The organism is Marinilactibacillus sp. XAAS-LB27 (assembly GCF_036039175.1).
GTDB lineage: Bacteria > Bacillota > Bacilli > Lactobacillales > Carnobacteriaceae_A > Marinilactibacillus.
This window is the reverse complement of the sequence record NZ_JAYXKP010000008.1, coordinates 57,672-115,342: the sequence shown is the minus strand read 5'-3', so window position 1 is coordinate 115,342 and position 57,671 is coordinate 57,672. Positions and strand designations below refer to the sequence as shown.

Genomic DNA, 57,671 nt, shown 5'->3' with positions numbered 1-57,671 from the left:
CGGCAGTTCTCAACGAGATCGTTCATTCTATTCAGTGTTTTAATGAACGTTGATTTTCCACATCCAGAAGGTCCAATAAATGCTGTAATCTTTTTCTCAGGAACCTCAAGATCCAGTCCATGTAATGCCTGGAAATCTCCGTACCATAATTTAAGATCTTGAACTTTAATTTTTGAAGTTTTTGTAGCCATTTATTTTCCTCCTTTAGATAATCGAGAACTGACAAGAGTTGAAAGACCGTTTAGTATCAGTACAAATAGTAGTAAGACAACCGCAGTTGCATAAGCTTCATTAACGTGGAAGCCTTCACTCGATAAAACATACATGTGTAGCGCTAGTGTTCTACCTGAACTGAATACTGAACTGGGAAGGTTTGTTGATGAACCCAAAGTATACAGTAAGGCGGCTGTTTCTCCAATGACACGTCCACTCGCTAAAATAACTCCAGAAAGAATTCCGGGCATCGCAACTGGGAGAACGACCGTAAAAATTGTTCTTAGTTTACCAGCGCCTAAAGCATAACTGGCTTCACGAATTGGGCGTCCAGTAGAGATCAAAGCCTCTTCCGTTGCACGAATGATTAATGGTAACGCCATGATTACTGATGTTAAAATCCCCGCTAAAAGGGAAAATTGAAAGCCTAGAAATGTTACGAAGAATAAGAAACCGAATAAACCATAAACAATTGATGGTACAGCCGCTAATGTATCTGTAGCCATACTAATCGCCTTAACGATTGGATTTTTTCGATTTGCATAATCTACAAGATAAAATCCAGTAAAAACGCCAATTGGTGTAGCAATCAATAGGGTCCCGCCTACTAAATAAAGAGTTGTAATGATAGCTGGCATCATTGAGACATTAGACGAATTGTATTTCCAAGCGAATAAGTCTGGTGTCAAATAGCGTACACCATTGATTAGAATAAAGAAGATAACGTAACCGAGCATACCGAAAGTGATCGCAGAGGCTAAATAGACTAAGCCACGTAAAAATTTTGAACCCATGATTATTTAGCCTCCTTGTTTTTAAAGTAAAGAAAGACCGAGTTAATGATCAAGATAAAAGCAAACAAAACAACTGAAGTCGCAATCAATGCATCACGATGTGGCCCACTTGCATAACCCATTTCAAGAACAATATTAGTCGTCAGTGTACGGACACCTGACAGTAAATTGTTCGGAATGATTGGCTGGTTTCCAGCAATCAATACAACTGCCATCGTTTCGCCGATTGCACGCCCAATTCCTAAGATAATACTGGATACGATACCCGACTTAGCAGCTGGAATAAGCACAGCGAATACACTTCGTTCTTTTGTCGCGCCCATTGCGATACTACCTGTGTAATAAGAACGCGGTATTGCTCTTAAAGCCGCTTCAGACAAACTAATGACAGTTGGCAGAATCATAATGCCCAACAAGATTTGAGCTGTCAAGACACTGAACCCTGTTCCACCAAGCCACGGATGTGTTCTTACGAACGGTACAAAAACCCGTAGTGCGAAGAATCCATAAACGATAGAGGGAATGGCAGCCATTAAATTTACTGCTGGTTTCAGTATTTTGTATAAAATCGGTGGACAAAATTCTGCCATGAACACAGCTGTCAAAATTCCAACTGGTACGCCCAAAACAACCGCACCTAAAGTCACATAGATAGATCCTACAATCATCGGGAAAATGCCAAATAATGCTGGATTATTAGACGGTGTCCATTTCTGACCAAACAAGAAGTCGCCAATACCATATTCTGCAATAAATGGTGCGCCATTTGCGAATATAAATACGATGATCAGTAGGAGTGCGATGATTGAAAAACTCGCTGATAGGAAAAAGATTCCCTTCATAGCTGTTTCTTTGCTATTCTTCAAAATTAACATCCTTTCTTCGATAGAGATAACCAAATTTTAATGAGTAGATAATAATAGATAAAAACAAATACAAATTTGTTGATCTCTATCCAAACAGTCGACAAAACTTTAAAAACGCATAAAAAGGGTTAAGAGCCGAATTTTTTAAAATTCGGCTCCACCCCTTCAAAGCTAGACTTAAGATTATTTAATTGTACTATTTTAAGCGAACAGAATCTGTTATAAGGGGAGACTTATGTTGAATAGATCTGCTTAAATATTCGAATCGTTAAAATAGACGATTAGTTCGATACGTCTTCCCAAGTAGTTACTTCACCAGTAAAGATTTGTTGAACTTGATCTAAAGTTAAATCTTCAAGTGGATTTTCATTGTTTACAATTACAGCAATACCATCTAAAGCAATTGCTTCATGTGAGATTGTAGCGCCTTCTTCTTCAGTAATTTCACGAGAAGCCATACCGATATCAGCTGTTCCATCTTGAGCTGCAGTTACACCAGCACTTGAACCTGTAGCTGAAATATCAAATGACACATCTGGATACATTTCCATAAATGCTTCAGATAACGCTTCTGCTACTGGCGATACTGAAGTTGAACCTGCCAAGCTGATTGTTCCTTCAATACCTTCAGCTTCTTCGTAAGCTGCTGCTTCTGCATCGATTTTGATGTATCCTTCGCCTTCAACAACATCTTGTCCTTCAGCTGAAAAGATGAAATCCCAGAACTCTTGAGCAACTGGAGAAAGATCTTCACCATAAGCCATGTTGAATGGACGAGAAATTGCATAATTTCCATCAACGATTTCTTCATCAGTCGGAGCAGCTCCATCGACGTTTACACCTTTGACTTGGTCATCCATTGAACCAATTGAGATGTAACCAATACCATTAGGATCGCCTGCAACTGTTGTAATGACTCCGTTCGTACCGTTTTGGATTGTTGCTTGCTGATACGTATTGTCAGTGTCGCCGTCTTCAGATAACACGCCTGTGATTTCGTTGAAAGCATCACGTGTACCAGAACCGTCTTCACGAACAACAACATTCATCGTTGATGAAGTATCAAAGTCACTTGTTGCTGCGCCTTCATCAGTCGTGCCTGTGCCAGCTTCTGTTTCGTCTGTACCTGTATCCGCTGCGTTATCACATGCTGCTAATAATGCTGTTGCGCTAAGTGCCATAATCCATTTCGATGCGTACTTAAGTTTCATTTTAAATCTCCTTCTGATTAAGTTATGTGATGGACAGTTTATCTTGCCCTCGGTTCTTATACTACAACCCGATTGTTGATTCATTGCTGAGATTATGTGTAGTTCATGTAAATGAATGTAAATTTAATGTAAATACAGAAGAAATCCCAAGAAGATATTCCTTTTAAACCTTTTCCCTAAAGCATTTCTGAATGTAAATGTTCTACAATTTGTGGATTTAATAAAAAAAATTCTTATCTTAAATGATTCAATTTACATTGAACAAGTTAAGATAAGAATCAAAGTTTTTAGAAATTCAATAATATTGGTTGTAGGAAATAGACTGCCATTACAATGACGACGATACTGACGATGTTCATCCAGAATCCTGCTTTCACCATATCTTCTATTTTCAGTTCATTTGTACTAAATACAGCTGCGTTGGGCGGTGTAGAGATAGGCAACATAAATGCACAAGAAGACGCTAAAGCAACAACGGCCATAATGCCGTATGGTGAAACCCCAATCCCCGCTGCAAGTCCGACACTGATTGGCATCAGCATATTGGATACAGCAGTGTTAGACATGATCTCCGTCATAAACAATACAGTGGTGGTCAAGATAATCAGAATCACAAAGTAATTGAATTGATCCAAATTGGATAGGATCTCTCCAAACCATAAAGTCAGTCCAGAAGATTCAAAAGCCGCTGCCAGAGATAACCCTCCTCCGAAAAGCAATAGTAATCCCCAGGATAAGTGTTTCATATCGATCCAGTCCAGTAACCTGCCACCTTTTGAACTTGGAATCAAAAAGAGCAAGGTTGCTCCAAAGATTGAAATCGTCGTATCCGAAAGTTCAAATGGAAGGAACCCACCAAAAATCCAAAGCATTCCAATCAATGTAAAGACAATTAACACGAGCTTTTCTTCTATAGACATTGGCCCTAGATCAGCTAACTGCTGCTTTGCAAAATCAGAAGAAATTTCTCCCACCTGTTTCACTTTGAATTTGATTTTTGTAATGTAAAAGTATAAAACAACCATCAAAACAATGGTGATCACAATTCCGAATAAAAACCAGTCCGAAAATGTCACTTCCTGATCTAACATGGTCGAAGCAATGGCTACGAATGCTGCATTAGGAACTGAGCCAACGATTGTTGCCAGTCCGCCTATTGAAGCGGAATAAGCGACCATTAAGAGTAAACCTTTTGAGAAATTTTCCATAGATTCTGTATCAAAAAACTTTTTCTCTCTTATTTCTGAGATCAAGGCAACCGCTATAGGTAACATCATTAGAGCTGTTGCAGCATTCGAGATCCACATCGATAAGAAAGCCGTTGCCAGTCCGACGCCTAAAATGATTCGATTACTACTTGTACCTAGAATCGAAATAATCGTCATCGCAATTCTTTTATGTAAATTCCACTTCTCTATGGCAATCGCTATGGTGAACCCTCCCATATACATAAAGACGATTGGGTTTCCGTAAGCTGCCGCGGCAGTCGCTTGATCTGCTCCACCCGTTAAGGGCAATAGGAAAATCGGTAATAAGGAGGTTGCCGGTATTGGCAAAGCTTCTGTGATCCACCAAATCGCTACCCAAGCTGTTACACCTAACACTGCCCTAGGTGAATTTTCTAACCCTGTAAGATTGGGTAAAAAATATAATACTGAAAATACCAGTGGACCAAATATCAGTCCTACTTTTTTTGAATCGATCATTTTTCTTTCTCCCCATTTCTTGAATCTATTGTAATAAAACCTTCTCAAACAGCGAAATAGTGCCCACCCAGTCGTCAATTGCTACCGGGCAGCACTATTTTTGTTGTGGACTTATTCAATTTAATATTCTAATTAACCTTGATACTGTCCTTTAGTAGCGATATTGGTTTTCTTGATATCGTCAATAATAACCGTGATAGCTTCTTTTTGAGCACCCGTGTGTGTTTCTACTGCTTTAACGATATCTTCTACCAAATGCTTTTTCTGCTCGTCAGAACGTCCCTCAATCATCTCTACATGTACAATCGGCATGTGTATTCACTCCCTTTATTCGTAATCTTTATCATAGCATATTTATACTCGAAAAAAGTCTGCCACTTCAGAATGTTAAGCAAAAAGGCTTACCACCTTTTAAAAAGTGATAAACCTTTGAAATAGCTTAATAAAATTTTGTTTGACTTATTTTATTCAGAAACGGGTACGACTGATCCGCCCCATGTTTCTAAGATATAGTCTTGTGTTTCTTCGCTGTGCAATTCGTCAACTAATTTAAGAATCGCTTCGTTTTCCGCATCTTCTGAGTTAACAGCAATGATATTTGCATATGGAGAATTTTCCAATACTTGGATTGCGATTGAATCTTCAATTGGATTCAGATCATTATCTACTGCAAAGTTTGAGTTGATGAAGACAACATCACCCTCATCGTTATCATAAAGCTGAACCATTAACGCTGGGTCATAGCTTGTTTCAAACTGAAGATTACGTTCGTTTTCTACAATGTCATCAAAAGTCGCTTTTGTAATATCGATGCCTTCTTCTAATTCAATCAAACCTTCATTTTGAAAAATTTCAAGAATACGTCCATAATCTGGTGCATTTGAACTAACGAGGATTTCTGCGCCATCTTCAAGGTCTGCTAAGCTGTCCACACGCTGTGAATAAGCTGCGATTGGTTCGATATGGATTCCACCAACGTTTACGAAGTCGTAGCCGTTTTGTTCAATTTCTGCGTCAAAATAAGGTACAGTCTGGAAATAGTTTGCATCCAAGTCTCCACTATCTAGCGCTGAGTTGATCAATGGATAATCTGTGTAAGAAACGATATCTAGTGTAATGCCTTCTTCTTCTAATTTCGGTGCTACGAACTCTAAAATTTCTGCGTGTGGTGTATTTGATGCACCAATACGAATCGTTGTTTCTTCTTCTGTTGAGTCTGCTGTATCCCCAGAATTTTCATTAGCGGCCTCATCTGATCCGTTTCCACAAGCACTTAGTAATGCAACAGTTCCTGCTGATAGCAATAGTTTTTTCAATAATGATTTTGACATTGTCTTTTCCCCCAAATAAATTGTTTTTTTAAAGTTTGTACACATTTGAATGGTCTTACCTTTTATCGATTCTCTTCACTACAATGTCGCCGATTGCCTGAATGATGAATACAATCAGTACGATCACAATCGTTGCAACGAGAACCACCGTGTTTCGACCTCTCTGGAAACCTTCCAAGTATGCCATATTACCTAATCCACCTGCACCAATGATACCGGCAATGGCTGAGTAACCCACCAATGAAATGGCAGTAACGGTAATACCTGAAACAAGTGAGGGCAAACTTTCTGAAATCAATACTTTGCCGATAATTTCTAATTTACTGGCACCCATTGCTTCGGCTGCTTCCACAACACCCTTGTCAACATCTCTGAATCCAGATTCAACCAGTCTCGCATAAAAAGGAGCGGCGGATAAAATCAATGCTGGAAGTCCAGCACTTGGTCCCGTCATCGTTCCCAACAAAGTTCGAGTAAATGGAATCAGTAAAACAATCAGGATAATAAAAGGTATCGAGCGGAAAACGTTAACGAGTAGCGTTGTAAAGTAGTAAATGGCTTTTGCGAACGCGCCATCTCTTCTACTTGTCTCATATAAGAGCAATCCAAGCACCAAACCGATAATAAAGACGGCAATCAAGGAAGCGAACGTCATATAAAGTGTAGCTTGTGTGTTTGACCATAAACTCTCTAAGTCTACTTCTTCCCAGTTTGTATAAGACTGAAATACTTCTAGCAGGCTTTGTTGTCTACGCATAGTCGATCACCTCAATTTCAATATGATGTTCTTCAATTTGTTTTAATCCTGCTTCAACGTCTTCCGGTCGACCTGTCACTTGTACATAAAGCGAACCGACTGTATCTTCCTGTGACTCCTGGATATTTCCTTGGATGATGTTGATATCTACATTGCATGAGCGAGAAATTTTTGAGATAAACGGACTTCTTACTTCTTCACCTGCGAAAACCAGTCTAGCAATTTTGCCTTCTGGATATTTTCTAGCTAATTCATGAAGAATTGTAATCACATCTTCTGAATCAGCTGTTGTGTCTTGGCGAATAAATTGTTTCGTGATTTCTTGTTCTGGATTTCTGAATACGTTAGAGACTTTTCCTTCTTCAACGACTTCACCTTTACTCATGACGGCTACACGATCACAGATTCTTCTGATCACTTGCATCTCATGTGTGATCAATACGATAGTCAGATTCAACTTACGATTGATGTCTAATAATAGCTCAAGAACATCTTCTGTTGTCTTAGGATCTAAGGCACTGGTTGCTTCGTCACATAAGAGGACCGTTGGATCATTAGCAAGTGCTCTGGCAATTCCGACCCGCTGTTTTTGTCCACCTGACAATTGTGATGGATACGCTTCTTCTCTGCCTTCTAGTCCAACTAAACGAATCAGCTCTTTCGCTCTAGCAACGCGCTTCGCTTTAGGCGCTTTTGCGATTTCCAGCGGGAACATAATGTTTTCTAATACGGTTCTACTCCAAAGTAGGTTGAAGTGCTGGAAAATCATCCCAATTTTCTGTCTTTCTTTTCTCAGTGTGGCGTTTTTCAAAGTATTCAATGCTTTTCCAGCAAGGGATACTTCACCCGATGTCGGTTTCTCTAGGCCATTCAGTAATCGTAGCAAGGTACTTTTCCCTGCACCAGAGTAGCCTACGATACCGTAGATTTCTCCGTCTTCAATCGCAATATTGACGTTGTCTAGAGCAACCACGTCATCTTGTTTTGTTTTGTATACTTTATTGATCTGCTTTAATTCGATCACGGTGTTTCCTCCTTAGGAAAGTGGTTCTGATCTCCCAATTTTCGGGATGTGTTTTTCATGTCTTAGTGATTTTAACAATAAAAAAAGCTTTTGTCCTATAGAATCCATTCGTAGATTCCAAAGGACAAAAGCTTTAGCTTTCGTGTTACCACCTTTATTCGTCTGGTACTCACGTATCAGACCTCAACCAGTACTTGGAAAATTTTCCGTATACTGTGGCACGCTATCGGGTGCAACCGGATCAGGCTTATGACGACTCATTCACCTTACCTGCTCAAAGCTCATTTTCCATCCCGTGCGCATTGCTGCTTTTCACCAATTAGCAGCTCTCTTTGAATGTTTCTTGGATGTACTCTACTTATCATCGCTTATTTATTTGATTCGCATAACTTGTTGTATTTAAGTGATTTTTATATTATCAGGATACTAGTAGACTGTCAAGCTTAATTTTCGTTTCCCCATACTTTATCTGAAAACGTACTGACTCTATCATGATCTGAGCTTGCCAATTCTACGATCCAGTTTTCTGTTTTGTCCGCTGAATTCAGTAATTCTGGTTCATCTTCCACTTCTTTATGAACAGCTTTTACGGTTCCATTGATAGGAATCGTCAGCTCCGTTACGGCTTTAGCACCCTCGACACCTAGTAGTACGTCTCCAGCTTTAAGCTCTACGCCTTCTTCTGGTAATTCCACAAACATAACTTCTCCAATGTCGTCTTGCCCTTTTTCTGATAGGCCAATTCTATAGTTGTCTGCTGTTTTTTCGATCCATACACCAGACTCGTGATATTTCACCGTCATTTTTGACTCTCCTTTTCTTTTTCCCACACTGTTTCATATTCTGCTTCTTTAAATCCAACTGTTAGATTATGTTGATCGAAAGCTAGCGGTCGCTTGACGAGCATGCCGTTTTGTGACAAGAAATCTGCTGCTTCTTGAATCGTCAGATTTGGTACTCTTTCTTTTAGGTTCATTTCTCTGTAAACTTGTCCGCTTGTATTGAAAAACTGTTTGATTGGACGATCTGTTTTCTCAAGCAGCTCAGTCCATTCCTCTTTTGATAAAGAGGTTTCTTTGAGATTGATCCACTCATATGCGATCGATCTTTCGTCCAGCCATTTTTGGGCTTTTTTGCATGTTGTACATGTCGGGTGGCAATAAAATTTCATTTCCATACTCCTCATCGTTGAATCATCTTAATCTATTATAAGGCATTTCACTAAAAAGAAAAAGAGGACAAAAGAAAACGAGTCAAGGTCTCCCCTTGGCCTCGTCTTTTCCTTTAGTGAATTAACCATCCATTCTCGCTTCATCACCGTTTTGTTTAATAGTCTCAAGTTCGTCATCTTTTAGTCGATTCACTTTATAAATGACTTTTTTCAAAATCACTGTATCTTCTTCATCAGGATAACCTGTCCACTCGGAATCACTAATCTGTTTTTCTCTTCTAAGGTCTGATTCATACTCAGGAACAGATTTGCCGTTTTTCCATTCGAAAATGATTGTATTCAAGAGTCCACCAAGTAAGATAATGATACTAGATAGATAAAGGAATAACATTAAAGCTATAAATGCCCCAAAAGTCGCGTTCGCTACTGCGTCTCCACCAGCAACGTTCAAATACAGTGAGAACCCTTGGACAAGGACTAACCAACCGATAGTAGAGAAAATCGCACCTGGAAAAGAATATTTAATTGTTAGATTATGGTTCGGTACTAATCGGTATACAATTAAAAATACGATAAATAAGATCGCAATCAGAACCACATATCTTAAAATTAAGAAGGCATCAATAAATGGTAATTGTAGACCGATAAAATCTTGTACGATATTTAGAATTTGTTCTCCAAAAACAAATAAGAATACTGCAAGTCCAATCACAATCAAAATACCTGTCATTACGAAAACGGAGATGATGCGGGCAATAATAAAGTTGTTTTGCAATGTAGAACCGTAAACATCATTCAAAACTTTTCTAAGGATATTGATCACTTTACTAGCTGACCAGATTGCACCTAACAAACCAATGGATATTACACCTCCACTCCCGCTTTCTAAGTAACTCGCTAGTGTCGGTTCAAGTACATTGAAGATATCTTGAGGAATCACTTCTGACACAAACTCCAGAATATCTGCCGTCGCCACTGGTAGTAATGGGATCAAGTTTGCGATTACCAACAATACCGGCAAAAGAGATAACAGAAGGAAATAGGCCATTCCCGCCGCACTTTGATTGATATCTGCTCGTTCCCAATTGGACTGTAAGATATTAATCAGTCGAATCAGTTTCTTTTTATGAGGAATCTTCTCCTCGAATTTTTCTACTTTTTCCATACTCATCACTTCCTAATACTGTTGATTACCAACAGTTCTTTGTTTCATCATATCATATTCCTATACTCAAACCGTATCGAAAGGCATTTACAATTTTTGGTTCTCCTTAAAAGACTATATATAAACAAAAAAATCCCACACCAAGTTCCAGAATGGGAACTTAATGTGGGACAGTTATTTTGCTTATTGGTCGTGCAAGTTGTATTCAGAAATAATCATCTGAATACCTTCTTCAACCGTTTTTGCAGTCATTTCTTTATCAGATTTATACCAAATCATCGCTTGCTCATCTTGAGCTTGACGAACTGTACCGATCACTTTGTTTTTTACTAAAACTTCAAGTTCAGTTAACGTATCTGACTGATTAGCCGTTTCTATGATTTCAACTTCAATATTTTTATTACGATTAGACATGTGTATCCTCCGTTTATAAGCCATACGCTTTATCTTTTGTCTCTTAAGGATACTTCAAACCAGCCTTTTGAGCAAGAAGAAACAGATTTAAATTCATTATAATTTTATATCTTTAAGCTTTTCGATATAATACTCTGAACAACTATTTTCATTTGTGCCATACCTTCAGGAGGGAAATCCACATGAAACTCGTCCAATACTATACCGCCTTAAATGCTCAAATACAGTTAGGTATTGAATTAACATCTGGTATTCTGAACGTCAAAGCTTTAGCACAACAACTTCAGGATCCTACAAACTACACAATGGAATCTGTCATTCAAAATACTCATTTTTACGAACAACTGAAACGACTACTAGAACATTATCATTATAGAGACTTTGACTCCGAAAAATTTCTTGAACAAAGCGATCAAGTCTATTACCTTCCAGTTGTTCAAGATCCCGAAAAAATTATCTGTGTAGGCATGAATTATGTAGATTACGTTAAAGAAGTTGATGGTGAATTGCCAGTGACGCCCATTTTTTACAATAAATATAATAATGCGCTAGCTGCTCATCAACAAGAAATCCCAGTACCACCAGTGGCTAGAAATGTCGATTATTCTGCAGAATTAATTGTCGTTATAGGTAAAGAAGCATTTAATATTGATGAGAAACAAGCGAGCGATCATATATTTGGCTACACGATTGGCAATAATTTAACAGATCGGAAGATTCAAATGAGCTCTTCTCAATGGATGCTTGGTAAAACACTCAACTTTTTTGCTCCAGTCGGTCCTACTATCATGACTTCAGACGAACTAGTAGATCCTACCAATTTAGCCATTACGTTGAAAGTCAACAATGAAATCAAGCAACAAGGAAATACGAAGGATATGATTTTCACTATTCCTTATATTATTAGCTACTTGTCTCGTCATATGACCTTAAAACCTGGCGACTTAATTTTCACAGGAACGCCTAAAGGGGTTATTACTGGAAAACCGAGAGCTGAACGACAATGGCTTAAACAAAATGATTTGCTCGAAGTTTCGATTCAAAAAATTGGCAAACTTTCTAATCAATTAAAATAATTAAAAACAGTCTTGTTCTTAGTCGTTAAACTAGAGAACAAGACTGTTTTTTTGTAATTTTTTAAGAACTCTCTGTTCCATCGGTTACTTCTTTGATGTAACCATGTTTTGGTACTTTTGATTGTTTTTGGAATGGATAACGCATACCTAAAGTATGTTTAACGATTTTAGTCGAATGGTCAGACATTCGCTCAAGGTTAGAAACAATATCAACAAATAAAATTCCGTCCGATGGTAAGCCAATACCTTTGTTCAGGCGTTCAATAAATTTGCTACGAATATCATCTTCTAGCTTATTGACTTCCTTTTCACGTTTCAATACTTTTCCGGCTAAAGAATAGTTGTCTGTTGAAAATGAAGTGATTGCTTCTTTGATATTTTGTTCTACTAGTTCAAACAATCTGACAAGATCTTCGTCGAAAAAGACTTTATCTTCTTTGTTGTAATTCTTGTTATGTTTTTTGTTTGCTTTTACAGCTTCTTGAATATTTTTAATAATATTTTCTGAGTGATCACCGATTCGTTCCAGATACTTTGTCACATCAACGAGTTGTGCATGTTCTGCTGAGTTTTGTAACGGAAGATCTTCTACTGAAATCAACATTAAATATTCTGTTAAGTGGACATCAATTTTATTGACGACTTCTTCTAATTGGAGTGTATCTGTCCGACTTTTTTCGTCTTGCTTTTTATAATACTTGAACATGGAGTTGAATTCTTCCACTACAAACTCACCCATCTGCTCGATTTCGAGTTTAGCTTGATTCAAGGCAATAGACGGTGCTGTCTGAATAAGAGAATAATCCAAGTGCGAAGAATCGTATTCAATCAACGCGTCGTCTCCAGGTACAATCTTTGTAACAATGGCAGCAATTTGACTGATAAACCACATTTGTACTAGTACGTTAAAGACATTAAACATACCATGCGCAAAGGCAATCTGCATCGCTGCATTCAATCCGAATTGTACAGACAAAAAACTCACTAAATTTGTAAAAGGACTCAACAGTAACAAAACGATGACAGTTCCTGATATATTAAAAATCACGTGAGAAGCTGATGTACGTTTAGCTGCTACACTTGCCCCTATTGCTGCAAGAATCGCTGTGATGGTTGTTCCGATATTACTTCCGAATAAAACGGGTAGAGCTGCTTCAAGCGTGATACTTCCGTGGCTATACAGTTCTTGTAAAATCCCAATCGTTGCAGACGAACTTTGAAGCATAAAGGTGAATAAAGTTCCTGAAATCACACCAAGAATTGGATTGTTAGATAATGTGACCATCGCATCCGTAAATACTTGAAGATCTTCAAGTGGCGCTAGTCCTTCACCCATCAACTCAAGTCCGTAGAATAGAGCTCCGAAGCCAAATACGACTTGTCCCATACTATTCACAAATGGACGTTTAAAGAAGAATAACAACATGGCTCCTACAGCCAGTATAGGTAAAGAATACCCACCGATATCAAATCCGATAATAAATGCCGTGATCGTCGTTCCGATATTAGCACCCATAATAATCCCAATTGCTTGTTTAAGTTTCATAAATCCAGCACTAACAAGTCCAACGGTTAGTACAGTTGTTCCACTACTACTTTGAATCAATACCGTTACGACAATTCCCGCGAGCACCGCTCGAAATGGCGTAGATGTAAACTTGTTTAAAATATCTCGCAAATTATCTCCAGCGGATCGTTGAAGACCGTCTCCCATATATTTCAAACCAAAAAGGAAAATGCCTAGTCCACCAACGAACTGAAAAATGATTTGTTGTATATCCACTTTTTTTTACTCCTCCATTAGATGTATTACGTATTTTGGTGATGGATAACTTGAAGTAATATCGGATACCTATTACTTTCGAATTCAGAGTTTCCATTCTTATCTTAAATGTATCTTTACAATAAATGAACAATAAATTTACAAATTAGAAGATTTTTATTTAATATGCTTTGTATTCGACTTTCAAATTAACAGACATTTTGGTTGCTATACGAAGCAATTGAGCTATAAGCGAATTTTTAAATACGTTTATGCCTAAAAGTTCGGAAAAAAACTCAATATGTCACAATGTATTCCGCTTACATCTCTCTAGGTTGAGATTGTCTATAAAATCGAGATTTCCATTTAAATTTACATAACGTTCACATAAAGTTAACAATTGCGATTTCCACTGATATATAGTCCCTCATTGAGCACTTTATCCAATATTTTCCAAATTTTCATTTGATGCTTGGAACTCAACTTCTCAATTGTAAATTTTAGAATAATTATTGATTGATTTTATCTATCATTCTGACTTATTTGATAAAATAAACTTATATATAATCAAAGGAGCGTGATGATCTTGAAGATGACTTATACAAAAACCGAACATAGTTGGATGTTTTATGATTGGGCGGAATCAGCCTTTTCGATTATTGTAACAACCGCTATTTTCCCGATTTACTATAGCAGCGCAGCTGAGCTGTCTGGTGTTTCAAACGGAAACTCTACTGCCTACCTTGGATACACGATCTCTATCTTCACTCTCATTATCGCAGTACTGTCACCGCTTCTGGGAACCATGGCTGACGTTAAAGGGTTCAAAAAGAAATTTTTCTTCACTTTTTTTGCGCTCGGCGTTTTAGGGACTCTCAGCCTCGCCATTATCCCTGATACTTCTTGGTTTGTTTTATTGATTGGATATGCCATAGCTTCGATTGGGATGGCGGGATCCAATGTATTTTATGATGGTTTCCTAGTTGATATTACAAAGCCAGAACGTATGAACCGTGTATCTTCCAGAGGATTCAGTCTGGGATACATCGGGAGTAGCATTCCTTTTTTGATCAGTATCGGCGTCATACTTTTATCTCAAAACGGTGTATTACCTTTTTCAACTATCAGCGCAACCCGCTTCGCTTTTATCCTAACCGCTCTTTGGTGGACTGTCTTTAGCTTGCCAATGCTGAAAAATGTTCATCAAATTCATGGAATTGAAAGACAACCCAAACTTATTAAACATAGTTTCAAAAGGCTCTTCAGTACTTTTCGTCAATTAAAGCAGTACCGTGCAGCCTTTTTATTTTTGATTGCTTATATGTTTTATATTGATGGTGTGGGAACAATCATTTCGATGTCAACGGCTTATGGTACAGATTTAGGTCTGCAAGCTACGGATTTGCTTATCGTATTATTCGTTGTTCAGATTGTCGCTGCGCCATTTGCTATATTATATGGTCGACTAGCTGACCGTTTTCCTGGTAAAACCATGATATATGTAGCGATTATCGTCTATATCGGTGTATGTACCTACGCCTTCTTTATGTCTACTTTGGTCGACTTCTGGATACTAGCGATGTTGATCGCGACTTCCCAGGGTGGTATCCAAGCTTTAAGCCGTGCCTACTTTGGACGGATTATTCCTAGCCATAAGGCTAATGAATTTTTTGGGCTCTATGATATTTTCGGTCGATTTGCTTCTATTATCGGTCCCACTATGGTCGCCACAATCACTCAGTTGACGGGGAGATCCAATTACGGGGTCTTCAGTCTTATTTTACTGTTCATTGTTGGATTCTTCGTCTTAACCAAAGTTCCTGAAGAAGGCATAACCACTGTTGTAGAAGAGTTGTCTTCAACCATTTGATTTTTCCAAAAATAAAAAGTGCCTCTCAAAAGAGACACTTTTTTTATGGTTATTTTCCAAAGTCTTGAAGAAGGTAAGCCATGTGCGCCGTTCCCTCAAAAAAATCTTTGAGTCTTACAGATTCATTGGGTGCATGTGCTCTAGAATTCGCCCAACCGCATCCGCTACTTAATACTGGAAGCTGTAGATACTTGTCGAAATTATACATGGGTCCTGTCCCTGCGTTATTAGGAGACAAGACGATTTCTGTTCCTTCTCCATAAGCTTTCTTAGCGGAGTTAACGACCACATCCACAAAATTATTTGTTAGGTCTGAACGAAAAGCTTTTTGAGCTTTGATCAAGTCTAGGTGTACATCTTCAAAGCCATGTTTATCTAGATGACTCCGAATCAATTCGTGAATTTTTTCCGGATCTTGTCCTGGTACGATTCGGCAATCTAGTTTTGCGGCCGCTGCCCTCGGTAAGACCGTTTTTGATCCTGGTCCAGTATAGCCTGAGATCATACCGCAAATTGTCATCGTAGGATAAAAAGCTAAAGCTTCATTTGGTGTCCAGTCCAAGTCTTTAGTAATCAGTGGATGTTTCAAGCCATACACTTTCTGCGTTTTCACTGCATCAAATGGTTTCCGTGCAACCACTTCTTTTTCAAAGTCTGTAGGTGGAATGATATCGTCGTAAAACCCTTCAACAAGTACTTGGTTATCTGCAGATCTTAAGCTAGCCAACGCTTGTGTCAGTCTCCAAGCAGCGTTGTCCACGACCGCACCGATAGAAGAGTGAATATCTACATCTGCACTTTCTACAAACAAATCAAAATACGCCATTCCTTTGATTCCTGCTTCAATCACATAGTTTTCTTCTTCATCTTTTCCACCGAATTCCCAAATACACGCATCACTTTTAAATAAATCCGCATATTTTTCTAAGTAGGCTCCAAGAGACGGACTTCCATTTTCTTCTTCCCCTTCAATAAGGAATTTGATATTACAAGATAAGCCTTCCTCCGTATCCAGTAATGCTTGAATGGCATTCAATCGAACCATCAGATTCGCTTTATTGTCCGCTACTCCTCGACAATAAAGAATACCGTCTTTTACAGTAGGTTCAAAAGGTGCACTATCCCATTCATCAATTGGATCTTCTGGTTGAACATCGTAATGATTGTAAAACAGTAGTGTCTTTTCACTATTCCCATTTTTACCAGCTGGAAAATAACCGTATACAACAGGATTTCCTCCGAGGTCATCCAGTACTTGGACTTCTCCTCCTGTCTTTTCAAGCATCTCTTTAACATATGCGACAGTTTCTGGTATTTTTCTATCCTGTGTGGAAACAGAATCTAATCTTAAATAATCAAAAAATTCATCCATTCTACTATCGATTACACTCTGCAATTTCTCTTCTAGTACATTCATCTACTTTTCTGCCTTCTTTCATCCATTGGTTTCTGTTTAAGTTCTCGGTCATCCTAACATTTTTCAGTGGGAACTTTTTGTTCAGTGGTTGATTTCGCTCTATCAAAAAGACTGCATCAAGTGTGGCCACTGTTTTAGACTATCTAAAGGTCAGTGGGTCCATACTTGAAAACAGTCTTTGGATTTCGAGCTCGTATTAAGTCATCCTAAGCATATTTCTGGCCTTCACGTAACAATCTTTCTCGTTTTTTTCTGTAGACCTCTATTTCATTTTCGTGGCAATAAATGTAGTGATCTGGAGCAATCTCATGTAAGCCTACTTTTGTTAAATCATCATATTGATGGTATTTCGGATCGTACTCCGTTCTAACACGATTTCGCTCATTTTCTGGATCTGGCGTTGGTATAGCGGAGAGTAAAGACTCCGTATAAGGATGTAGCGGCGCAATGTACAACTCATCTGCCTCTGCCACCTCAAGCATCCTTCCACTATTCATGACACCAATACGATCGCTGATATATTTGACCATAGATAAGTCATGCGCAATAAACAGATACGTCAAATTGTTTTCTTTTTTCAACTCTTTCAATAAGTTGATTACCTGAGCTTGAATCGATACATCTAGTGCTGAAATGGCCTCATCTGCAATAATAAAATCCGGTTCTACAGCTAGTGCACGCGCAATCCCAACACGTTGACACTGCCCACCAGAAAATTCCTTAGGGTAACGGTTTGCAAATTCCTTGCTTAACCCCACTGCTTCTAGCAGCTCGTAAACCCGTTCAGTCCGCTCTTTACTGTTTTTGTAAATCCCGTGAACTTTTAAGGCACCACCAATAATATCTTTCACTGTGATTCTTGGATTCAATGAAGCGTACGGATCTTGAAAAATCATTTGCATCGATTTTCTAAAATCAAGTAGCTTTTTACGTCCACGAATTTTAGAAATATCTTGACCTTTATATAGAATCTGTCCACCCGTAATATCTCCTAATTTGATAAGCGCTCTACCAGTCGTAGACTTTCCACTACCCGATTCTCCAACTAGGCCAAATGTTTCACCTTCGTAGATATTGAAGCTGACATCGTTGACTGCTCTGACTTCACTTTTCTTTCCCGCATTGAAATACTGTTTGAAACCTGTAATTTCAACGATCGGTTTCTTTTGTTCAACCTCTGCTACCAACGACCTCACCTCCTGTCTGAATCCTTAACTTCTTTTCACCAAATAATTGTTCATATTTCTGCTTACGCCTAACCACTTCTGCTGGCGGCGTCACACTCGGTGCTTTTGGATGCAGTAGCCATGTTTTTGCAAAATGAGTATCTGTGACTTTAAACATCTCAGGCTCTTGCTCAAAATCGACCGCTAATGCGAATTCATTTCTCGAAGCAAAAGCATCGCCTTTAGGCGGATGGAGCAAATTGGGTGGTGATCCCGGGATATTGTAAAGATCTGTTTGATGGATATCTAACGTCGGCATAGATGCCAACAATCCCCAAGTATACGGATGCATAGGATTATAAAAAATCTCGTCCGCTGTCCCGATTTCAACGATTTGACCTGCATACATAACCGCTACACGGTCTGCCATCTGCGCAACCACACCTAAATCATGTGTGATAAAAATTATGGAAGTTTCTAAATCTTTTTTCAAATTGTTCATTAAATTCAATATCTGAGCTTGAATGGTTACATCCAAAGCTGTCGTTGGTTCATCCGCAATCAGGATCTTTGGTTCACATGCCAAGGAAATGGCAATCATAACCCGTTGTCTCATTCCTCCTGAGAATTGGTGAGGATAATGTTTATGCGTTTGTTTAGGATTTTTGATACCGACCATCTGCATTAATTCAATTGCTTTTTCAGTAGCTTGTTCTTTCGTTAACCCTTGATGCTTAACCATCGGCTCAGCAATTTGTCTACCAACTTGCATTGTCGGATTCAAAGAGGTCATTGGATCTTGGAAGATCATGGCGATATCATTTCCACGAATCTTCTGCATTTCTTTATCTGAAATCGTCAGTAGATCCTTGTCTTCGAATAAGATCTGGCCGCTCTCGATAATGGAATTCTTTTTAGGAAGCAAGCGATTGATTGCTTTTGTTGATACCGATTTTCCGGAACCTGATTCGCCAACGATTGCTAGCGTTTCTCCTTTTTTTAGTTCAAAATCCACCCCTCGAACTGCTTGGACTTTACCTTCAAACGTTTTAAAAGAAATGGCCAAATTCTTTACTTCCAGCACATTCGTGTTATCCATATGTTCACACCTCTATCTTCCTTTTAAACTATCAACGAAGAGCCTATACCTACTCTAGACTCTTCGTCGACTCCTACTTTTGAGTAACCTTTACTGAGGATCAAGCGACCATTCATGGACATCATGAAGCGATCCTGCCCAGTATTCATTAATTCCACCATTCAAGTAATCCACTTGAACCGAGAATTGAGAATCAGAATACAATGGAATGATTACAGCTTGATCTTGCATATACTCTTGTAATTCTTCATAGATTGGGAATCTTTCTTCAAAACTTGTACCTTCGTTTCCTCTTTCAAGTAACTCATCAACCTTAGGATCAGCAAGGGCAGAATTATTTGACGAAGCACCTGATTGGACATACGTCGCAACGTTTGGATCCACTGTGTGGCCGTATCCCATCATCCCAATGTCATAATCAAGGTCTTGCGCTACTTGTAACCAAGTTGGGAAGTCATATTGTGAGATTTCAACCTGCACATCGATTTCACCTAACCATTGTTGGATCAAGTTAGCATTTTGTTCTCTGACCGCGTTTCCTGTTGGAACACCTAATCTCAACGTTTGTCCAAAGTCAAAGCCTGCATCTTCTAGCATTTCTTTTGCTAATTCTGGGTTATACTCTAGTGGTTGGATCTCGTCAGAATTGTACGGACTTGCTGATGTGTACATACTAGACAAGACTTCCCCGCGACCTTCAAGCAGATTATCGACTGTCAGTTGACGATCAAGCGCATGGATGAAAGCTTTACGTACTTCTGGATCCGGGAATACTTCGTTATTGATGATCATATACTGACCATTAAAACTCGGATTTTCAATAACTTCTAAACCATCGATATCTTCTAATAACGAAATATCTTGAATCGGCACCATACCGATACCACCGCCTGCAGCCATATGAAGGTTTCCAGCTTGGAATTCTGTTACAAGTGCTGTTCCGTTCATGATACGCCCATAAATTGTTTCAATTTCTGGAGCGCCTCTGTAGTAGTCAGGATTTGCTTCTAATTGAATATAATTATCATTGTCATATTCTACGAATTTATACGGTCCACTGAATACAGATGGTTGAGTTGCTGCTTCAGAGTTCGAGATATCAGCCGGCTCCAGTTCGCCAAAGATATGTTCAGGCGCAATCAATACATCGAATCCAACAAATTCTTGAATCAGCGCCAAATCGACAGGTGTCTTAGTTGTAATGGTTAAGGATTTATCTCCCGTTACTTCTACACCAGATAGCGATTCTGCTCCCTCTTCTAAAATACCTGAATCATCTGTTCCTTCAATCATTGCGATTCTTGTCCCTAGTGATGTTTCAATTTCTGGATTCGCAATGGCGTTAAGTGTGAACGCTACATCATTTGCAGAAACCGGTTCGCCATCTGTCCAGTTCGCTTCTTCATTGATTTCAATTTCAAACGTTTGATTATCTGTTGTGTCAAATTTAGAAGCTAGTGCATTTTCCCATGAATCTGCTTCTGGCATCACAAGTAAACTGTCATACATGAATCGTTGAATCCATTTACCACTAACACCTGGCGCGTAAAAAGGATTGAAACTATCTGGTGCATTTGTTAACCCAACCATCAAGGTACTTGTGTCGCCTTCTTCGGCTTGTGGTACTGCGCCTTCTCCTTCAGTTTCACCTTGCGCTACATCATCTGGTCCCGGTACAGCTGAATCTCCACATGCTGCTAGTACCAATGTTGAAGCAAAAATCGTTGTCCCATACTTTAATCTTGTTTTCCAACTTGACATGAAAATCTCCCCTTATGATTGAATTCTTTTGTAGAAACGCTCTTTTAGTCCCCCTAAATTTGAAGCAGACCTTCTACTTGAATCATTTTTCATGAAATCTTTTAAAGCCTTTATTGATAACGCACTTACCCTTTATTTTCCCCTTCAATCGCTTCTCTCAACCCTTCTCCGATAAAGTTGATTGATAATACTGCGATAAAAATCAGGATACCAGCTGGAACCCATCTCCATGGTTCAGCGGTCAACACTCTAATCGATTGAGCCTGAGAAAGAATATTCCCCCAGCTTGGTTGCGGTGGTCTAACACCAACCCCCAAGAAACTCAGTGAAGCTTCTGTCAGGATTGCTGTCGCAATCCCAAACGTTGCATTAACTAGAATCGGTGAAAGTACATTGGGTAAGATATGAACAAATAAAATGCCAAAAGTCGAATACCCTGTTGCTTCAGCCGCTAATATAAAATCTTGCCCTTTAAGCTTCAATACCTGACCTCTGACCAATCTACATAACGGAGGCCAGCTGAGTGCTCCAAGCACAATCGTTACGACCCAAATACCTGATCCTAAAAGTGAAACGAGTGTTAAAATAACGAGAAAAAATGGGAAAGACATAAAGGCTTCTGTAATCCTCATGATCACAGCATCAATAAATCCACCGAAATAGCCTGAAACTAAACCGAGCGTTGTTCCAATCACTACATAAATGGCAACCGAGCAAAGTCCAACGATCATAGAGACTTGCGTTCCGTGAATCAATCTTGATAGTACGTCTCTTCCTGTATCATCTGTTCCTAAAAAGAAATTCTCATAAGGTGCCGCTCGAAATAGGCCTACAGAGGCATCTCTTGGGTGCGGTGCAATCTGATTTGCAAATACAGCGACCAGAATCATGATAATGAAGACACCTAAGCTTACGACGGCTACTTTATTTTTGAAAAACCGTTTGGCAATCGTCTTAACATAACTATCTCCATCTGAAACTACTTGTTCCGCTGCAACTCCAGGGAAGTGAGCACGTTCACTATCCTCCACTAAATGAAACAGTGAGTCTGCTGGTGTATTTCTACCTACATTTTGAGCCATTTTTCTTCCCCCTTTAGTTGTATTTGATCCGTGGATCAACCACAGCGTACAAGACATCAACGAGAAGGTTGGCAACAAGTACGACGATTGCAGATAACATCGTGACCGCCATCAGAATGGGATAATCTCTTTGCTGAATCGCCGTGATCGTTAAACGACCAATCCCTGGCCACTGAAAAATCTGCTCTGTGACAATTGCGCCTCCAACCAATCTTGGTAAATCTGTTCCAATGATGGTGACAACTGGGATCAATGCATTTCTAAGTCCATGCTTTGTTAAAATCGTTTTGGATGCTAACCCTTTAGCTGTTGCAGTTCTCATGTAATTTTCCCCATAAACTTCAATCATAGTTGACCTCATATAACGCGCCATATTCGCGATATAAAACGCAGACAGAACGATAACTGGCAGTACAAGGTGACGTAAGACTTCAAAGAATCCACCGTCTCCACCTAATTCAGACATACCACCAGTCGGTAACCAACCTAATCGAACAGAAAAGATATAAATCAATCCTAAACCTAAGAAAAAGTTTGGAATCGATACGCCTATAAAAGAACTACTAGTCAATAAATTGTCTATCCATGTGCCTTGTTTTCTCGCACCTAAAATTCCAAGCGGGATCGCTACGATGTATGAAAATAGTAGCGTCGATCCCATAAGCACAATTGTTGGAAATAGCCTTGATACAATAATGGGTAGCACTGGATAACGTGTTGAAAATGAATTGCCGAGATCTAGTCTCAAAGCTCTTCCTAACCAACGAACATACTGGACAGGTACTGATTGATCTAGTCCAAGTGCTCGTTCAGTCGCTGCGATTTGCTCAGCTGTGGCATCTGGTGAAACAAATAATTCTGCCGGATTTCCTGGTGTTAAATTAACCATCATATATGCTGCAATGGAAATCATCAGCAATACTGGAATAGCTGTCAGCAGTCGCTTCAAGATAAATTTTTGCATCGTTTTTTCCCCCTTTTAGTTCAATAAATCCTTTTTCTGCTGTGTCTATCCTAAGTATTCATCAATAATGGATAGGAACACTTCCCCCGAACGCAGTAAGGACTCTTCATGTATAACGAATTTTGGATGATGATGCGGATAAGGTGACGCGTCATTTGGATGTTTCGCACCTACTCTTAAAAAGGCCCCTGGTTTTTCTTTCAAGAAATAAGCGAAATCTTCTCCACCCATTGCTCCTTCGACTTCTTCCACCTCAGAATCATTGAACACGGTCAAAAAACGATTTTTCAATTTCTCAACTTCTACCGCGTCGTTTTGAATAGATGGATAACCTCGTACATAATCGATATCTAAGGTAGCATCGAATGCCTCCGCAATATGCGTGCTGATTGATTTCAATTTACTTTCCATCAGATCTTGAATGTCACCGTGCATTGTTCGAACGGTACCGTTGATTTCAGCAGAGTCAGCTATAATATTGTATGCTTCTCCTCCTGCTTCGAATCCTGCAAAGGTTAGCACAGCTGGTTTGACCGGATCTGTTAATCGACTGACGACTTGCTGTAGACCTGTGACGATTTGTGTCCCGATCGTCAAGGCATCATGCGTATCGTGTGGCGCAGCACCGTGACCACCTTTCCCCTGAACCTTCATCTTAAACGTATCCGAGTTCGCTGATCCAAAACTATAATTGTAGAAAACTTTTCCAAGTTCTTCCATTGAATCTAAGTGAATACCAAATACGTAATCAACTTCTTTTAGCGCCCCCGCTTCAACCATCGATTTAGCCCCACCTGGTAACACTTCTTCAGCGTGTTGATGCAGTAACACAACATTCCCATGTAATTCATCAGCGTGAGTTGAAATGACCTTTGCTACACTGAGTAAGGAAGCCGTATGCCCATCATGTCCACAAGCATGCATGATGCCTTCATTTTTCGATTTAAATGTTACATCGGCTTCTTCATGAATTCTTAATGCATCAAAGTCTGCTCTTAATGCGATTGTTGGCCCTGGATGACCGCCTTGAATCTTCGCTACGATCCCATATCCATTCCCTACATTTGTTTGGATGTCTTTTATCCCAAATGATTTTAGTCGCTCTAGAATATACTGAGCTGTTTCTTTCTCTTCAAAAGAAGGTTCCGGATGCTCATGTAAGTGTCTTCTCCAGCTGACTGTTTCATCAAAATTCTGTTTTAATTCTTCTGTCCATGTCTCGTAGGCCATGATCCATCTCCTTCTCGTTTACTACTGATGTTTAATGACTTTCCACTGTAACAGACTCTTTAGCGCTACTGGTTTCTTTTTTGGATAGATAATGCTCTACAATAGACAGGAAACATTTTCCACCAAGTAATAATGCACGTTCGTCAAAATCAAATTTCGGATGATGATGTGGGTAGGAAATGCCTTTTTCCTCATTTCCTGAATTCACAAAGAAGAATGAACCTGGTTTTTCTTGAAGGAAGTAAGCAAAGTCTTCTCCACCCATTCTAAGCGGGGTTGATTCAACCGTCTCTTCGCCAAATTGATTTTTGAATAACTCTGCGACCAATTCTGTTTCTTTTTCATGATTGTAAAGCGCCGGATAGCCTCTAGTATAGGTGACCTCACAAGTTGCGTCATGTGCTTCACAGATGTGCTGTGTCATCGTACTGATTTTTTCTTCTATCATATCTCTGACTTCTGGTGCAAAGGTTCGAACGGTTCCTTTGATGAGTGCTTTGTCTGAGATCACGTTATGTGCGCCATCTCCCGCTTTTAAAGTAGAAACCGTCAAGACTCCTGATTTAGTCGGATCTTTTTTACGACTGATAATCGTTTGTAGTTGATTGACTACATGAGAAGCGACAACAACAGAGTCTACTGTGGAATCTGGATGCGCTGCATGTCCCCCTTTTCCTTGGATGTTGATTTCAAAGAAATCTGGAGCCGCCATGGCATAACCTGAACAATAAGTGACCTTACCATATTCAAGTGGTGATCTTAAATGAAGTCCATAGACATAATCCACATCTTCCAATACGCCGGCATCTATCATCGCTTTCCCGCCACCTGGTAATACTTCTTCAGCATGCTGGAAAATGAATTTAACCGTTCCAGAAAGTTCTGCTTGTTTTTCTTTCAATACCTTTGCCACACTTAGTAACGTTGCTGTATGTCCATCGTGTCCGCAAGCATGCATGACACCTGGGGTTTTTGAAGAGAATTCTAGGTTAGTTGCTTCTTGAATTCTCAATGCATCGAAGTCTGCACGAAACCCAATCGTCGGGCCATCTTCAGTCCCTCGAAGATAAGCAGCAATTCCTCCACCACCGATATTTTCTTCAATTTCTTCATATCCAAAAGATTCTAATTTTTCTACAATATATTTTCTTGTTTCATATTCTTCGAAAGAAGGTTCAGGATGTTCATGTAAATAACGTCGCCATGAAACAGTCGTTTCGTAATTAGCAGTCAAAGCTTCTTCCCATTTACTATAACTCATGCACAATTCTCTCCTTCATCTCTGCAATACTTTAAATTAGTAATTACACATTTTTATAATGTTTTTCAAATCTTATCTTTTAAACATTAGATTGTCAACATGAATTATCAGTAAATAAAGTCCAATCTTCTAATGTAATACAATTCATAATATTCATCTTTGTTATTAAAGGTTTTGCAATCGATTACAAATGATTGTGTCTAAAATGTGTCTTATTTACGCCAGTAATACCATATATCACCTACGTTTTCACACTATCAAATTTCACTAGAATATCCATTTTGATTAAATGTCTTATAATATTATTGATAAATATACATATTAGCGGATATTTAATCACTAAATGAACCTCATTCAATATTAATTTAGTTTAAATAGTGCTCATAACACTTACCTTGCTTTACAGATTCATGACTTATGTAATGAATCTGTTTACATAAGCTCTCTCATAGATTATTATTGTAAAGTGATTATTTATTTATATTTATAAGAATCATATTTTTGTGTTAGCACATACTTAATCGGTAGAGGATGAATTGAATGAGAAACGATAAGGAATTTCAAGAAATAATTGCTTATGCAAGTACTTTAGGTATGTCGACAGATGATTATCTCGTTTATCTTCATCACAAAAATCAGGCTGTTAAATCAATTTTGCTAGATGACAGCTTAGGATTCAAACAATTTTTACAAGAATTTCATGATGTATTGGATGGTCTGACCGTACCAGGTGAGAACGACGATACAGCTGTTTCTAAAAGAAAAGAACAATCAGTGCAAGCGTCCGCTGACTTGTTAGCTAAGATCAGTTCTGATCCTATGCTGCTGGCTCAAATGTATGAGCACTATCAATATGATTCCGATGAGGACTCCAAGACGATTATGAATAAAAAATAAAAAGACGTTCCACTTTGTTAGAATATCGATTCTATACTAAGTGGAACGTATTTTTTTAACTTTCTTTTACCGCAGCGAGTGTTTCGCCAACTTTACCTTCTATGAATAGATCAATCTCCAGATTTCCAGTATCGATTTTTTCATTATTAATGACGACAACGTGCTTTCCTTTGAATTGATGAATATAGTTGCGCGCTGGATTCACACTCAAAGATGTTCCCGCTATAATCAGTAAGTCTGCCGTTTTTATTGTAGCTTTACTTTTTTCGACGATCTCCTTATTAGGATTTTCACCAAATAAGACAACAGATGGTCTGACAATCCCGTTCTCTATTGGACATCTTGGAATATTTCTTTCATCTTTTTGTATTTCTCGAGGCGAATAAACTCTCGTGCACTCCATACAATACCAAGTACGATTGTGTCCGTGAAGTTCTAATACAAAACGATGTCCAGCCTGTTGATGAAGCCCATCCACGTTTTGAGTGATCACGCGAATATCTTTTCCAGCTTTTTCCATTTCAGCCAACACAATGTGTGCCTCATTTGGAGCAGGTTCGGTCCTTTTATTATGAGATCGATTGAAAAAAGCTTCTGGTTGTTCGGTCAGAAATTTTCGACTCATGATTTTTTTAGGATCAAGTGCCTTCTTTTCAAGCTCGGTGTATGTTCCATCTTTTGAACGATAGTCTGGTAGACCACTTTCTGTAGAAACTCCAGCACCTCCAAAAAAGGCGATAATCTGAGCTTCTTCTATATAAGCTTTTAACTGTGCGATTTCTGTTCTTTCCATATAAAACACCTCTCTAAATCTCGTCTACTCATTATATCAACTAAATTTATGAAAGACACTTGTAGTGGATTATAAGCGAACAGACTTTCATTTTCATTGGTTATATGCTATAATATGTATAGAAATGGTAGCGATTCGTTATCATTTGGTTCTATTTTCTATATTGGGGTTGTTACGGATTCGACAGGCATAGATTGAGCTCGAGTTGCGTTCTGCAGGTGACGAGACTGCATACCAACGTCACAGTTAAATATAACTGCAAACAATAATAATAACACATACGCTTTAGCTGCGTAAAAGTAGCTAGCGTGATCCGAACTGGTATCACCCACGTGTCACGTTTGGGTCCTATAATTAAGTGGGATACGCTAATTCTTTCCGTCTGGAAGGATTAGAAGAGATTATCAGACTAGCGACACATGATGCCTGTTAGGCGGCTAATGTAGAGCGAAATCTTAATAGCGTAACTATGATCGTAGATGCTTGAGTGCCAATGTGTCTGGACAGGGGTTCGACTCCCCTCAGCTCCATCAAAAACATCCGTATAGGAAGAATCAAGAAGAGTAATGCCGATAAAACGGTATTTCTCTTCTTTTGTTTATGCTATGAGAATGTAGAAAATATATCCAAAAAAAAGACCCCCACCGAAGTGAAGGTCAAATCTATACGAGGTATAAACCTCACATCATAGGACTATGACTAGATAGTGTGCTATGTTTCTTAAATTATACCCTTTAGTAACTCTACTTTCAACAATACAAAAAAATGGAGTTTTCTAACCTTTAAGGTTAGAAAACTCCGTAACAGCTTCCCGCCGTTATTTCAGTTGAAACGATTGTAGCACATACATTAAATAATTCAACTTTTGAATTGGTCAATTCCAAATAGTTTAGAATCACATTTTAGGACTCTTCTTCGAATTTAGTTTCAGCATAATCAACTTGAATTTCAAGGACACGTCTATTTTTGACTTCAATAACCATAATATCCATATTTTTATAAGTAAATTTTTCATTCTCATCAGGTACTCTATTCAAATTTTCAATAATAAAGCCACTTACTGTATTAGAAATGAACTCAACTGTATTTTCCAAGTGAAATAAGTCAAATAATTTTTCCAATTTAGTATTCCCATTTACAATGTAACTCGCTCCATTATCCAACTTAATGATTTCTTCTTCAATGGTATCAGATTCATCCCATATCTCACCTACTAGTTCTTCTAAAACGTCTTCCATAGTGGCAATTCCTTTCGTACCACCGTGCTCATCTGTTACGATCGCCATATGTGTTTTTTTCAGCTGCATCATTCTAAGGAGTTTAGATAGATTCATGACGGGAGGGACGAAAATCACCTCTTTGACGATTGTCATTATAGAAGCCTCTCTTCCCGTCCGCACTTTCACTTTCAGATAACGATTGAATTCTTTTTCGTGTAATACACCAACCACATGATCAATCGTATCATCATAAACAATTAGACGAGAGAAATTATGACGACTAAATAACTCTTCGATTTTAGAATCTTTTTCGTTCATATCACAACCTACGACATCTACGCGAGGCTTGAGAATCTTAGAAACTTCAAAATCATCAAAATTTAAAGCTGACCTCACTAGCTTATGTTCATGATCTTCAATACTTCCACCTAACTCAGCCTGATCAATCATTGATAATAATTCTTCTTCACTGATTGTTTCCTGACTTTCAAAATTGAAAATTTTATCTAGTAGAAGTCGCCATTTTTCAAAGAACCAGATTGCTGGTCTGAAAATTTTGATTAATACTATGATGATTGGTGCAGAAAATTTTGCGATTGTTTCAGATTTTTCTTTGGCAATTGTTTTAGGAGTGATTTCCCCAAATATTAAAACTACGATAGTTGTCACTACTGTCGCAATCGTTGCTCCATAAGTTGGGAACCATCCTATAAAAAGTAAAGTTGCAATGGCTGACGTAGCAATATTGACAATATTATTCCCAATTAAAAGCGTAGATAATACGGCATCAAAATTCTTGGCTAAATCTAGTGTCCTTTTTGCCTGTTTACTTCCATTTTCCGCTTCGTTTTTTAGTCGAATTTGGTTTGCAGAAGTGAAAGCAGTTTCTGAAGAAGAAAAGAAAGCAGATAAAGCAATCAATACGATTAAAAGCATAATACTTGGTAAATCTCCACTGTCCATTAAGGTGGGCTTCCTCCTTTATAGTTCCATTTTTTATATCTTATCATAACGCTAATAAAAATGTACGGAACATTGTGAACCTTATGAAATTTCTAAATATATATATATACTAGATCCTTTTCTTATATTTTTAGTCATTTAATCCATAAAAAAAGACCCCACCGAAGTGAGAGCCTTCTCCCATACGAGGCGTAAACCTCACATCATAGGACTATGACTAGATAGTAAGCTATGTAGTTAAAATTATACCGTTTAATGATTATACTTTCAATAACTTATAAACTACGTGATATACTGCTATTTATTGCTCTTTTTTTGTTCAATCTCTAGTATGTAATCAACAATATATTCTTTTATGTACGTATTCATTATTTTACTAGGACTAGTTCTTTTTAATTCTCTGTATTTTCTGAGGTACGGATATAACTCGTCATCAATTTCAATTTGAATTTTCACTAACCTATCCCCTTTTAATAATGTATGTTATTTACTACGATCATATCTATTTTATTCTTTTTATCAAACAAAAAAGATAACCCCTCATCCAATGAAGGTAGAGGGTCATAATACAAAGCTTTTCAAAATATTGTCTTACTGTGTTAGAACATACAAGTAGAACCCTATACCATCTACTAGCAAATGTATCGTCCAAGACCCTATTATACTTCTACCTGTTTTTAAGTAAATAAAATTAAATATCAGCCTAGCTACTGCTTGTAATAGCAAGACATGTAATACTGTAGAAATTATATCTCCATTCCAATAGGCGATTACATGTAGTAATCCAAAAATGAGTGCACTGAGTAAGGAAGCATTAACAAATGACCACCCCTTACTTCTAGCTACTTCAAGTACTCCAATACCTAATAATTCTTCGCCCATTAATGCAAAGGGCAATGTTTAAATGATATCACTCAAATTTTCCACAGCTGAATTCGCTACCCATTCAAACCCTATTCTTTCAGCAATATTACTTACTAGAAGACCGTATACAAAATAGCCAATTACACCTAAAAGAATAATCCATAAACGATGAGGTAATATAAAAAGGTGATAAGAATCTCCTTCGAATACAACAATCCATGCTATCACGCCACCAACAAATAGCCCCCACCATCCCCATGATGTAGCTAAGAGAACTACCAACCCTAAAATAAGTGCTAAGGCCCCAATCAGTATACGACTATTCGTTGTGGTAAAGGCTGAATCATTTCTCATGTTTGCATCCCCTTTTTATTCTATTTTATATTACGCGTTCTTTATACCACACATTTCTAATTAATCCATTATATGCACTTAGTAAAACCTTCACATAATTTATAGTAATTAAACGTGTGATTCCTACAAAAAAGGCTTCATCCAATTAATAACGATAAGGGGGGATCATTATAAATTTTTACTTTTTATTTTTCGATTTACTCCAACTAAAATATAAAATCATCGCTATCGGGATTAACCCTATAAAGTCCATTTATATCCTCCTTCTCTTTTTTATAGTCATAGTATATATCACTTATGAAACGTAGACATATCATTCACTTTATTCATAGGTAGAAAAAAAGACTACCCCACGGAGTTACCTTTTATCGTTCCATTCATGAGGTAATCTTTTTTAATCTAAACGTTTGTGAAAATAGAATTTCGTTACACCTTTGATCGGCATATCTTCAAGTGTCCCGAATACTTCATAACCGTATTTTTTATAGAATCCTTCAGCCTGGTAACTTTTTGTAGAGAGTGTGATGTGAATGATATCCATTTCTCTTGCTCTTTTTTCGATTTCTTTTAGAAGTTTGCTCCCGACTGCTTGGCCTCTGTAGCCACCTTTGACCGCTAACATTGCGATATGAACGTTCTCGTATTGTTTGTTTCCAATGATACCTCCGACTAGTTCTTCTCCGTCGTAAGCGCCTATTACAATTTTCTCGGCATTCCGTTCCGGAACTTGATCGAATGTATCTTCATTCTGTTGATCAAAGATCTTTTCGATTTCTGGTTCTAACTTTTCAAAGGTCATTTCTTTTAGGTTGATCATTTAATATCCTCCGTTTTCAATACTTTTTTATGCTCAAACTTTCTATTGACTCGTTTTTTCTATATAAGTATTTTTTTAAATCTCAAATGTTTTCTTAGGCTTTATAGATCAATTCGGTTTTTTCAGCGATTTCTTTATCATAAGCATTGGATATAATACTAACTTCGTTTATTTCAAAAGATTTAACTGTTGAATTAATATGAAATTTCGAGCTATCACAAAGCAAAAAAGCTTTTTTAGAATTTTTGATTACATTTTTCTTCTTATTAGCTTCAACGAGATTAGGTGTACTCACACCTTTTTTGACATCCACACCGTTTGCACCTAAAAAAGCCTTGTCAAAGTTGAAGTTCTGCAAGTTACTATCAGTTAAAGGACCATTGAGGGAAGAAATATTTGGATTAAAATTACCGCCAAGTATAATCACTTCCGCTACAATATCTTCAGCTATGCCTAATACACTCGCATTCGTTGTAATAATCATAATTTTTCTATTGATGATTTTGTTCAAAAGTGCCGTACAAGTCGTTCCAGAATCTAAATAAATCACTTCTCCATCATTGATTTGATCTAATGCTAAATTAGCTATCACATCTTTTTCTTTAGAGTATAAAGATTGTTTAGTCGTAATCGATAACTCTACAGCTGATGAAGTTGCTTTAACAGCGCCTCCAGTCAGCATAATGATTTTACCGTTCTTTTCTAGCTCCTTTAAATCTCTTCTAAGCGTAGAAATAGATACTTCTGGGATGAGCATATGTAAACTTTCAATTTTTAAGATACCTTCTCTATTTAAATTTTCTAATATCTTTTCTTGTCTTTCATAAGGGATCACTATTTTTCCTCCTTTTATTTAATTGTCTATTTCTATTTTAACACCTTTTCGCTTTACTTGAAAAAAAATAAGATCAATAGATGCAAAGCACCATTGATCTTACTTATTGCTAGACCGAATCAGTTTTCAAAATCTCTGATTTTCTCTACTCTTTTCGAATGACGCCCGCCTTCATATTTGGAATCCAGCCATTCTTTGACAATCATTTTAGCGAGTTCTGGGCCAACTACTCTTGACCCAAAAGCGAGAATATTTGTATTATTGTGTTCTTTAGACAGTTTTGCACTATATGGTTCGCTACAAACAACTGCACGAATCCCTTTGAATTTGTTAGCTGCAATAGAAATCCCAACACCTGTGCCACAAATCAAAATACCTCTATCAAATTCCTCAGAAAGAACCGCTTCAGCGACTTTTTTGCTGTAATCAGGATAATCTACACGATCTCCCGAATATGCCCCAAAGTCTTCTATTGTGTATCCTAGTTCAGTTAAATATTCCAGGATAGCAGGTTTCAATTCAAATCCTACATGATCTGATCCTATAGCAATTTTCATTATACACTTACCTCTCTCTCTTTTTTAAACGGTCCAATATTTCTTTGTAAGACTGTTCTTTACCAAATAAGGTAGATGTTCCTAAAACGAATCCATCTACGCCTATCTTTGATAATCTCTGGATAACGGGTTCCGAAATAGCCCCATCAACCATCAACTCGAAGTTAAACACCTCTTTGAGTTCAACTAACTTCTTAATTTTTTCATCTACATACGGAAGATATTTCTGACCAGCGAATCCAGGATTCACGGTCATAACCATTAGATAGTCAACTAGTGGCAATAATTCTTCAATCTGGTGAATAGATGTTCCAGGATTGATTGCAATTCCAGCTTTCTTTCCGTTTTCCGCTATTTTTGCGAGCGTTCTTGCTGATTGGATATCTGTTTCAGGATGGATATAGATAATATCGGCTCCTAAATCTGCAAACATTTCTACATACTCATCTGGATTAGCGATCATCAAATGTACATCTACTAATTTATCTGTGCTTTTTCTTATAGCTGTTACGTCCTGTGTGCCCATACCAAAATTGGGTACAAAATTTCCATCCATGATATCAATATGGAAAATATCCGTTCCAGCAGCATCCAATACTTTGACTTCTTGTTCAAGATGATTGAAAGAAGCACACATCATCGAAGGGCAAAATAACATTCATCTTCCTCCTGTCTTGACTGTTTGAAGCGATTATTTTAACAGTCCAATTTCTTCGTTTTGGTTCGTTGTACCGTATTCAATTGACAATTCTTTGTCTTTTGCTTCCGGGAATACAACAATCACATCTGTTTCTTTACCACTGCTTTTTATATAATCAAAATCTACTGAAACGAGCTTTGTATTAAAGTCCACTGTGTCGCCTTCAGCCGCAATCATTTCAAATCCATCACCGTTTAATTCTACTGTATCAATACCGATGTGGATCAAAACATCCTGATTTCCTTTTGCTTTGATAGAAATTGCATGTTTAGTCGGAAAGACAGAAGTGACTTTTCCTTTAACTGGTGAGTAGAGATTATTGCTATTTGGTTCGACAGCGAATCCATTACCCATCAATTTTTTAGAAAACATTTCGTCATTTACTTCGGATAAATTTTTCACAGTTCCTTTTACAGGATTATAAATTATAATTTTTTTCTCGAAAATCTTCATATTAATTCCTTTCAAATTCATTATTTACTCTGCTAGTTTTTCATCTTGTCTAGTGAAGAAGAAGGCTAGAATACCTGATACAACCAGTGATATTGCTAAACCGATCATCGCGTTGATAAAGTTAGAGTTGTTTTCAGTCACGAATGCTGGGAAGGTTGTCACACTACCGAATACGAATGCATTTGTAACAACTTTTGTCAGACCCAGATACGCTCCACCGACTGCACCACCAATGATTTGTGCCAAGAATAGTTTTTTGTTTTTCACTAATAGTCCGAACAATGTTGCTTCGATAATCGCAGATAATACGATTGTAATTAATCCTGTTAATGCAAAACTTTTTAATCTTTTATCTCTTGCTTTGAAATATATTCCAATAGTTGTTCCAATAACGGCAAAGTTACATGCGAATGTAAATGGAACGATATAGTCAAATCCGTAAGTTGAAACGTTATTGATCATAATCGGGTTAACAGCCCAGTGAATTCCTAGACTTACAAGAACACTCCAACCACCACCGATAACAATACCTGTGAGAATACTACTTCTTTCAATCAACCAATTGACTATTCCGGCAACGGCTTCTCCGCTATAAACCCCGATTGGTCCGATGACGATAACGGTCAAAGGAATCATGACCCCCAATGAAATCAATGGAATAACAACTAGTTTCAACGTATCCGGAATATGTTTATCTAAGAATTTGTATAGATATGAAAAGGCCCAGATAGATAAAATGATAGGTACCACTGTAGAGTTATAATTCATTAAGACCACGGGTACTCCGAAAAAGTCTGTAACTACACCATTACCAGCGTCCCCCATCAAACCAATAAAGTCTGGATGGATTAGAGCCGCTCCGATAAGAGCTGATAGATACGGACTGGCTCCAAATCTTCGAGCAGAGGTAAACGCTAACAATACTGGTAAAAAGTAAAAGACACTCATTGAAGCAACAAACATAATCGAGTACGTCCCACTATTTTCACTGATTAGTCCCAGTTGAACACCTAAAATCAAAAGGCCACGTAGAATACCTGAACCTGCTAGTGCTGGTAATAAAGGTGCAAAAATTGCTGAAATTGCTGAAAATATATTACTGATGATACCTCCAGATTCTGCATTAGAGGCATCTGTTGAAATGTTTCCATTTCCTTTGACCAAGTTTTCGAATTCATCATACAATTTTGGAACTTCGGTACCAATCAAAAGTTGGTATTGCCCTGCTTTATTGACAACATCGACTACCCCTTCAATACTTTTAACGGATTTGTCATCAACAATCGATGTGTCTCTTAGATTGAGCCTTAATCTGGTTGCGCAGTGAGTCATATTCGAAACGTTTTCCGGGCCACCGATTTCGTCTAATACTTCCCGTGCCATTTTCTTATAATCCATTGTTTATACCTCCTGATTTGTTAGGACTAGAAATCTTATTTTAAGATAAGATTTCTAATACTAGTTCGCTAACTTTAACACCGCTGTTTTGATCGATAATATCTTGAATTTTATCCATACCGATACGATTAATTTTTTCATCTATCAATTGGATCATTTTCAAGTTACTTTCGCATTCAGCAACTGGATCTTCTATGATTGGGAATGTATCGAAGTAAATCGCATAATCATAATTGTGTAACTTAGCGTAATATAAGAATTCAAAGGTTTTCACTGGACTACTTGTACCAATCATTAAACCATCATCGTTTAATCCGTATCCGTCATTTAAGTGAACCCCGAATAATTTTTTTCTGCTTCCTAATATACTAGCTCCATAGGCTGGGTTTTCGTGTTTCATCAACATGTGACAGTAGTCTAATGTGATTCCAACGTTTTCGCGGTCGATTTCACTCATCATCGTCATTGCAATACCTAAGCTATCTATGAATGCATAGGCTCTTGGCTGGAATGGTTTGTATTCAATACTCAGTTTCAAGTCAGGTGCATAATCTGCAACTTCGATAAAGCAGTTTTTGATTTGTTCCCAGACTTTTTCGTAATTGATTTGAAATGAATAGTCAAATCCATCAAACCCTAACCACACTGTAACAACTTCGCCTTTGATAGCACGGCAATAGTCAGCAGCTTCTTTACATAATTCAACAGCTTGCTTAGAAATTTTCTGATCTGAATTTCCAAGTTCTCCATTTACAAAGTCTTTTCTAAATCTTAAAGCAACACCATTGGCTTTTAAGTTATTTTTTTCCAGTAACGCTTTCATCTCTTCTGGAGAAAAATCATTTGTATGTTCTGGATAGTTTAAATCTACATGTGTTAATCCAATGCGACTAAACTCTTCAAATACTTTTTCTAAATCATTATCAAACTTTGGTAAAAATGAATTAATTCTAGTTGCAGTCTTCATTTTATGACCTCCAATATTTTTGTTAAACACATAGTAGCATTTCCAAAATTCAAACACAACCATTAAATTCCATTTATTTTCATTTAATTTCATTAAATTTCACAAAAACTCAGCGAATAAAGGAAATTAGATAAAAAAGAAGCAATCAGTCTCCTGATTACTTCTTTTTTATTCATGGAATTTAGTTACTCTTATATTCAATATTAGTCTAGGTAAACATGATCTCCTCTATTCAACCATGAATAAACTAGACCAATCACTAAACCGCCACCTACATAATTACCTAACGCTGCAAAAAACAAGTTCGTTAAAACAGCAGTATTCGTCATTCCAGCTATTGCTCCACCTGAAGCAAAATAAGCCAGTGGGAAAGATGAAAAGTTGGCAATAACGTGCTCGAATCCTAAAAACGCAAAGATAAAGATAATAAAGATCATAGCCATAACTTTTCCGGCATCATCCTTCATACGAATCGTACAGTACACTGCCGTATTTACAATGACATTAGCAAAAATGCCTTCTGTGAATACTTGAAGCGGTGTTTTTTCTAATTTATGTTCTATCGCCGTAAACAAGAAATGATCCGCTGGAAGATCTTGAAAAGTTGAAGTCAAAGAAACGAGATAACTTGATAAAATCCCTCCTATTAAATTAAAGAGTAAACAAGCGAATAATATCGTGACTGCTTTTTTGACTGTAAGTAACTCGCGGTGAACACCAATCGTTGTATACATCATGTTTGACGTTCCTAACTCGGCATTCATATAAATGATCATAACAAGTGACCAACTGAACATGAAAGAATATAAAAATTTGCCAGAACCTTGTGCTACATTTTCTGCCGACTGGGCGGTGATCACAGCGATGGCCGTTCCGAGTGTTAGAAAAAGTGTGGCTAGCATGGCTCTTACAATATAACGAGAAGGACTTTTCTCAAATAATTGCTTTTTCTTTTCGATACTTGTTTCTATTGAATAAAATAACCCTTGATAATTGGCATCCATTACAACCCATCCCTTTTGTTCAATATTTCACTATGTGGGTATTTTACCACCAATAGAACAGTTTGAAAATAGTATTTTCAAAATACTTTCAGAGAATTCGTTTTCATTTTTACTATATAGTTCAACCGTAGAGTCCCTTCTACAAATAAGTGCAAACATCTTGCTATCACTGGCATAACCGATCCCTTTAAAAAATAAAAGTATCTACTATTCTCTAATTGAATGATAGTAGATACTTTATGTAAATTTTTGATTGCTCTTTTTTATGTTTCATCTGGAATAAGAGATTTTTGTGAGGTCAAATCAATGTTGTTCACCTCATCACGAAACACTTTTGGACTATGGACTTTCAATTCGTATTTCCCTTCAGGAACTTCAATCGTTAAGAGGTTTTCATCATCATTATACTCGAGCTCATAATCTGCGTAATTTTCTAAATATTCAAAGGGCGTATCGTATAGATCTTCATGTGCACTAACTCCATAATAGGTCAGGCCTCTTTCATCAAAAGTCAAAAAGACTCCACTATTAGCGAGTGAAATAGTATACATCTCTCCTTCTTCAATCGATTCTTTTATGTATTGGTCTACTTCTGATGAAGATTCCATGCTACATGCAGACAAGAGCGCTACCGTTGCCATACCTACACTCAGTAATACTTTTTTCAGTTGCATTTACTTCCACCTTTCTTTTTTTATTTACTTGTATTTCAAACTTGTATGCACTGCTTTTTTAGGATTACCTCACCTTACAACATTATTAACATAACCTCCTTTTATTCTAATTAAATTACCATACAAAGAAATCCTAGTCAAATGACTTTGTTCTTAAAAAAGTGCAAAAAAAAGAGACTTATAGAAGCCTCTTTTAAAGAGTTATTTTGCTGGTCTATAACCGGCTTTGATTGCTTGAACTTCTGTAGCAAACATTGCTTTCGGTTTTGTCGTTGACTTGTAATACTGAGAGTTAGGTAGATGATAGATTTTACTGCTAGATCCTTTTATTAATCCTTTACCTTTAGCATCGACATATTTTTTATTACCATCTCTGAATGTATTGTTGATTGTCCCTGGAGCTTTGTTTCCTTTTTTGACTAGCTTGATTTCCATGCCCTCAAGCCTGAACCCAAATCCTAATGTTCCAGCAGATTCTCCATTTTTTGCCCAACCTTGCCAGCCGAATGTTTCAGAGTGAACGCGGTAGTACACATCGTATTTTTTCTCCATTTCCCCTGTTAACTTGATTTTGATGGCTTCTAATCTCTTAGACTCTCCCTGTGTACCGCTAACCTGTCCATTAGATTTCCAGCCTAACCAACCTTTTGACTGTACATTGGTTTGATAAGTAATACCGCCCTTGAATTCAGGGTTGGAGAGTTCAATTTTAATGGCTTCTAATCTTTTACCTTTTCCAACCGTTCCTGAGGTTTTACCATTGTTTACTTTCGGTTGCCACCCAGAAGATTGTATAAGCGTTGAATAGTTCACTTTCATTGCTTCTTTGGTTTTGGAACTTGTAGTTGCCTTAGTGCTACTTGCAACGGTTTTAGGTTTCACGACTTTAGCTACCGCTGACTGACTTGTATAAACCAATGAACCTGCTTGAGCTTCAACTGCAGTATTTGTATTCCAATTAATCCCAACCAATAGTAATAACGATGTCATCATACTGACCACTAGCTTTTTCATCTTTTAACCTCTTTTCTTATTTAAGAAGAGCATAGCATAAGGAATCGTCTTTTTACCCTGTAGTTGTGAACGAAATAGTTACTTTTATTTCACTATAGACCCTTTTGGTTATTCATCTTTTTTAAACTAAAAAATCGTTAAATTGATTAAAATAATTACAAAATAAAATTGAATAATCCATAAAACCCACTATGCCTCTTTAATTAAACCGTTTTATCATTCTATTTATTTAGTGAGTTTCTCAGTTTTTAGTAAGTTATACTATGTTTGCGTTAACAACTATAGTACTCTTACTATTAGGACAGTCTTTCACTGTGTCTATTGCCCTTTTTTTATAAGGTCTACTCTAAACTTATATTGAACTGTCGATGAATGAGAATTTACTGTTACTATCATTTTAAGGAGTTTATCTCAATGCAAAATATGAAAGTCATATTCTGGCTTATCTGCTTTTTCCCTATTGGTTTGTACTTTATGTTTAAAGAAACAGACTGGTCACAGATCAAGAAAATAGTTATTGCTATTGTTGGTATATTTGTTGTAGGTTTTATTGTTTCTATCGGGAATGTATTTGATGTTTTATTGCTATCTGGTTTTATGCTATCGATATCTTCTGTAGTTTATTTTATTTATGCCCTTATAAGAAGAAAACAGAAACGATCGTCTTTATTAATTTTATTGTTTGGTATTCTTCTTTTAGGTGTTTCGATCAATAACGTCTCCATAGATACCGCTGAAGCGGAACGCATCGCTGAAGAACAGAGAATTGAAGAAGAGCGCATTGTCGAAGAAGAAAAAGTTGAAGAACAACGAATTGAAGAAGAACGTGTTGCTGAAGAGCAACGATTAGAACAAGATCGTCTTGAAAAAGAGAAACAAGAGGATATTGATGAAAAAACAAGATTAGCTGAGATCGCTATCAAGAGAGTAGAACAATCCCCTACTCGCAAGAATGCTGAGTTAGCTGATAAAGCTATTGCAGCCATACCTGAAGATAATCAAACTTTAGTAGATCAGCTATTGGCATTAGAACCAGAAATTGAAACATATGAATTAGCACTTGAGGACGCTACTAGTAAACTAGAAGTCGCTGAAGAATCGAATTCTAGAGAAGACTATGAAGCCGCGGTATCTATTTCTTCTACTTTATCTCCAAGTGATTCAGGGTTAACTGCTCGATTATCAAAATTAGATACTTCCATTGCTGAAGGTGAAGCGCAACAAGCAGAGGAAGAGCGCCTAGCTCAAGAAGCCGAAGAAGAACGTGTCGCACAAGAAAAAGCGGACCAAGAAGCTGCACAGAAAAAAGTAGATGAAGAAAAAGCGGCAGCTGCTACAAGTAGCGAAAATGCTAGCGCTTCTGAAAGTAACGGTAGTTCCAGTAATGATAGTCCTCAAAGTACAGCTCCAAACGTTGGCGGACAGACTTACGTTCAACAAAACGGTGAAGGTGCGATAAAAGGATCTGTGAATGGTATTTACCATATTCCTGGAAGCACTTATTACGGTAGAACTAAAAATGTAGTACAGTGGTTCAAAACAGCTGCGGAAGCAGAAGCAGCCGGCTACAGAGCACCTGAAAATTAATATGCTATCAATAAAAAAGAAGGAACCATCGAAGTTAAGAATAACTTTAATGGTTCCTTCTTTTTTTGACTTTTTTATACTTCCTAACGCTACTTCTCTTCGTTTTTTCTGCGGTTAATATGATTTTACAAAAAAAGAGAGCGCTCGGCGCTCTCTTTCCTATTTATATTGGTTATACTCTACTTTCGGATTTAGACGTTTTCACTGTGTTAGATCCTAACAAACCAGCTACTGAAGTTAAAATCATGCTTAGTAGTAGTGCTACAAATGCCCAGATTGAATATTTAGATCCAGCATCTGTTGCTTCTTCTGCTTGAACACGTGCATCTTGAATCGTTTGATCTACTTGAGTTTGTAGGTTTTCTACTTCACCACGTAGATTTTCGATTGTTGTTTGTGCTTGTGTAGTAGTGTTCTCGTAAGCTTCAACAATGTTTTGAGTTGCTTCATCTGCTTCTTCTTGTGACAAATCAGTATTTGATTCAACCGCGTTTGAGATCGCCTCTTCGTCAGCTGCATCTCCAATTGTAGTTGCTCTTTCTTCTAAACTATCTAGTAAATCAGAAATAATAGAATCAGCGTTGTCTGGATTAGTAACAATTTCTTGTCCAGCCGCCGCAACTTCATCTGTTGCTTCAGAAACTTGGCCTTGTAGATAGTCAGGTTGTAATTCAGGAATGTCTGTATCTTGCAATACAGAATCTACTTGTGTTTGCAATTCATCCGAATCTACATTTTCAGCACCTTGTGCTGCACTTTCGAACCCTGTACTTACTGCGCTACCTGTTAAATCGATTGTTGTTTGAGCAGCTGATCCTACTGCATTTGTTACAGTTCCTAAAACTGATCCTGCTAGTGAAAATACACCTGAAGCAAGATATGAAAGCATAATAACTAAAACAATTAAACTTGATGCCCAAGTTAAGAATCCGTGAACTAATCCAACACGTCGCGATGTAGCTCCAGCGATAAATCCTCCACCAAAGAAAGCTAATACGAAAGCGATGACTGTCCAAATCGCCACACCCGTACCGACACCGTCAAGCGGGTTGCTTGAAGTAGGTTCAGCGACGCCAAGACCAATTGCAGAAGTAATAAAACTAAACATAAGCATTAATGCTAGTATAGTAACTACCCCAGCAATAACCGCGCCCCAAGATAAATTAAATCCTGCTTCTGTTTCTCCTGCTCCCAGGTAATGTCTTACTCTTTTTTTCATAATGATTTCTCCTTTACAAAATGTAATAATATCGTGTTTGTAATATAACACCATGTATGTTACATATTCAATTTATATGACTTGGAAATCATTCTTTTTTTGAATAAAAAAAATTGGTATAACAAGTTTTCTTTGGAAACGATATCTTTATTTCAAAATATTCTAATGTTACGAATCAATTACGAGCATATTCTGCTCATCAAAAGCCCATGTATCTGCATAAGCTACTTCCCAGTAATAACCGTCTAAATCTCTAAAATAACCGCTATATCCTCCCCAAGAAACAATTACTGGTTCTTTAACAATCTCAGCACCCAAAGAGCGTGCACGTTCCATGACTTCGTCAACTTCTCCTTTTTTCTTTGCATTCATTGCCAATGTTATACCATTAAACCCCTCCCTATTAATCTTCATAGGTTCATCTCCAGCTATATCTGTAGCCAATTGTTCCAATGGAAATAATTCCAACTTTGTACCTTGATTATTGAAAAAGATAATCGGTGCATCTGGCGAGTCGTCATAACACTGAAACCCTAACCCTTTATAAAAGGTTCTTGCTTTTTCTATGTTCAAAACACCTAAGGCAATAAGATTGATTCGATTCATTGTATGATCTCCTTAGCGCTACTCGTCAGTAGCCATTGTTTATTTAGATTGTTTGAAATGCGTTTTCAAATAAGTTAATAAAGCAGACTGTTCCTTACTGATTCCCATAATTGTTGGTTTAATAACAAATTTAATTTTTCTATCCGTCGTTTTAACTGTAACAGATTTGACAACTGGTCCTATCATTTTGACTGTCTGTATAGTAGAAACCGGTATACTTCCAACTGATTTTTCATTGAATTTTCTATCTAATTCAACAATCGTCAGCGCTTCTTTATCTATTAGGACAATAAAATGTCTCGGTAACGGAAAAGGAAGAGCCTTCACTTCTTCTCCATATCCAACGATCGCTTGATTATTTCCGTATTTATTCTTGAACGTATTTAAAATATCTTTATTGATTTTAAGTCGGATCATGAACACATCCTTTCTCTATAGTTAAAGTATATAAAACAACCTTAAAATAGCCACAATAAGCACTTATACTCTATACTTAATTTTAAGTAGCTTTTATTGAAATTAAAAGAGTGGAAACAGATTATTCTGCTCCCACTCTTTTGGCAAAGGTAACTAGTTTGTAAAGAATCTCTTTATCTAATTCTGACATATTTGATGGTGTCTGTTTTAATTCTATTAAGGTATTCTGATCTATTTCCGTCTTTGAAGCAATTTCTTTTATTGATCTATCACTATGTTCCAATAACCATCTGATTAAAATTTCATCCGATTTCTTCACATCCATAAACCCCTTCAAAAGTTTCTACCGAGAACTATATCTCATTTTACAATCAAACACAATACTTCTAGATGTCTCAGTAAAATTTATTTCAAATTCGTATCTTCAAAGTATTGCTTTTCATAGTATGCAGTGAGTATAATATCAATGAAAAAAAATTTAAGTACGGTCGATATATTGCCGATATTACTTATATGTAGTACAAGCGCGTACTTTATACATAAGTACAATACTGTATTTTTAATGTTTATACGAGTTATCACTAATTTCGAAGAGGTGTATGTGCTATGGCGATGGTGTTGTTTATTCTTTTTGCTAGTGGAGTTAGCTATTACCTTGTAGACAGATATAAAAAATCTTGATTAAAGCTAGAGAAAATTTTTTTCTCTAGCTTTTTCTGATGATCTTTCACACTTGACTTATCGAACTAATGTTCTTATTATTGAATAAAGGAACGTACTTTCGCATGAAGGAGTGATGGACATGACTGAAGAAGTTGTATTATTAGATCCAGACAAGTTAGGTTACGTGGATCGTGGGAAAATGAAGTGGTTAGGTATGATGTTATCAGACCATACAGAAGCATTGAAAAAGATGAAGGCAGAAGATCAGCAAGTGGATATTCTCCCTAAAGAAGAGATGACAACAGAAGATATTTCCACTATTCTTTACGAGGCTTACGTTACGAAATCTCCTGTTTCCATTCAAGCAAATGTACTCAAAGACGGGCAATATTATCCAGATGTTGAATGTCTGGTAATGGGATATTTAGGAGAAAAAATCATTTTGCAATTAAAAGATGGCAGGATTAAACGAGTTAATATAGAATTGATTCGACATATTGACCTCTATAATGTTCTTAAATGGCATAATAAGCGAACACCATCCGACTGATAGTCTTCGCTTATTACTTTAATAGAAGCCATTTTACGTAATAGATACTTGCAGGTTTTGATGTGCGTTGTGAATTTGTTAGTGCTATAATAAAAACGAAAAGGAGGTAAGTTAAATGAACTTTGATCAAATGAGAATCTTAGATAGTTTGTTAAAGGAATTCAACACCATGATTGATGAAGATCCTGAATTAAAAGATAGCGATGTTAAAAAGTATAAACTGCTTTTTGAAATGGACCACGAGCTTTATTCAGCTGATTTTATCATTTATGATCGAGAAAGTGATTCATTTAAGTTGAGATATATGACACCAACTAGTCTTCGTTTTGTCTCTGCATTGAGACCGGACAATGACTTTACCGAAGAATTTTTCAAAAGTTACCGACTCAGTAAAGAAGATTTTAGAAATTTACTTAAAACACCTGACATGCTCTTGTTGGCTTTAATTGATGTCGTCAAGAAGCTACACCCTTCTCTATTCCGAAAAGATAGACTACAAAACGGTGAGAACATCGTGTATAACTTGCAAGGCTTCCATAATGATTTTGCACTAGATTTCTTGTTATGTACGAGCAAAGAGTTCTTCCCTGTCTCTCTTGTAGAAGAAGACGAAGAACCAACAATGCCTAAAAATGATTAAAAAATAGGCACCGTCCACTTTTCCTGATTGCATTCAATCAGTGAAGTAGACGGTGCCTATTTTGTTTAGATTAAATTAAAATACTTAAGACCGTCAACGATACCACCATCTGTGTTCTTTTTAGCAACATAGTCAGCCAAAGCTTTTACTTCTTCTGTTCCATTCCCCATAGCTACACTATGGTCAGCTACTTCAAGCATTTCGATATCGTTGGGACCATCTCCAAAGGCATACGTCGGTACACCTTCAAGACCTAATTTTTCAACTAATTTCTGTATACCAATTGCTTTTGAGTTCTCTTTGAGAATCGTATCGATCGAATAAGGCGAATTACGATAAAATGAAAGTTCTGGAAAATTCTTATGAAAAATATCATCCACTGCTAAATCTTGTGTGAACAATAGAACCATCAATATATCTTTTTCTTCGTAATAAGATTCATCAATTTCTGGCGCATCTGCATGAATAAACTGATAAGCTGCAACGGCATTTTCGTCTCTTCTAGTCAGTCTAAATCCTTCTTTACTATAGTAAGCAACCGTAATGTCCTGATCCTCGACTTCTGTTTGAACACGGTCCAATAGATCTTGATCAAATATACCTTCGTAAATATCTTGTCCTTCATACTGAATATAGTGACCATTAAGAGAAATAAATGAATCGATCACTGTTTCTTTCAGTACGTGTTCGACCTGAAGATGGCTACGCCCTGTAGCGATAAAGGGTACACCACCGTTTCTCTTCAGTTCAGACAAAGCTTCAATCACATCTGTATCCAGTTGTGACTGTTCATTCAATAACGTTCCATCTAAATCAAAAAACACTAGTGATGTTGGTTTCAATCCTTACGCCTCAATTCCTTCAATTTAGGTTATGCTTCGTCTTTGAAATGGGATACGTCGTTGTAACGATCTAAATGGTACTTGCCACCATGGTAGCTCGCTACAGAAACACTTGCATTTAAAAGAGCCGTCGTGTCATCCAGATCAGGAATTAAGTTTTGTAAAATATAACGAATCGTTCCACCGTGAGCGACAAGTAAAATTCTCTCGCCCGTATCGCGATGCTTATCAATTAGTTTAAGTAATCCTTTTTCAACTCGGCTCCAGAACATCATAAAGTTTTCCGCGTCATGATAAGGATCCGCTTCTCTGAATGCATTCATACGATCAGGAATATCTGTGTTCAAGAACATATCACGCGAAGTCTCGTAACCCATATGCTTAGCAACATTTCCCCATGCTTCCGATCCATACATACCTTCATAAGAACCAAAGAATACTTCTCTGAACTCTGGCATCTGAACCATATCCATGTTCTCAGCTTGCCCATTTTCTTCAAGGATAATTCCAGCAGTATCTTGCGTACGTGTTAAATCACTTGTGTAGACTGCATCAAACTTGACATCTTTCAGCCCACGCCCACAACGATGTACATCAACAATGCCATCATCAGTTAGTGGCGCATTGCTCCATCCTTGCATACGTCCATAATGATTCAAATACGTTTCTCCGTGACGAACAAAATAAATTTCAACACCCTTAGTAGTCATCTTTATTGTTGCTCCTTCCAAAATGATATCTTCTACTTTATTGTAACAGACTTACTTTGCTGATGCGAAGAGAATGAAAGTAAACTTATCCCGAGATGAACTTTACAAAAATCATTCATAGGTTAAATAGGTGTTGTCTCCCACTTTAAAGTAAGGTATATTTCAATTAAATAAATGGGACTTAAGATAAACTGACCTACTAGGCTTGTATAAACATAAAGAGGTGTTCTCTATGGTCAAAACAGAAGATTATGCAATCGAAGTGAATGGCTTGGTCAAGAGATTTGGAGACTTCACAGCCGTTGATGCAATCGATCTTAAAATCACTAAAGGATCTGTCTACGGATTTCTCGGTCCAAACGGTGCAGGAAAAACGACAACTTTAAGAATGCTTGCTACTTTATTAACCATTGACGGTGGATCAGCTAGCGTTTTTGGCTACGATGTTGCTTCACAACCAAAAAAAATCCGTCCAAGAATCGCCTTAACTGGTCAGTATGCTTCTGTTGATGAAGATTTGACCGGAACCGAAAACCTCACGATGATTTCAAGGTTAATGGGCTATTCAAAAAAAGAAGCCAAAATACGCGCTGCTGAACTATTAGATGCTTTTGGACTTTTTGAAGCTGCTAATAAGCAAGTGAAAGAGTATTCGGGTGGTATGCGTAGGCGTCTAGATATTGCAGCAAGTATTGTTGTTACTCCAGACCTCTTGTTTCTAGATGAACCGACAACGGGTTTGGATCCAAGAAGCCGAAACCAGGTTTGGGCTGTGATTCGTGCATTGACGAGCGCAGGTACAACTGTACTTTTAACGACTCAATATCTGGAAGAAGCTGATCAATTAGCTGACCGAATAGCTGTCATCAATAAAGGTAAAATCATTGCTGAAGGAACGGCCCACGATTTGAAGGCCTCTTTGGGGAATAATATACTTCATGTGACCTTGAAGTCCCAAAAAGATAGATCCAAAGCTGAGAAAATCTTGGAAGCCAGCGCAGGAGAAATTTTGCATGAGTCCTCTAAGATTGATCAGCTGCATATCAAAGTTTCAACCCCCTCTGATGCTACAAAAGCGCTAACTACACTCGCTGAGCAACGAATTCATGTGCTTACCTTCTCTTTAGGTCAACCTAGCTTAGACGAGGTGTTTTTAGCTTTAACAGAAGATTCGGAAACAGTGTCTACTACAGAGCAATCATCTATCGTTAAATAATAGGAGGGATTCAAATGGTCCAGAACCAGACAATCAATCAAGAAAAGCTGCAACAAGCGATTTTGTCAAAACAACGTCCAACACCCCCTAGTCCAATTGTGTCTGTACAAATATTTGCCATGCGCGCATTACTCAGAACTAAACATGCTCCAATGGCACTAATGGATATTACAGCTATGCCGATCTTATTTTTACTGATGTTTACTTTCTTATTTGGTGGTGCTATTGCTGGTTCGGTTCAGGAGTATCTTCAATTTATACTACCCGGTATTTTAGTACAGACTGTGACCCAGATCACGATGTACACTGGACTTGATTTGAATAAAGATATTCAAAAAGGCTTTTTCGATCGTCAAAGAACCCTACCTATTTGGGGGCCTTCTTCTCTAGTAGGTGCAATGACTTTTGACGCCCTTAGATACACCATTGCTTCAATGATTATGATTTTGTTTGCTATGATCTTAGGCTTCAGGCCCGAAGGTGGCCTAATCGGTATTATTCTAGCAGTGGCCCTTTTGCTTGTGTTTTCGTTCTGTCTTTCATGGATCTGGAATGTATTAGCACTTGTTTTGAAGTCTGAAAATGCTTTAATGGCTAGTGCAATGATGGTCATTTTTCCTTTGACCTTCTTGAGTAGTGCGTTTGTCGATCCGAGTACAATGCCTCATATCTTGGAAACCTTTGTCAAAATCAATCCAATCTCGATGCTTGTGGACGCTGTCAGAGGATTGATGCATGGTTATAACGTCTCCGGTGAAGTCTTATGGACACTCATTGCTTCCGGAATCATACTTGTCATCTTTGCCCCACTGACTATGAAGCTCTATAACAACAAAAATTGATTATTGTACAAACGACTAAAAACCACCAGCGCAATGATTGCGCTGGTGGTTTTTGTTTGTTAACGATAATCTTTCATTGCACGATCCACTTGACGCTTTTGATCTTTGCGTTTAATGGATTCGCGTTTATCGTATTGTTTTTTACCTTTTGCTAGACCGATTAAAACTTTAGCATACCCGTTACGGATATACACTTTCAGCGGTACAATCGTTATCCCGCCTTGTTTGGTTTCCCCAATAAATTTATCGATCTGCTTTTTCTTCATTAATAATTTTCTAGTTCTTACAGGATCATGATTAAACTGGTTTCCTTTATCGAATGGAGCAATATGCACATTATATAACCACATTTCTCCATTACGAATTCCAGCATAACCATCCTTAAGATTGATTCTGCCGGCACGAATCGACTTAATTTCCGTTCCGTTTAAGACGATCCCTGCTTCCACAGTATCTAAAATACTATATTCATATCTTGCTTTCTTATTCTGAGCAATCAGCTTGCCTTCACCTTTAGGCACCTGTATCACCCTCCTTTTGTCTACGACTACTACTTACGTTTTCCTGATCGTTTTTTCTTGGTCGTTCTTCCTTCAGAAGACGGCTTGTTTCGATCAGATTTTTGATTTCCTTTTGAGTTTTTGCTACGTCTTTGGTTCTTATTTCGGCCTGATTGATTTTTTGGTTTGGATTGTTTTCGTTTTTCATCTTCAGGGATATCTGCTAACTCAAAGTCAATCTGGTAGCCTTCAATATTCGCTGCAGTCAATTTAACTTTAACTGGTTCTCCAATTTTAAAGGTTCTACCTGTTCGACGACCCATCAGAATCAATCCACGTTCGTTGAATTCATAGTAATCATCATCCATTTTAGAGATGTGTACGAGTCCTTCAACTGTATTCGGTAACTGAACAAACATTCCGAAGTTCGTAACAGATGTAACGAGTCCTTCGAATTCTTCCCCAATTTTCCCAGCCATATATTCTGTTTTCTTCAGTTCATCTGTTTCGCGTTCAGCATCTACTGCACGACGTTCGGTTTTAGAACTGTGTTCTGCTATTTCTGGTAATTTCTTCTCCCAACGTTGACGAGCTTTCTGATCTTTTCCGACTTCATCATAGTAATGAATCAATCGATGAAGAATCAAATCAGGGTAACGTCTGATTGGAGAAGTAAAGTGAGAATAATAATCAGCTGCTAGTCCGTAGTGTCCGATAGGATCCACGTCATATTTTGCTTGCTGCATCGATCTCAGCATCAGCATACTGACAACTGTTTCTTCTGGTTTCCCTTTAACTTCATTCATTACAGCTTGTAAGTCTAAAGGAGAGACACTATCTTTTGTCCCTTTTACATTGATTCCAAAACTTGAAACAAATTCTAAGAATCTCTGCATTTTTGCTTCGTCTGGACGCGCATGAATTCTATATAGAATAGGCAATTGCTGTGTTGCGTAATATTCAGATACTGTTTCGTTCGCTGCTAGCATGAATGACTCTATCAAACGTTCACCGATACCGCGCTCGCGCACAAGAATATCCACAGGCATTCCTTCAGGGTCGACTTCAATTTTTGCTTCTCTTGTATCAAAGTCGATAGATCCACGACTGACTCTTTTCTTCTCAAGGATGTGATGTAGTTCTCCCATTGTTTCGAAAAGACCTACTAAGTCAGCATGTTCCTTCAATGTTTCCGGGTCTTTTTCCGTTAAAATCTCATTGACTGCTGTATACGTCATTCGACGGAATGAACGGATCACACTCGGAAAGATTTCATAACTTACGATATCACCAGACTGATCGATTTCCATTTCACAACTCAATGTCAAACGATCAACATTCGGATGCAGTGAACAGATTCCGTTAGAAAGACGTTGCGGCAACATTGGTACTACTCGGTCAGTTAAGTACACACTGGTACCACGTTCGAATGCTTCCTGATCCATCGGGCTGTCTTCTTTTACATAGTGAGAAACATCTGCAATATGAACTCCTAAATGATAATGACCGTTGTCTAACTTTTTAACAACAACCGCATCATCCAAATCTTTTGCATCTGCTCCATCAATTGTAACAATGACTTCTTCTCGTAAATCTCTACGACCTTTTAAGTCTGCTTCAGCAATTTGATCCGGTACAGATTCTGCTTCTTCAATCACTTCATCAGGAAATTCTGAAGGGATGTTATATTTATTGACGATTGTAAGGATTTCAATTCCTGGTTCGTCTTTATGTCCAATCGTGCGAACAACAAAACCAAACATATCCTCATCATTGCTTCTTGGATATTTAGATATTTCAACTTGAACGATGCTACCTTCTACAGGACGAATCCCTTTGTCTGTGATTTGCATCTTCATGCTCGGAATTTTTTTACTTTGAGTTTTGACGTATCCAAATAATCCATTATCTGAAACATCATCGTCTGAATAAGCATGAAATTCGCCGATCAGCGTTGTTGTTGCACGTTCAACGACTTCAAGAACTCTTCCGACAGGTCCTTTACCCTTCCAAGGAACAGCTTCTTTTGTTACTTCAATTGTTACTAAGTCGCCATTCAATGCTGAGTTTGTTTCATGTGGTGGAATAAAAATATCTTCATCAAATTCTTCTATCGGAACAAAACCAAACCCTTTGTCCGTACCGCTAAATACACCTTGCATAACCGGTTCTGCATCTTTTAACTTAAATCGACCTTCTTGAGTCAGTACGATTCTTCCTTCGCGTTCTAGTTCAGCAATCGCATTAATCATTTTCTTGAACGCTTTTGAACCTGTACTATCCACGCCTTCGCTAATGGCTTTCACTTCTACGCTATTTTCTTTATGATTCTCTATAAAATTCAGAATCTTTTCTTTTAATTGTTCCATATCTTCGTTTAATTCTTTACTCATGTATTCCCTCCATCCCATTCTAATGTGGATAAGAATGTTAATAAATCAATTTGTAGCTGTTTTCCAAACTGCCCAGTCGTAATCACATGTGGTGCATCTTCATACCAGTGGAAATCAACAGTTGCATTCGTTAGTGCATCTCTATAGTCTCCAGATTGATGTGGATTGATCATCTCATCATCGCCACCTTGGGCAATAAAGACAACTCCTGTTTGATTTGGGTACTGCGGCACCATGGTTTTAACAAAAGTATTCAATCCATTTAAAATCATTTCCAGTTTTGGTTCTGCAGCTGTTTTTAACCCAGCAATTTGTTCTCTAGAAAAACCATCATTCATTTTCATTTGTTCATACCAGATCATAAAGTTCTCCGGCACTCTATTCTTTCCGTTATCCATTACTGGTGAAGAAAAGGTTCCAGCGGCTTTAACATCTTGTGTCAACATTAAATGCGTGGCCACAATCCCGCCAAGAGACAAGCCAAAAGTCGCAATTTCATTATAGCCTTTTTCTTTTAAAAACGTATAGGCTTTTTCACCGTCCCGCTTCCAGTCTTCGATCCCATAGTTAAAGATATCGTCTGGATCTTCTGTTCCGTGACCAGACAGTGTTGGTGCATAAACTGTATAATCTGCACGCTCCAGCGCTCTGGCTAAACTTCTCACGTCATTTGGGGTACTCGTAAAAGCGTGGAATAGAATCACTGCTCTCGGTCCCTTTTCAAAAAATATAGTTCTATCTCTCACTTCGTTCACTCCTTAACTCTATACCTATATTTTACCTTACTTTATGAAATATTAATACTGAAATACGCCTACCCTATAGAAGTAGCTTACTGCACTAAAAGACAATAAAAAGGAGCGGCCCATTTGTACACTCTGCAAGCTGAGATATTCAGCTCACGTACTTTTGGATCTGCTCCTTAATCAGTATCATATTATATTAATTAGAAAAATCGAGTCAATACTAATGCAAAAACGAAGAAAAGTACGATACAAACGATGGTTGTCTTAATCAGAACCGCTTCGAATCCTCTTGCTTTTTGTTTCCCAAATAATTGGCTTGCTCCACCTAAGAAAGCGTTGGATGCACTTTGAGTTTTAGTTGGCTGCATAGCCACAACGATTATAATAAATATTGATAACACGAGCATAAATCCTAATAAAAAATCATACATCTCGGAATTGACCTCCCATTTATAAGTCTCTCATTCATTAATATAGCACAAATTGATCTGCATTGCCAGTCCGGATTCAAGCTGATTTTTTAATAGAATAGCCTACAAGACGATGATTTCTAGTACTTTTAACTTAAATTATCCAAGCGCTACATCCAAGATCATCATAATCGTAAATCCAACCATTAAGGCCAGTGTTGCACTATCTTTGTTTCCATTTGTTTGAGATTCAGGAATCAGTTCTTCTACAACAACGAAAATCATTGCACCCGCTGCAAAAGCCAAAGCATAAGGCAATATAGCTGAAATTGAAATAACGGCTACTGCTCCAATAACTGCCGCAATCGGTTCGACGATCGCTGACAACTGTCCAATATTGAATGCACGCCATCGACTACTCCCTGCTGCTCGAATCGGCATAGACAAAGCAGATCCTTCTGGAATATTCTGAATTCCGATACCTAAAGCTAACCCTACCGCACTTAGAAAAGTATCCCCATTGGCCACACCGATTGCTGTAGCACCGAATGCTACTCCAACTGATAATCCTTCTGGAATATTGTGAATCGTAATCGCTAAAAAAAGTAGCAAGTTTTTAGACGCTTTCGTTTTAGGTCCTTCTTTATTTTCTTCAGGCTCATTCAAATGTAAATGTGGAATGACCACGTCGATCAATCTTAAGAAAAATCCCCCTACCAAGAATCCTACAGCTGCTGGAAAGAAAGACCAGATTCCATATCCACTGTTTTCTGCGTTGGTAATGGCTGGTGCTAATAGCGACCAGAAAGATGCCGCAATCATGACACCTGCAGCAAAACCATTCATAATATCTAAAAACTTTTGATTAATTTCTTTAAACAAAAATACAAATGATGAACCGACTATTGTACAACTCCAAGTAAACAGACCGGCAATTAATGCTTGTAAAACAGGATGAAAGGTACTGAACGTCTCTAAAATGATACTATCTCCTTTATTTCAAATTTATGTATAAAGCAACTAAAGAAAAGTATATCTTTTCAGACAGATATGTCAAAGAAAATCGATTAAAATAAATCAAAAACCTCTTACCCAGTTCATGAGCAAGAGGTTTCGATTCGGTTTTCCATCAATCAGCAAATGAGGTTACTGGTTGATAAAAAAGACCATTAAATGATTATTATTTGTTTTTTAGGTTGTAGAAAGCAGAAAGACCTTCGTATACTGCTTGAGAACCTAATTGATCTTCGATTCTTAATAGTTGGTTGTATTTAGCAATACGGTCAGTACGGCTTAATGAACCAGTTTTGATTTGTCCAGCATTTGTTGCAACAGCGATATCAGAAATTGTAGAATCTTCTGTTTCACCAGAACGGTGAGATACTACTGCAGTATAACCAGCTTTTTTAGCCATTTCGATTGCATTGAAAGTTTCAGTCAATGTACCGATTTGGTTAACTTTGATTAAGATAGAGTTTGCAACTCCCATATCAATTGCTTTAGCTAATTTATCCGTGTTTGTTACGAATAAGTCATCTCCAACAAGTTGTACTTTATCTCCTAATGCTTCAGTTAATTTTTTAGTACCTTCCCAGTCGTTTTCATCCAATCCATCTTCGATAGAAATTAATGGATATTTTTCAACTAGGTTTTTGTAGATTTCGATCATTTCATCAGCAGTTTTTTCGCCTTCACCTGAATCTACTAAGTTGTAAACGCCTTTTTCAGCATCGTAGAATTCAGCAGAAGCAGCATCCATTGCTAACATTACGTCTGTACCTGGTTTGTATCCAGCTTTTTCGATAGCTTCGATAATAACTTCGAATCCTTCTTCGTTAGAGCTCAAGTTAGGTGCAAAACCACCCTCGTCACCAACTGAAGTAGCTAATCCTCTAGATTTCAAGATAGCAGCTAATGCGTGGAATACTTCCGCACCCATACGAATAGCTTCTTTGAATGTAGGCGCTCCTACAGGCATGATCATGAATTCTTGGAAATCGATACTGTTGTCAGCATGAGAACCACCATTAATGATGTTCATCATTGGTGTAGGCAATACTTTAGTGTTTGTTCCACCAAGATATCTATATAATGGTAAGTCAAGGTAATCTGCAGCAGCGCGCGCAACAGCAATAGACACACCTAAAATAGCGTTAGCGCCCAATTTGCTTTTGTTTGGAGTTCCGTCTAATTCGATCAACGCATTGTCGATACCCATTTGATCGCGAATATCCATACCAATAACCGCTTCAGCGATTGTGTCGTTTACGTTATCAACAGCTTTAGTAACACCTTTTCCAAGGTAACGGTCTTTGTCTCCATCACGTAATTCAACAGCTTCGTGTTCACCAGTTGAAGCACCTGAAGGTACCATTCCGCGTCCGAAAGCTCCTGATTCTGTAAATACGTCTACTTCGATTGTTGGGTTACCACGAGAATCTAAAACTTCGCGTGCAATAACATCTGTAATATATGGCATGTGTATTGATCTCCTTTAAATTTGATTTTTTTTATTTATACTCACTTTTTAAGTGGTTAAATACAGCTTTAGTGTTACGTTGGTGCTTATTTATCTTGAATGATTAGACTTTCTCCAGTCATCTCTTCAGGTTTTTCTATCCCCAATAGTTCTAGCATAGTAGGCGATACATCGGCTAACTTACCATCTTCACGTAGGTGAATATGTTTTTTCGTTACGATGACCGGTACAGGAACTGTCGTGTGGGCAGTATGCGGCTTGCCTTCTGGTGTTAACTCAGTATCGGCATTACCGTGATCCGCAAAGATAATTGCGTATCCACCTTTTTCAAGAATCAAATCAACGACTTTACCTAAGTTCTCATCAACTGCTTCAATCGCTTTAATGGTTGGTTCTAGCATACCAGAGTGTCCAACCATATCAGGATTTGCATAGTTCAAGATGATCGCATCGTGCTTATCGTCTTCAATATCTTTTACTAATGCGTCTGTTACTTCGTACGCACTCATTTCAGGTTTCAGGTCATAGGTTTCAACCTGTGGAGAAGGAATCAAGATACGGTTCTCTCCAGGAAACTCATCATTTGTCCCACCATTCATAAAGAATGTAACGTGAGGATATTTTTCAGTTTCGGCGATACGCAATTGAGACAGGCCGTTATTAGACAATACTTCCCCAATAACGTTTTTCAAATGAACTGGCGGGAACATCACTTCTGCATCCATCTCAGCAGAGTATTGTGTCATTGTCACAAACTTGATGTTCTTCGGTGTATTTTTACGGTCGAATTCATTGAAATCCGGTTCAGTGATCGCGCGAGACAATTGGCTAGCACGGTCAGGACGGAAGTTAAAGAACACAATCGCATCGTTATCTTGAACAGTCGCTACAGGCTGACCATCTTTTTCGATGACTGTTGGTACAATAAATTCATCCATTTCATCTTTTGCGTAGCTTGCTTTTACAGCTTCTACTGGATCAGTAGCTTTTATACCTTCACCATTAAAGATTGCATCATATGCTTTTTCTACACGTGGCCAACGAGTGTCGCGGTCCATTGCGTAGAAACGACCAGATACAGATGCAATTGCGCCTATACCTAATTCTGCAATAACGTTTTGTAAATCTTCAATAAATCCAGCTCCAGAATCCGGTGCAACGTCGCGTCCATCCGTAAATGCATGAACAAACACTTTGCTGATACCTTGTGCTTTTGCTGTTTCAAGTAATGCAGTTAAATGGCGAGAGTGACTATGCACACCACCATCTGAAATTAATCCAAAGAAGTGTAATGCTGAATCATTTTCTTTAACGTGGTTAAATGCTCCAGTCAATACTTCATTTGTTTGAAATTCTCCATCTGAAATGGCTTTGTCGATACGAGTGATGCTTTGGTAAACAATACGTCCAGCACCAATGTTCGTATGACCTACCTCAGAGTTCCCCATTTGACCTTCAGGAAGGCCGACTGGTAAACCAGAAGCTTGAAGGGTTGCATGTGGATAAGTTTTCCAGAAACGATCAAAATTTGGCTTATCAGCTTGTTCTACTGCGTTACCGTATTGGTCAGGTCTCCATCCAAATCCATCTAAGATGATAATCGCTACAGGTGCTTTACTCATATTACTTAGCCGCCTCCAATAATTGTAGGAATGACTCCGCTTCTAGACTTGCTCCACCAACTAATGCACCATCAATATCTGATTGTGCCATTAATTCAGCAATGTTTCCAGGTTTCACAGAACCACCATATTGAATACGAACAGCTTCTGATACAGCGTCACTGTAAAGTTTTTTAACTGTTTGACGCACTACAGAGATTGTTTCATTCGCTTCTTCAGAAGTCGCAGTTTTACCAGTTCCGATTGCCCAGATTGGCTCATAAGCGATAACAGAGTTTTTAACTTGCTCTTCAGATAATCCTTCTAACGCTTTAGTTACTTGGCCAGAAACAAGTTCATTTGTTTCGCCAGCTTCTTTCTGCTCTAGAGTTTCTCCAACACAGATGATTGGAATCATTCCGTGGTTAAAGATTGCGTGTGCTTTTTTGTTTACATCTTGGTCTGTTTCGCCAAAGTACTCACGACGTTCAGAGTGTCCGATGATTACATATTGAGTTCCTAAATCTGCAAGTGCTGCAGGAGAAGTTTCCCCAGTGAATGCACCTTCGTCTTCGAAGTAGCAGTTTTGAGCAGCAATTTTAAGTTCAGTTCCAGCAGTCATGTCAAGCAATGCTTGAGTATAAAGGTTAGGTGCTCCGATAACAGCATCTACTTTATCAGAAGAAGGGATATTATTTTTAACCTCTTCAATGAATGACGCAGCTTCAGCTGCCGTTTTGTTCATCTTCCAGTTACCAGCAATAATTGGTTTACGCATAATTCTATTCCTTCTTTCGATTATATTATTTGTTTTCTACAGAGATCAAAGCGGCACTTCAGTACCGCCTGACTACACTCTATAGTTTACAGGTTTTTAACGTATTTTTAAATAGATTTATTTATCTGAGATTGCAGCGATTCCTGGCAATTCTTTACCTTCAAGATATTCTAGACTTGCTCCACCACCAGTAGAGATGTGGCTGAAGTCGTCTTCGAATCCAAGTTGTTGTGCAGCAGTTGCAGAATCTCCACCACCAATAATGGTCGTAGCATCTTCTAATTTAGCTAACACTTCACAGATATCGCTTGTTCCTTTTGCAAAGTTAGACATTTCGAAAACGCCCATTGGTCCGTTCCATACAACTGTTTTAGCGCCTTCTAATTCTTTAGCGAATAATTCAACAGTCTTAGGTCCAACATCAAGCCCCATTTTACCTTCAGGAACGTCTCCTTCAACTATTTCAGTAGGTACATCATTTGAAAATTCAGAAGCAACTACAGAATCCACTGGAAGAACTAATTTGTCGCCAGCTTTTTCAATCAATTCTTTAGCAAGTGATACTTTGTCTGCTTCAAGAAGTGAGCTTCCGATACCTTTTCCTAATGCTTCGTAGAAAGTG

59 protein-coding genes, 1 other RNA gene and 1 other annotated feature (2 of these 61 cut by a window edge) are annotated in these 57,671 nt (G+C 37.8%); of the genes, 9 read left to right on the top strand and 51 right to left on the bottom strand.

Translation table 11 applies throughout. The annotated features are described in order from the left end of the window. The 13 genes from pstB to VXN63_RS10585 form a co-directional block, all read right to left on the bottom strand. Nucleotides 1-191, bottom strand: partial view of a phosphate ABC transporter ATP-binding protein PstB gene (pstB, locus tag VXN63_RS10645; RefSeq protein WP_327758062.1) — the 5' end (the start) only. Its footprint begins 574 nt before the window's first position; only the first 191 of its 765 coding nucleotides appear in the window; the start codon lies at nucleotides 189-191; its stop codon lies beyond the left edge, outside the window. Continuing rightward, the gene (gene pstA / locus VXN63_RS10640) at nucleotides 192-1,007 is read right to left on the bottom strand and encodes a phosphate ABC transporter permease PstA (RefSeq protein ID WP_327758061.1); all 816 of its coding nucleotides are present in this window, start codon (nucleotides 1,005-1,007) and stop codon (nucleotides 192-194) included. It abuts the gene before it with no gap. 2 nt (nucleotides 1,008-1,009) lie between these two features. Next, nucleotides 1,010-1,849 carry a phosphate ABC transporter permease subunit PstC gene (pstC, locus tag VXN63_RS10635; RefSeq protein WP_442915311.1) on the bottom strand — a complete coding sequence of 280 codons (840 nt, stop codon included), beginning with the start codon at nucleotides 1,847-1,849 and terminating at the stop codon, nucleotides 1,010-1,012. Between the two features lie 305 nt (nucleotides 1,850-2,154). Next, nucleotides 2,155-3,084 (bottom strand): substrate-binding domain-containing protein, encoded by a 930-nt coding sequence (locus VXN63_RS10630; RefSeq protein WP_327758059.1) that lies wholly within the window; start codon nucleotides 3,082-3,084, stop codon nucleotides 2,155-2,157. Nucleotides 3,085-3,371: 287 nt separating this feature from the next. After that, a complete protein-coding gene (locus VXN63_RS10625; RefSeq protein ID WP_327758058.1) occupies nucleotides 3,372-4,790 on the bottom strand; it encodes an SLC13 family permease in 1,419 nt (472 codons plus the stop codon). Nucleotides 4,791-4,922: 132 nt separating this feature from the next. Beyond that, entirely contained in the window at nucleotides 4,923-5,102 is a 180-nt protein-coding gene (locus VXN63_RS10620) for a 2-hydroxymuconate tautomerase (RefSeq protein ID WP_327758057.1), read from the bottom strand. Nucleotides 5,103-5,254: 152 nt separating this feature from the next. Further along, nucleotides 5,255-6,121 (bottom strand): MetQ/NlpA family ABC transporter substrate-binding protein, encoded by an 867-nt coding sequence (locus VXN63_RS10615; RefSeq protein ID WP_327758056.1) that lies wholly within the window; start codon nucleotides 6,119-6,121, stop codon nucleotides 5,255-5,257. Nucleotides 6,122-6,176: 55 nt separating this feature from the next. Continuing rightward, the gene (locus VXN63_RS10610) at nucleotides 6,177-6,878 is read right to left on the bottom strand and encodes a methionine ABC transporter permease (RefSeq protein WP_327758055.1); all 702 of its coding nucleotides are present in this window, start codon (nucleotides 6,876-6,878) and stop codon (nucleotides 6,177-6,179) included. Next, nucleotides 6,871-7,902, bottom strand: a complete 1,032-nt coding sequence (locus tag VXN63_RS10605) for a methionine ABC transporter ATP-binding protein (RefSeq protein WP_327758054.1) — start codon at nucleotides 7,900-7,902, stop codon at nucleotides 6,871-6,873. Before VXN63_RS10605 ends, VXN63_RS10610 begins: the two co-directional genes overlap by 8 nt. 117 nt (nucleotides 7,903-8,019) lie before the next feature. Beyond that, nucleotides 8,020-8,276 (bottom strand) — a binding site (T-box leader). A gap of 69 nt (nucleotides 8,277-8,345) precedes the next feature. Continuing rightward, nucleotides 8,346-8,705: a glycine cleavage system protein H gene (locus tag VXN63_RS10600; RefSeq protein ID WP_327758053.1), complete on the bottom strand. Its 360-nt coding sequence runs from the start codon at nucleotides 8,703-8,705 to the stop codon at nucleotides 8,346-8,348. After that, a complete protein-coding gene (locus VXN63_RS10595) occupies nucleotides 8,702-9,073 on the bottom strand; it encodes a Spx/MgsR family RNA polymerase-binding regulatory protein (protein ID WP_327758052.1) in 372 nt (123 codons plus the stop codon). The genes VXN63_RS10600 and VXN63_RS10595 overlap by 4 nt, the downstream gene beginning before the upstream one ends. A gap of 121 nt (nucleotides 9,074-9,194) precedes the next feature. Next, on the bottom strand, nucleotides 9,195-10,238 hold the full coding sequence (locus VXN63_RS10590) for a YihY/virulence factor BrkB family protein (RefSeq protein WP_327758051.1): 1,044 nt from the start codon (nucleotides 10,236-10,238) through the stop codon (nucleotides 9,195-9,197). A gap of 183 nt (nucleotides 10,239-10,421) precedes the next feature. Further along, nucleotides 10,422-10,652, bottom strand: a complete 231-nt coding sequence (locus VXN63_RS10585; RefSeq protein WP_327758050.1) for a DUF2969 family protein — start codon at nucleotides 10,650-10,652, stop codon at nucleotides 10,422-10,424. Nucleotides 10,653-10,834: 182 nt separating this feature from the next. On the opposite strand from VXN63_RS10585, the gene VXN63_RS10580 reads away from it, so the two are divergent. Continuing rightward, nucleotides 10,835-11,728: a fumarylacetoacetate hydrolase family protein gene (locus VXN63_RS10580; protein WP_327758049.1), complete on the top strand. Its 894-nt coding sequence runs from the start codon at nucleotides 10,835-10,837 to the stop codon at nucleotides 11,726-11,728. Between the two features lie 61 nt (nucleotides 11,729-11,789). On the opposite strand, the gene VXN63_RS10575 is transcribed toward VXN63_RS10580, so the two are convergent. Next, entirely contained in the window at nucleotides 11,790-13,511 is a 1,722-nt protein-coding gene (locus tag VXN63_RS10575; RefSeq protein WP_327758048.1) for a Na/Pi cotransporter family protein, read from the bottom strand. Between the two features lie 571 nt (nucleotides 13,512-14,082). On the opposite strand from VXN63_RS10575, the gene VXN63_RS10570 reads away from it, so the two are divergent. After that, entirely contained in the window at nucleotides 14,083-15,360 is a 1,278-nt protein-coding gene (locus tag VXN63_RS10570) for an MFS transporter (RefSeq protein ID WP_327758080.1), read from the top strand. A 49-nt stretch (nucleotides 15,361-15,409) separates the two neighbouring features. On the opposite strand, the gene VXN63_RS10565 is transcribed toward VXN63_RS10570, so the two are convergent. The 8 genes from VXN63_RS10565 to VXN63_RS10530 all read right to left on the bottom strand — a co-directional run bounded on the left by VXN63_RS10565 (nucleotide 15,410) and on the right by VXN63_RS10530 (nucleotide 25,340). Further along, complete coding sequence (locus VXN63_RS10565) at nucleotides 15,410-16,777, bottom strand: M20/M25/M40 family metallo-hydrolase (RefSeq protein ID WP_327758046.1); 1,368 nt, start codon at nucleotides 16,775-16,777, stop codon at nucleotides 15,410-15,412. A 206-nt stretch (nucleotides 16,778-16,983) separates the two neighbouring features. Next, nucleotides 16,984-17,964, bottom strand: coding sequence for an ABC transporter ATP-binding protein (locus tag VXN63_RS10560; RefSeq protein ID WP_327758045.1), 981 nt, complete (start codon nucleotides 17,962-17,964; stop codon nucleotides 16,984-16,986). Next, a complete protein-coding gene (locus tag VXN63_RS10555; protein WP_327758044.1) occupies nucleotides 17,948-19,042 on the bottom strand; it encodes an ABC transporter ATP-binding protein in 1,095 nt (364 codons plus the stop codon). Before VXN63_RS10555 ends, VXN63_RS10560 begins: the two co-directional genes overlap by 17 nt. 90 nt (nucleotides 19,043-19,132) lie before the next feature. Further along, nucleotides 19,133-20,803 (bottom strand): ABC transporter substrate-binding protein, encoded by a 1,671-nt coding sequence (locus VXN63_RS10550; protein ID WP_327758043.1) that lies wholly within the window; start codon nucleotides 20,801-20,803, stop codon nucleotides 19,133-19,135. A gap of 125 nt (nucleotides 20,804-20,928) precedes the next feature. Further along, the gene (locus VXN63_RS10545) at nucleotides 20,929-21,885 is read right to left on the bottom strand and encodes an ABC transporter permease (protein WP_327758042.1); all 957 of its coding nucleotides are present in this window, start codon (nucleotides 21,883-21,885) and stop codon (nucleotides 20,929-20,931) included. A gap of 13 nt (nucleotides 21,886-21,898) precedes the next feature. Further along, entirely contained in the window at nucleotides 21,899-22,849 is a 951-nt protein-coding gene (locus tag VXN63_RS10540) for an ABC transporter permease (RefSeq protein ID WP_327758041.1), read from the bottom strand. A 45-nt stretch (nucleotides 22,850-22,894) separates the two neighbouring features. Beyond that, complete coding sequence (locus tag VXN63_RS10535) at nucleotides 22,895-24,079, bottom strand: amidohydrolase (protein ID WP_327758040.1); 1,185 nt, start codon at nucleotides 24,077-24,079, stop codon at nucleotides 22,895-22,897. 31 nt (nucleotides 24,080-24,110) lie between these two features. Continuing rightward, nucleotides 24,111-25,340, bottom strand: a complete 1,230-nt coding sequence (locus tag VXN63_RS10530; RefSeq protein ID WP_327758039.1) for a M20 metallopeptidase family protein — start codon at nucleotides 25,338-25,340, stop codon at nucleotides 24,111-24,113. A gap of 540 nt (nucleotides 25,341-25,880) precedes the next feature. Between VXN63_RS10530 and VXN63_RS10525 the strand changes: the two genes are divergently transcribed. Next, nucleotides 25,881-26,237: a hypothetical protein gene (locus tag VXN63_RS10525; protein ID WP_327758038.1), complete on the top strand. Its 357-nt coding sequence runs from the start codon at nucleotides 25,881-25,883 to the stop codon at nucleotides 26,235-26,237. Between the two features lie 55 nt (nucleotides 26,238-26,292). On the opposite strand, the gene VXN63_RS10520 is transcribed toward VXN63_RS10525, so the two are convergent. Continuing rightward, a complete protein-coding gene (locus VXN63_RS10520; protein WP_327758037.1) occupies nucleotides 26,293-27,030 on the bottom strand; it encodes an NAD-dependent protein deacylase in 738 nt (245 codons plus the stop codon). A 165-nt stretch (nucleotides 27,031-27,195) separates the two neighbouring features. Between VXN63_RS10520 and ssrA the strand changes: the two genes are divergently transcribed. After that, nucleotides 27,196-27,563, top strand: a transfer-messenger RNA (tmRNA) gene (gene ssrA / locus VXN63_RS10515). A 369-nt stretch (nucleotides 27,564-27,932) separates the two neighbouring features. On the opposite strand, the gene VXN63_RS10510 is transcribed toward ssrA, so the two are convergent. From VXN63_RS10510 to VXN63_RS10450, 13 genes are all read right to left on the bottom strand, one after another. After that, entirely contained in the window at nucleotides 27,933-29,213 is a 1,281-nt protein-coding gene (locus VXN63_RS10510) for an HlyC/CorC family transporter (protein WP_327758035.1), read from the bottom strand. A 591-nt stretch (nucleotides 29,214-29,804) separates the two neighbouring features. Further along, nucleotides 29,805-30,110 carry a CPBP family glutamic-type intramembrane protease gene (locus VXN63_RS10505; protein ID WP_327758034.1) on the bottom strand — a complete coding sequence of 102 codons (306 nt, stop codon included), beginning with the start codon at nucleotides 30,108-30,110 and terminating at the stop codon, nucleotides 29,805-29,807. Nucleotides 30,111-30,113: 3 nt separating this feature from the next. After that, on the bottom strand, nucleotides 30,114-30,431 hold the full coding sequence (locus VXN63_RS10500) for a hypothetical protein (RefSeq protein WP_327758033.1): 318 nt from the start codon (nucleotides 30,429-30,431) through the stop codon (nucleotides 30,114-30,116). 394 nt (nucleotides 30,432-30,825) lie between these two features. Further along, complete coding sequence (locus VXN63_RS10495; protein WP_327758032.1) at nucleotides 30,826-31,248, bottom strand: GNAT family N-acetyltransferase; 423 nt, start codon at nucleotides 31,246-31,248, stop codon at nucleotides 30,826-30,828. A 94-nt stretch (nucleotides 31,249-31,342) separates the two neighbouring features. Continuing rightward, nucleotides 31,343-32,083, bottom strand: coding sequence for a DeoR/GlpR family DNA-binding transcription regulator (locus VXN63_RS10490; protein ID WP_327758030.1), 741 nt, complete (start codon nucleotides 32,081-32,083; stop codon nucleotides 31,343-31,345). 119 nt (nucleotides 32,084-32,202) lie between these two features. Beyond that, nucleotides 32,203-32,640 (bottom strand): ribose 5-phosphate isomerase B, encoded by a 438-nt coding sequence (gene rpiB / locus VXN63_RS10485; protein ID WP_327758028.1) that lies wholly within the window; start codon nucleotides 32,638-32,640, stop codon nucleotides 32,203-32,205. 7 nt (nucleotides 32,641-32,647) lie between these two features. Then, a complete protein-coding gene (gene rpe / locus VXN63_RS10480; protein ID WP_327758027.1) occupies nucleotides 32,648-33,298 on the bottom strand; it encodes a ribulose-phosphate 3-epimerase in 651 nt (216 codons plus the stop codon). 33 nt (nucleotides 33,299-33,331) lie between these two features. After that, nucleotides 33,332-33,814, bottom strand: a complete 483-nt coding sequence (locus tag VXN63_RS10475) for a PTS sugar transporter subunit IIA (protein ID WP_327758026.1) — start codon at nucleotides 33,812-33,814, stop codon at nucleotides 33,332-33,334. Nucleotides 33,815-33,817: 3 nt separating this feature from the next. Next, nucleotides 33,818-35,191, bottom strand: coding sequence for a PTS transporter subunit EIIC (locus VXN63_RS10470; RefSeq protein ID WP_327758025.1), 1,374 nt, complete (start codon nucleotides 35,189-35,191; stop codon nucleotides 33,818-33,820). A gap of 40 nt (nucleotides 35,192-35,231) precedes the next feature. Beyond that, a complete protein-coding gene (locus tag VXN63_RS10465) occupies nucleotides 35,232-36,158 on the bottom strand; it encodes a sugar phosphate isomerase/epimerase family protein (RefSeq protein WP_327758024.1) in 927 nt (308 codons plus the stop codon). A gap of 203 nt (nucleotides 36,159-36,361) precedes the next feature. After that, complete coding sequence (locus VXN63_RS10460; RefSeq protein ID WP_327758023.1) at nucleotides 36,362-37,162, bottom strand: formate/nitrite transporter family protein; 801 nt, start codon at nucleotides 37,160-37,162, stop codon at nucleotides 36,362-36,364. 263 nt (nucleotides 37,163-37,425) lie between these two features. Further along, on the bottom strand, nucleotides 37,426-37,836 hold the full coding sequence (locus VXN63_RS10455) for a hypothetical protein (RefSeq protein ID WP_327758021.1): 411 nt from the start codon (nucleotides 37,834-37,836) through the stop codon (nucleotides 37,426-37,428). A 201-nt stretch (nucleotides 37,837-38,037) separates the two neighbouring features. Beyond that, complete coding sequence (locus tag VXN63_RS10450; RefSeq protein ID WP_327758020.1) at nucleotides 38,038-38,850, bottom strand: sunset domain-containing protein; 813 nt, start codon at nucleotides 38,848-38,850, stop codon at nucleotides 38,038-38,040. Nucleotides 38,851-39,264: 414 nt separating this feature from the next. Between VXN63_RS10450 and VXN63_RS10445 the strand changes: the two genes are divergently transcribed. Continuing rightward, complete coding sequence (locus VXN63_RS10445; RefSeq protein WP_327758019.1) at nucleotides 39,265-40,437, top strand: sunset domain-containing protein; 1,173 nt, start codon at nucleotides 39,265-39,267, stop codon at nucleotides 40,435-40,437. Nucleotides 40,438-40,609: 172 nt separating this feature from the next. Here the strand turns inward: VXN63_RS10445 and VXN63_RS10440 are convergent, their stop codons facing one another. The 4 genes from VXN63_RS10440 to VXN63_RS10425 all read right to left on the bottom strand — a co-directional run bounded on the left by VXN63_RS10440 (nucleotide 40,610) and on the right by VXN63_RS10425 (nucleotide 42,998). Continuing rightward, complete coding sequence (locus VXN63_RS10440; protein WP_327758018.1) at nucleotides 40,610-41,656, bottom strand: YrzE family protein; 1,047 nt, start codon at nucleotides 41,654-41,656, stop codon at nucleotides 40,610-40,612. Between the two features lie 168 nt (nucleotides 41,657-41,824). Beyond that, complete coding sequence (locus VXN63_RS10435; RefSeq protein WP_327758017.1) at nucleotides 41,825-42,262, bottom strand: VOC family protein; 438 nt, start codon at nucleotides 42,260-42,262, stop codon at nucleotides 41,825-41,827. A 39-nt stretch (nucleotides 42,263-42,301) separates the two neighbouring features. Next, complete coding sequence (locus VXN63_RS10430; RefSeq protein WP_327758016.1) at nucleotides 42,302-42,679, bottom strand: hypothetical protein; 378 nt, start codon at nucleotides 42,677-42,679, stop codon at nucleotides 42,302-42,304. Nucleotides 42,680-42,800: 121 nt separating this feature from the next. Continuing rightward, nucleotides 42,801-42,998 (bottom strand): hypothetical protein, encoded by a 198-nt coding sequence (locus VXN63_RS10425; protein ID WP_327758015.1) that lies wholly within the window; start codon nucleotides 42,996-42,998, stop codon nucleotides 42,801-42,803. A 483-nt stretch (nucleotides 42,999-43,481) separates the two neighbouring features. Between VXN63_RS10425 and VXN63_RS10420 the strand changes: the two genes are divergently transcribed. Continuing rightward, nucleotides 43,482-43,892, top strand: coding sequence for a hypothetical protein (locus VXN63_RS10420; RefSeq protein ID WP_327758014.1), 411 nt, complete (start codon nucleotides 43,482-43,484; stop codon nucleotides 43,890-43,892). Nucleotides 43,893-44,007: 115 nt separating this feature from the next. After that, the gene (locus VXN63_RS10415; RefSeq protein WP_327758013.1) at nucleotides 44,008-44,532 is read left to right on the top strand and encodes a hypothetical protein; all 525 of its coding nucleotides are present in this window, start codon (nucleotides 44,008-44,010) and stop codon (nucleotides 44,530-44,532) included. A 65-nt stretch (nucleotides 44,533-44,597) separates the two neighbouring features. Here VXN63_RS10415 and VXN63_RS10410 read toward each other — a convergent pair whose 3' ends face one another. Together VXN63_RS10410 and VXN63_RS10405 are read right to left on the bottom strand one after the other, a co-directional pair. After that, nucleotides 44,598-45,374, bottom strand: coding sequence for a Cof-type HAD-IIB family hydrolase (locus VXN63_RS10410; protein ID WP_327758012.1), 777 nt, complete (start codon nucleotides 45,372-45,374; stop codon nucleotides 44,598-44,600). 29 nt (nucleotides 45,375-45,403) lie between these two features. Further along, a complete protein-coding gene (locus VXN63_RS10405; RefSeq protein WP_327758011.1) occupies nucleotides 45,404-46,084 on the bottom strand; it encodes a histidine phosphatase family protein in 681 nt (226 codons plus the stop codon). A 232-nt stretch (nucleotides 46,085-46,316) separates the two neighbouring features. On the opposite strand from VXN63_RS10405, the gene VXN63_RS10400 reads away from it, so the two are divergent. Continuing rightward, nucleotides 46,317-47,300 carry an ATP-binding cassette domain-containing protein gene (locus VXN63_RS10400; RefSeq protein ID WP_327758010.1) on the top strand — a complete coding sequence of 328 codons (984 nt, stop codon included), beginning with the start codon at nucleotides 46,317-46,319 and terminating at the stop codon, nucleotides 47,298-47,300. 14 nt (nucleotides 47,301-47,314) lie between these two features. After that, nucleotides 47,315-48,142: an ABC transporter permease gene (locus VXN63_RS10395; protein WP_327758008.1), complete on the top strand. Its 828-nt coding sequence runs from the start codon at nucleotides 47,315-47,317 to the stop codon at nucleotides 48,140-48,142. A 59-nt stretch (nucleotides 48,143-48,201) separates the two neighbouring features. On the opposite strand, the gene smpB is transcribed toward VXN63_RS10395, so the two are convergent. The 9 genes from smpB to VXN63_RS10350 form a co-directional block, all read right to left on the bottom strand. Further along, nucleotides 48,202-48,663 carry an SsrA-binding protein SmpB gene (smpB, locus tag VXN63_RS10390; protein WP_327758007.1) on the bottom strand — a complete coding sequence of 154 codons (462 nt, stop codon included), beginning with the start codon at nucleotides 48,661-48,663 and terminating at the stop codon, nucleotides 48,202-48,204. 29 nt (nucleotides 48,664-48,692) lie between these two features. Next, the gene (gene rnr / locus VXN63_RS10385; RefSeq protein WP_327758006.1) at nucleotides 48,693-51,035 is read right to left on the bottom strand and encodes a ribonuclease R; all 2,343 of its coding nucleotides are present in this window, start codon (nucleotides 51,033-51,035) and stop codon (nucleotides 48,693-48,695) included. Beyond that, nucleotides 51,032-51,781 (bottom strand): alpha/beta hydrolase, encoded by a 750-nt coding sequence (locus tag VXN63_RS10380; protein WP_327758005.1) that lies wholly within the window; start codon nucleotides 51,779-51,781, stop codon nucleotides 51,032-51,034. The genes rnr and VXN63_RS10380 overlap by 4 nt, the downstream gene beginning before the upstream one ends. A 200-nt stretch (nucleotides 51,782-51,981) precedes the next feature. After that, complete coding sequence (gene secG / locus VXN63_RS10375; protein ID WP_327758004.1) at nucleotides 51,982-52,212, bottom strand: preprotein translocase subunit SecG; 231 nt, start codon at nucleotides 52,210-52,212, stop codon at nucleotides 51,982-51,984. A gap of 138 nt (nucleotides 52,213-52,350) precedes the next feature. Continuing rightward, nucleotides 52,351-53,172, bottom strand: coding sequence for a ZIP family metal transporter (locus tag VXN63_RS10370; protein WP_327758079.1), 822 nt, complete (start codon nucleotides 53,170-53,172; stop codon nucleotides 52,351-52,353). A gap of 199 nt (nucleotides 53,173-53,371) precedes the next feature. Next, on the bottom strand, nucleotides 53,372-54,670 hold the full coding sequence (gene eno, locus VXN63_RS10365; RefSeq protein WP_327758003.1) for a phosphopyruvate hydratase: 1,299 nt from the start codon (nucleotides 54,668-54,670) through the stop codon (nucleotides 53,372-53,374). Nucleotides 54,671-54,756: 86 nt separating this feature from the next. Next, a complete protein-coding gene (gene gpmI, locus VXN63_RS10360) occupies nucleotides 54,757-56,292 on the bottom strand; it encodes a 2,3-bisphosphoglycerate-independent phosphoglycerate mutase (RefSeq protein ID WP_327758002.1) in 1,536 nt (511 codons plus the stop codon). A gap of 1 nt (nucleotide 56,293) precedes the next feature. Next, entirely contained in the window at nucleotides 56,294-57,049 is a 756-nt protein-coding gene (gene tpiA / locus VXN63_RS10355) for a triose-phosphate isomerase (protein WP_327758001.1), read from the bottom strand. 117 nt (nucleotides 57,050-57,166) lie between these two features. After that, nucleotides 57,167-57,671, bottom strand: partial view of a phosphoglycerate kinase gene (locus tag VXN63_RS10350; protein ID WP_327758000.1) — the end only. Its footprint extends 683 nt past the window's final position; only the last 505 of its 1,188 coding nucleotides appear in the window; the start codon falls outside the window, past its right edge — the gene reads right to left on this strand; the stop codon is at nucleotides 57,167-57,169.

Bases quoted from the DNA above. Each gene is read 5' to 3' on its own strand.
- pstA (WP_327758061.1), bottom strand. From the start codon at position 1,007: ATGGGTTCAAAATTTTTACGTGGCTTAGTCTATTTAGCCTCTGCGATC.
- pstC (WP_442915311.1), bottom strand. From the start codon at position 1,849: ATGAAGGGAATCTTTTTCCTATCAGCGAGTTTTTCAATCATCGCACTC.
- VXN63_RS10630 (WP_327758059.1), bottom strand. From the start codon at position 3,084: ATGAAACTTAAGTACGCATCGAAATGGATTATGGCACTTAGCGCAACA.
- VXN63_RS10625 (WP_327758058.1), bottom strand. From the start codon at position 4,790: ATGATCGATTCAAAAAAAGTAGGACTGATATTTGGTCCACTGGTATTT.
- VXN63_RS10620 (WP_327758057.1), bottom strand. From the start codon at position 5,102: ATGCCGATTGTACATGTAGAGATGATTGAGGGACGTTCTGACGAGCAG.
- VXN63_RS10615 (WP_327758056.1), bottom strand. From the start codon at position 6,121: ATGTCAAAATCATTATTGAAAAAACTATTGCTATCAGCAGGAACTGTT.
- VXN63_RS10610 (WP_327758055.1), bottom strand. From the start codon at position 6,878: ATGCGTAGACAACAAAGCCTGCTAGAAGTATTTCAGTCTTATACAAAC.
- VXN63_RS10600 (WP_327758053.1), bottom strand. From the start codon at position 8,705: ATGACGGTGAAATATCACGAGTCTGGTGTATGGATCGAAAAAACAGCA.
- VXN63_RS10595 (WP_327758052.1), bottom strand. From the start codon at position 9,073: ATGAAATTTTATTGCCACCCGACATGTACAACATGCAAAAAAGCCCAA.
- VXN63_RS10590 (WP_327758051.1), bottom strand. From the start codon at position 10,238: ATGGAAAAAGTAGAAAAATTCGAGGAGAAGATTCCTCATAAAAAGAAA.
- VXN63_RS10585 (WP_327758050.1), bottom strand. From the start codon at position 10,652: ATGTCTAATCGTAATAAAAATATTGAAGTTGAAATCATAGAAACGGCT.
- VXN63_RS10580 (WP_327758049.1), top strand. From the start codon at position 10,835: ATGAAACTCGTCCAATACTATACCGCCTTAAATGCTCAAATACAGTTA.
- VXN63_RS10570 (WP_327758080.1), top strand. From the start codon at position 14,083: ATGACTTATACAAAAACCGAACATAGTTGGATGTTTTATGATTGGGCG.
- VXN63_RS10565 (WP_327758046.1), bottom strand. From the start codon at position 16,777: ATGAATGTACTAGAAGAGAAATTGCAGAGTGTAATCGATAGTAGAATG.
- VXN63_RS10555 (WP_327758044.1), bottom strand. From the start codon at position 19,042: ATGGATAACACGAATGTGCTGGAAGTAAAGAATTTGGCCATTTCTTTT.
- VXN63_RS10550 (WP_327758043.1), bottom strand. From the start codon at position 20,803: ATGTCAAGTTGGAAAACAAGATTAAAGTATGGGACAACGATTTTTGCT.
- VXN63_RS10545 (WP_327758042.1), bottom strand. From the start codon at position 21,885: ATGGCTCAAAATGTAGGTAGAAATACACCAGCAGACTCACTGTTTCAT.
- VXN63_RS10540 (WP_327758041.1), bottom strand. From the start codon at position 22,849: ATGCAAAAATTTATCTTGAAGCGACTGCTGACAGCTATTCCAGTATTG.
- VXN63_RS10535 (WP_327758040.1), bottom strand. From the start codon at position 24,079: ATGGCCTACGAGACATGGACAGAAGAATTAAAACAGAATTTTGATGAA.
- VXN63_RS10530 (WP_327758039.1), bottom strand. From the start codon at position 25,340: ATGAGTTATAGTAAATGGGAAGAAGCTTTGACTGCTAATTACGAAACG.
- VXN63_RS10525 (WP_327758038.1), top strand. From the start codon at position 25,881: ATGAGAAACGATAAGGAATTTCAAGAAATAATTGCTTATGCAAGTACT.
- VXN63_RS10520 (WP_327758037.1), bottom strand. From the start codon at position 27,030: ATGGAAAGAACAGAAATCGCACAGTTAAAAGCTTATATAGAAGAAGCT.
- VXN63_RS10510 (WP_327758035.1), bottom strand. From the start codon at position 29,213: ATGGACAGTGGAGATTTACCAAGTATTATGCTTTTAATCGTATTGATT.
- VXN63_RS10500 (WP_327758033.1), bottom strand. From the start codon at position 30,431: ATGAGAAATGATTCAGCCTTTACCACAACGAATAGTCGTATACTGATT.
- VXN63_RS10495 (WP_327758032.1), bottom strand. From the start codon at position 31,248: ATGATCAACCTAAAAGAAATGACCTTTGAAAAGTTAGAACCAGAAATC.
- rpiB (WP_327758028.1), bottom strand. From the start codon at position 32,640: ATGAAAATTGCTATAGGATCAGATCATGTAGGATTTGAATTGAAACCT.
- rpe (WP_327758027.1), bottom strand. From the start codon at position 33,298: ATGTTATTTTGCCCTTCGATGATGTGTGCTTCTTTCAATCATCTTGAA.
- VXN63_RS10475 (WP_327758026.1), bottom strand. From the start codon at position 33,814: ATGAATTTGAAAGGAATTAATATGAAGATTTTCGAGAAAAAAATTATA.
- VXN63_RS10470 (WP_327758025.1), bottom strand. From the start codon at position 35,191: ATGGATTATAAGAAAATGGCACGGGAAGTATTAGACGAAATCGGTGGC.
- VXN63_RS10465 (WP_327758024.1), bottom strand. From the start codon at position 36,158: ATGAAGACTGCAACTAGAATTAATTCATTTTTACCAAAGTTTGATAAT.
- VXN63_RS10460 (WP_327758023.1), bottom strand. From the start codon at position 37,162: ATGGATGCCAATTATCAAGGGTTATTTTATTCAATAGAAACAAGTATC.
- VXN63_RS10455 (WP_327758021.1), bottom strand. From the start codon at position 37,836: ATGCAACTGAAAAAAGTATTACTGAGTGTAGGTATGGCAACGGTAGCG.
- VXN63_RS10450 (WP_327758020.1), bottom strand. From the start codon at position 38,850: ATGAAAAAGCTAGTGGTCAGTATGATGACATCGTTATTACTATTGGTT.
- VXN63_RS10445 (WP_327758019.1), top strand. From the start codon at position 39,265: ATGCAAAATATGAAAGTCATATTCTGGCTTATCTGCTTTTTCCCTATT.
- VXN63_RS10440 (WP_327758018.1), bottom strand. From the start codon at position 41,656: ATGAAAAAAAGAGTAAGACATTACCTGGGAGCAGGAGAAACAGAAGCA.
- VXN63_RS10435 (WP_327758017.1), bottom strand. From the start codon at position 42,262: ATGAATCGAATCAATCTTATTGCCTTAGGTGTTTTGAACATAGAAAAA.
- VXN63_RS10430 (WP_327758016.1), bottom strand. From the start codon at position 42,679: ATGATCCGACTTAAAATCAATAAAGATATTTTAAATACGTTCAAGAAT.
- VXN63_RS10420 (WP_327758014.1), top strand. From the start codon at position 43,482: ATGACTGAAGAAGTTGTATTATTAGATCCAGACAAGTTAGGTTACGTG.
- VXN63_RS10415 (WP_327758013.1), top strand. From the start codon at position 44,008: ATGAACTTTGATCAAATGAGAATCTTAGATAGTTTGTTAAAGGAATTC.
- VXN63_RS10405 (WP_327758011.1), bottom strand. From the start codon at position 46,084: ATGACTACTAAGGGTGTTGAAATTTATTTTGTTCGTCACGGAGAAACG.
- VXN63_RS10400 (WP_327758010.1), top strand. From the start codon at position 46,317: ATGGTCAAAACAGAAGATTATGCAATCGAAGTGAATGGCTTGGTCAAG.
- VXN63_RS10395 (WP_327758008.1), top strand. From the start codon at position 47,315: ATGGTCCAGAACCAGACAATCAATCAAGAAAAGCTGCAACAAGCGATT.
- rnr (WP_327758006.1), bottom strand. From the start codon at position 51,035: ATGAGTAAAGAATTAAACGAAGATATGGAACAATTAAAAGAAAAGATT.
- secG (WP_327758004.1), bottom strand. From the start codon at position 52,212: ATGTATGATTTTTTATTAGGATTTATGCTCGTGTTATCAATATTTATT.
- eno (WP_327758003.1), bottom strand. From the start codon at position 54,670: ATGCCATATATTACAGATGTTATTGCACGCGAAGTTTTAGATTCTCGT.
- gpmI (WP_327758002.1), bottom strand. From the start codon at position 56,292: ATGAGTAAAGCACCTGTAGCGATTATCATCTTAGATGGATTTGGATGG.
- tpiA (WP_327758001.1), bottom strand. From the start codon at position 57,049: ATGCGTAAACCAATTATTGCTGGTAACTGGAAGATGAACAAAACGGCA.